The organism is Marinobacterium iners DSM 11526, assembly GCF_900107855.1.
In the GTDB taxonomy this organism is placed as follows: Bacteria; Pseudomonadota; Gammaproteobacteria; order Pseudomonadales; family Balneatricaceae; genus Marinobacterium; species Marinobacterium iners.
The window spans coordinates 1-56,970 of the sequence record NZ_FNRJ01000004.1; the positions used below are offsets into that span (position 1 = coordinate 1).

Below are 56,970 nucleotides of genomic sequence, written 5' to 3' on the forward strand. Positions count from 1 at the left end.
GCTTGTAGCAACAACACAGACAATCAGAGCAACGTGACATATAAGCACGAGGCTCAATCAGATCCGGTTTGTACCAGTTTCGCCTGGCGACCATAGAGACGTGGAACCACCTGATCCCATACCGAACTCAGCAGTGAAACGCGTCATCGCCGATGGTAGTGTGGGGCTTCCCCATGTGAGAGTAGGTCATCGCCAGGCACTTAATACCAGAAACCCCGGTCTCGTTGAGGCCGGGGTTTTTGCATTGGGGCGAAGCACAGGCAGGCGCCAGACAAAAGAAAGGGCCCGGCGCATTCCCTGCGGCGGGCCCTGTCACTGACTTCCCTGTCAGTCGCTGTTACCTTGCATTTATTGTGACAATAACAGGCCATCGCCCACTATTTTATTTATGTATGCCTTCAGGTCGGCTGCTGTTTCTGAGTGCTTGAGCCCAAATGCCAGGTTGGCCTGCAGCAGGCCCGATTTGTTTCCGCAGTCATACAGATCACCTGACATGGTAAAAGCGTGAAGAAGGTCTCCCGATTCCACCAGTGATTTGATTGCATCAGTGAGTTGTATTTCTCCACCTGCGCCGGCTGTGGTTTTACGCAGCAGGTGCATGATCTTGCCTGGCAGGATATAACGACCGACTATGGCAAGGTTGGACGGTGCTTCGGACCGTGTAGGTTTTTCAACCAAATTATGCAGCTTTGAACTTGTACCGATGGCAGGCGGCATACCACCACAGTCAACGATTCCGTATCGCTCCACCTGATGTTCCGGTACCGCCTCAACCATGATCTGGCCGCACTGGTGCTCATAGTAGTGTGCAACCATTTGCTTTAGATCGCTGGACTCACCATTAGTGTCGATCAGCATGTCTGGTAGCATAACCGCAAAGTCTTCCTCGTCATGAATCAGTTGAGCCGCACAGAGAACCGCATGTCCCAGGCCTAGGGCCTGATCCTGACGTACTGATATGAGCTGTGAACCTGTCGGGAGCGTATTGCGCACTGCCTGAAGCAGTTCCTCCTTGCCTTTCGCAGTCAGAGCCTCTTCCAGCTCCGCATTGCGATCAAAGTGATCCTCGATCGATTCCTTGCCACTACGTGTGACCAGAATGATCTGAGTAAATCCTGCAGAAACCGCTTCTTCGACTACATATTGAATGACCGGTTTATCGACAACAGGCAACATCTCTTTTGGAATCGCTTTGCTGGCAGGCAAAACTCGAGTCCCAAGCCCGGCGACTGGAATAATGACTTTATTCAGCATTTTCGGATTCCTTCTGTTGTCGTGACTGTTCTTCCTGCCACAGTCTCAACTCTTCGTAATAGGTGTCCCACACGCATGGCTCGCAGCCATTTTCGCAGCACTCGCCATCTGCAGGTGGTGTCGGTTTGTCGCTCATTATCGACTCCATCAAAATGGCCTTCATTCTAACTGGTCATGCTGTTTTGCTCCACGAACAGCTTCCTTAATCATGGCAGCGAGTTTTTGCACCCCGGGTCTAGCCAGCTCACCATCGGTTAGGATCAGGTAAAGGTCAGCATAGCGTTCGGCACCGACTTCAAGCTGAAGAGGCTTGAGCTGTCCAGATTCAATCGCACTGGCTGCATGTGTCATTGGGTACCATGCATATCCGATACCTTTTGTTGCCGCCATTATCGACGTGGAAACATTACTGAGAGTCCAGCGCTGGTCAGCCCCAAGCCAACCTGCGTCATCATTGCGACTGCCAGAATCACGTACGACCAGTTGGCGGTGTTGACGCAAATCCTCCAGGCTCAGTGGACGGTCAAGTTGATGAAGGGGATGTTCAGGATGTGCACATGCTAGAAAGCGAATCTGCAGTAAACGCTCACCCAGAAAGCCTGGCGGGAGTCGACCGCTGATGGCCATGTCTACGTCTCGCTTGAGCACGGCTTCGTCACTGCCGCTGAGGACCGTTTCAAGCAAGGTGATGCGCGTCTGTGGATGGGTGGCAGCATAATTGGCGAGGGTATCGAGCATTAACTCCTTCGGGAAAATGGTATCCATTGCGATATGAATTTGTGCTTCATAGCCCATCCCAAACTGTTCAGCCAGTTGTTCAGCCTGCTCCGCCTGTTCGAGCAGGCGCCTTGCATGATGACACAAGGCTTCTCCTGCTTCAGTGAGGACTGCCCGGCGCCCTTCCAGCCGAAACACGCGAACATTAAGGCCTGACTCCAGTTTTTGAACTGAATAACTGATGGCCGACTGGCTTTTGCCAAGACGTTCGGCTGCCTTGGCGTACCCTCCGGCATCCACAACTGCAAGCATGGCCTGCCACTGTTCCAGTGATATCTGCATACGCCCTCGAACGATCTATTTTGTTGTTCAAACCAAACATGATTTTACTGTTTTATATAGACCGTGTTGATATGAAAATGTTGCCTGAATTAACGATTGAGGTTGAACTTAAACAATGGCGACTCTTCTTCATATACGCAGCAGTATCTTTGGTGACAGCGGGCAGTCGTCCGTATTGGCCAATGATTTCATTACACAGTGGCATCTGAACCACGACAAGGCTGAGGTTGTTACGCGTGATCTGATTTCAGACCCTTTGCCTCTGCTTGATGCCGAGTTGGTGTCGGCGTTGGTGAGTTCAGCTGAAAGTCGCACAGCGAAACAGCAATCCATCGTGAATTTGGCAAATCGCTTGCTGGCAGAAGTCCGCTCGGCCGATCAGATCCTGATCGGAGTTCCAATGTACAACTTTGGAATCCCAGTGCAGATGAAGGCCTGGTTCGACCTGCTTGCTCGTAGTGGTGTGACATTTAAGTATACGGATCAGGGGTCTGTCGGGTTACTTGAAGACAAGCCGGTGGTACTGATTGCAACGAGAGGCGGTCAGTATAAGGATGGGGGATATGACTTCCAGATTCCATTTGTAAAACAGTTCCTGGGCTTTCTCGGCCTCAAGGATGTACGAACCGTTTACGCAGAAGGCCTGAATATGGGGGAGCCTACTCAGGCTGAGTCTCTGAGCGCCGCACGTGCAGAACTTCAGTCGTGAGACGTTTTTATACAAAACATAACTTTGCTGTTGAGGAGCCTTGTGGCAAGCTCATGAAAAATAAATACAAAAAGCAGGAAACAACCTGTGTTTTTTTCACGCTTGCACCACAAACTGCTGTTGCTCTGGCTTCTGTCACTAGCCGGAGCATTGATGTTTGTTGGCCTGATATTCACACTGATGCTTGGGCATACAAGGGAGCAGCAGTCACTCCATGAGTTGGAACAGGCGCGTCATTTTCTGGCCGGACGCTGGGATACCGCCCGGCAGGCTGTAGAGGAGCAGCTGGATCAGCTTGCAGGACAGTCAGAGCTTGCTTTACCTGATTCACCCGGTAATAACGAGAGACTCGAAACCGAACTGGAGTTACTTGCATTGAGGCTGCTCCGTCGGCTTGAGACACGAGGTCTGGACTATCTCGCCATCCATGATGAGCGAGGTCAGTTACAGGCCATGGCCTGTCGGTGTCAGGGTGGTGACAGGCTTTATGCCTACAATACAAAGCCCCTTGGCCGCACCGGTTTCCGAATACGACCCTCAGATGATGAGCCCTCCTACCAGAGCCACTTCCTTCCGTATGATTTGTTGCGACTGTCCCTGCCCAGTCATTCAGAGCCTGTGATTGCTCGCACGCGAGACCAGCTCTACCTGTTGGGGTGGCAGGACGTGCCGGGTGGTTCAAGGCTTCAAGGTGGAGTAAAACTCAGCGATGATACGGTAGGCCACCTTGCGCACCGGCTTGAATACCCGGTGCTGTTACAGGCCGAAGAACTCAGTGTAGGGCAAGGATTCGAGTCACGACTCTCGTTACAACGCTTACAGCAACTTGAACGGAGTCAGCAAGGCTGGGTCGGGGCGGATGATGAATACTACGGTGCTATTACGTTTGCTGAGCCAGGAATTGAAGCGCGATTGATTTTCGCGGTACCGGTTAAAGGCTTGGGCCATGAGCTGGAGACGCTTGGGCAGTCGATGCTGGTACTTTTACTGCTTGCTCTGGTTGGGTTTACCCCGTTGGGTGGCTGGTTCATAAGTCGGGTGATTACACGCCCGCTGGGCAAGCTGTCGCTTGCAGTACAGAACCTGAAAGAAGGCAACTATCAACGTATTGAGGGATTTGATCAAAAAAGCGACCTGGGTCGCCTGGCATCGTCATTCAACACCATGGTGACGGCGCTCAATGAGCGTGAAGAAGCGCTAAGGGACAGTAGTCGTGAATTGCGGCAGTTGTCTGCTGCACTGGAACAAAGTCCAGCCTGTATTATCATCACGGATCTCCAAGGCATTATTCAGTATGTTAATCCGGGTTTTTGCCGTGTGACAGGCTATAGCGCTGCTGATGTGAAAGGGCGGCCGGTTAGTCTGCTTAAATCCTCTTCAACCCATGCTGACACCTTTGGTCAGCTCTGGAGTTCACTAAGCAGTAAGGGCGAGTGGCATGGCGAGCTGCTCAACCAGCGCAAGAATGGTGAGCAGTTCTGGGTGGCGGCTACCATTTCAGTGTTGCGTGACGAGCAGGGTCAGCCAGATCGCTATCTGGCCATTGAGGAAGATATTTCACTGCGTAAAAGTTACGAAGAGCAACTGTTTCACCGCAGCAATTATGATGCACTCACGGATCTTCCAAATCGAGAATTGATCCAGGATCGTTTGCAGCAGGCAATTGAAATGGCTGAGGCGCAGCAGCATCAGGTTGCTGTTCTGTTCATCAATCTATTGCAATTCCGTCGCGTGAATGAAGTCCAGGGTCATCAGGCAGGAGATACACTACTCTGTCAGGCCGCTCAACGCTTGCAGCAGGTACATTCGCCCCTGGAAAGCCTCGGTCGGATTGGCAGTGACGAGTTTGTGGTCGTTGTTCCAGAAGTGACTCGCATGCAGGCGGTTGAAAATCTCACGCGCTGTCTGTTACAGCAGTTTGATGTCCCTTTTCAGCTTAGTGATACCGAGGTCCGTGTGGCGGCCTGTATCGGTATTGCCCTGTACCCTGACGATGGATTGCGCGCTGATATGCTGCTGCGTCATGCTGATGCGGCAATGCAACAAGTGCGCATGCGCAAGGAAGCGGGTTACTGTTTTTTCATGGAAGAGATGAATGAACATGCACGGCACTCACTTGAGATGGAGCAGGCGCTGCATGATGCGCTTGAGCGAAACGAATTTGTACTTTGGTATCAGCCACTGCTTGATCTGAAAACCCGCCGCATTACAGGTGTTGAGGCACTTGTGCGCTGGCACCGTCCGGGTTACGGGCTGGTTCCACCGGACGAATTTATTCCAAGGGCTGAAGAAAGCGGTCAGATTTTGCCACTCGGACACTGGGTACTGGCCGAGGCCATTCGTCAGGCAGCCAGTTGGCAACGACAGATGGGGCTGAAGCTGAATATCGCAGTGAATATTTCTCCCCGACAGATTCAGCAGCCCGATTTTGTGCAGCAGGTTAAACAGCTGTTGATTATTCATGAGCTGACGCCAGGCAGCCTGGAGCTTGAAATTACCGAGTCTATTTTTCTCGATGTTGAAGCAGAAGGCCGCACTATTGAAACATTGAAGCAATTGAGAAGCTTTGGTGTACGCCTGTCGATTGATGACTTTGGTACGGGGTTCTCGGCTCTGGGTTACCTGAAGCGTTTTCCTGTAGATATTCTCAAGATTGATCGCCAATTCGTGCGAGATATTCATATGGATCAAGACGCTGCAACGCTGTGTCAGGCGATTATCTGGATGGCCAGGGGACTGCACATGGAAGTGATTGCCGAGGGTGTTGAACTGGAAGAGCAACTCGACATTCTGGCTGAATCGGGAGCCGATGTAGTGCAGGGGTATTACATCGCGAAACCGCAGCCGGCTGAATGTCTGCCTCAGATCTTTGAACGATATGAAGACAGAAAGGCAATTTGACGTAATTTGAACTAGAAATTGGAGCGGGAAACGAGACTCGAACTCGCGACCCCGACCTTGGCAAGGTCGTGCTCTACCAACTGAGCTATTCCCGCATTTGGATGGCATCCCGTAGGGGGTTCGAACCCCTGTTACCGCCGTGAAAGGGCGGTGTCCTGGACCACTAGACGAACGGGACGCGGTACAATCAGACTGTGCCTGACAGCGGTGCGAATATTAATAACAGAGATTTTTCCGGTCAAGCGTTTTCTTTCGTTTTTTGTTATAGAATCAAAGTCTTCTGTTTAACTCGGATGGACATGTGCCGATGAGCCCGACTGAAACCGGCCTAATCATCGTGGCTGTAGTGGTGGTGATGGCGATGATAGCCTTCAGTATTCAGACGGTTGAAAATCAACGTCGTGAACGTCGCATGCGCCTGCTTATGCTGAAAGACCAGATTCGCCGGGCTGATCATCTGCTGCACACTTTGCCTGAGCATTACATCACCCGTGAGATTCGCGATGTGCTGGTCAGATATCTGCAGAATCGCTGGAAGCAGGTGATGGAGCTGGAAAACACATCTGAAAATCGACAGAAACTGTCTGAGATGGAAGCCTTCGCCGCTCAACCTTTACCTGTGGTTGAACATCCACCCGGTTCCATGACGTTGCACACTGATCGTAATCATGCTCAACGCACTGCAGCTCTGTTGCGGGAGCTGTTCCAGTTTTTGACAGAGCTGCAGAACGGTGGGCTTCTGCCTCCGGCCACAACACGGGATGTCATCTATCAGGTGAAGGAAGCCTATACCCGTACACGCATTGATGTTGAGATTATGGAAGCGCTTGAAGTCGAGCAGCAAAGAGGACCGGCCCCAGCCTTGCCGCGCTATAGTACGGCAGCAGGCAAGTTGCAACGGCTCAATCAGACCCAGCAATTGGATCGCCAGATCTATGAGCTAAGTGCGCATATGGATAAACTCCAGGCGCTTGTTGAGCGTGAACGTCTGCTGCGCGAAGCGGAAGAGGAGCGCAAGCGGGCCGAAGAGGCAGCAAAAGAAGACAAGTTCAAGCCTAAATCGATTACAGACTATCGGCGTTAAGTATTCACGAAGCAGTCATAAATCTCTACAATCGCGTGCAATTAAGAAATTGCTTATATAAAAGGCGCTTGCCAGCAAGAATGTGCCGTTTACAATGCCGAGGGAATCTGTGCCCCCACAAACGACCAGCCTTAACACCTCCGTTGATGAGCAGTTGCGCATCATGCAGGCGAGTCTTGAACATCTTTCTGATCTTGTGGTGGTGACGGATGCGGACCTGACGCCCCCGGGTCCGCGTATTGTCTATGTCAATCAGGCCGTTATTGAACGTACGGGCTATGACCGTGAACGGCTGATAGGCGCCAGCCCGCGTCTGTTTCAGGGAAAAGATACCTGTAGAGAAGCGCTGAATCGAATCGGCAATGCCTTGCGCCGCGGTGAAAGGGTGCGCGAAGAGTTGCTGAATTATACCAGCAGTGGCGATGCGTATTGGATCGGCATCAGCATAGTGCCTCTTTTTGATGACAGCGGGCAGCTCACACACTTTGTCAGTACCCAAAGTGATATTACCTCACGCAAGCGCATTGAATCCGATCTGCTGCTGTTTCGCCAGGCGATCGACCAAAGTCCTTCCAGCGTCATTATTACTGACAACAATGGGCATATTACCTACGTTAATAACGGCTTTGAGATCAACTCCGGCTACAGTCGTGACGATGTTTTGGGGCGAACACCCGGCTTCCGGGCCTGGGCACCTAAAAGTGAGGTTGAAAAGAGGGCTTTCTGGGACCGTCTAGATAGTGGTTTGCCCTGGCGAGGTGAGTTCGTTAATCGGCATAAACAGGGACACCGCGTGGTCAAGCGCGCCGTAGTTTCACCGGTGCGTAATATGGAAGGAAACATCAGCCATTTCCTGTCGGTCGAGCAGGATATTACGGCGGAAAAGGAGGCCCTGTCTCAACTGGAGTATTTGGCCTACCACGACCCCGTGACTCAGATGCCCAACCGTCGCCTGCTGCAGCAGAGGGTCGAAGCATTGCTCCATGCTCCACTCATTGCTCCGTCAGCTGCACTGTTGCTGATAGATCTGGATGATTTCAAACGGATCAACGATGCGCATGGTCATGGATTTGGCGATCGAGTGCTGCAGAAAATCGGCTCTCGTCTGCAAAAACAGCTGTTAAGTGAGAGCGAATTGGTCGCTCGCCTTGGGGGTGATGAGTTTGGCGTGCTTTTGTGCGGCCGAACAACAGATGCCGAGTCTGACCTGATCTGGAGATTGGAGGCCTTGAGCCAACAGTTGGCCAGACCACTCAATATTGATGGTGAAACACTACTGCTTGCCGGCAGCATTGGTGTTGCCAGAATTCCGCAACATGGTCGCAGCTTTGTAACCCTGCAGCGCAATGCCGATCTTGCTCTGTACAAGGCCAAGGCTGATGGTAAGGGAGGCTACGCCACGTTCACGGCGGAGCTGAACGTGGCGGCTCAACGCAGGGTAAGGCTTGAAGAATCACTTCGCCTCACGATTCTGCGGGATGAGCTCAGCCTTGCTGTACAGTCACAGTTCGGGCCCGCTGGCGATATTCGGGGGGCCGAGGTCCTGGTGCGCTGGTTGCGTGGTCCGGAAGGCGTTCCGGTGTCGCCCGCTGAGTTTATACCGGTGGCGGAAGCTTCCGGTCTCATCAAGCCTCTGACATTGACGGTGTTCAGGCAGGCGCTTGAGATTGCGGCGCAACTCAAGGCTGCCGGCTTGCGAATTCCGCTGTCAATCAATCTCAGTTCGGATCTGTTCCGTGATAGTGCGCTGATCGATGCACTGGTCGATCTGGTGGCTGATAGCGTTGTAACACCTGACGCGTTGATGCTTGAAATCACCGAAAGCCTGTTTATCGATACTCATCCGGACTTGTTGCGGAACATGGCGCGGCTGGCGGAGCTGGGGTTTGCCTTTTCATTGGACGACTTCGGTACAGGGTACTCCAATCTGGCCTATCTGAAGCGTTTGCACTTGAGTGAGCTCAAGATCGATAAGAGTTTTGTGGATGGTTTACCGCAGGATGAAGATAACCGGGCCATTGTACTTTCGATTATCTCGATCGCTCGCCAGTTAAGACTTAGAGTTGTAGCAGAAGGTGTTGAAACGTCTGCGCAGGCTGACTTTCTTGTCGCCCATGGCTGTGAGCTGTTGCAGGGCTATTTGCTTCACAAGCCATCGCCTGCCGAGGAGTGGCTGGGGCAGCTAATGGACGGTATAGAAAAAAACTGTCGAAAGGGGGTTGACCACTAAAAGGCCCATACGTAATATATGCGCCTCCTCGATGAGGAAAGCGAAAGCGCTCAAGACTGTGTCCCGTTCGTCTAGTGGTCCAGGACACCGCCCTTTCACGGCGGTAACAGGGGTTCGAACCCCCTACGGGATGCCACTCACTCGTGAGTGATAGTTTTGAGAGTAAAGCGGGAATAGCTCAGTTGGTAGAGCACGACCTTGCCAAGGTCGGGGTCGCGAGTTCGAGTCTCGTTTCCCGCTCCAAACGTTTTTGCAGGCTGCGTCCCATTCGTCTAGTGGCCTAGGACACCGCCCTTTCACGGCGGTAACAGGGGTTCGAACCCCCTATGGGACGCCACTATCTGACAGAGATGCTATAGTAAGATCTCTGAAAGAAACATGCGGGAATAGCTCAGTTGGTAGAGCACGACCTTGCCAAGGTCGGGGTCGCGAGTTCGAGTCTCGTTTCCCGCTCCAAATTCAGTACAGACTGTCAGCACACAGCGTTTAATACGATAACCATCCGGCGAAAGCTGCATGGTTTTTTTCGTTTCATGGTCTGTACATTGGTTCCGTAAAGCAAAGCCTCAGGCCGGGCATGCCTCGCACAGAGGGGATGGCCCGGCATAAGTACAAGAGTGTCTTCAGTGTCGGGTGTCTGATGCATCCCCAAGAATACTCTGTCGCAGTGACAGGTAATCTACAGGGTTGTTGCTGGCCTCAAGCTCAGCCTGTGTTTCATCAAGCTGCTGGAACTGCTCGATCTCCTCGTCGCTCATAAAGTGCAGACACTCGCCGCCAAACAGCCAGAAGAGGTCACGTGCCAATAGTGGTACGAATTGTGGGTAGCCACGTACCAGTCGGACCAGCAGGGTTTGGCCATCTTCGTATGCTTCTGGGCGATGATGTTCGAAATCATCCACCACTGCGGCAAACTGGTCCAGAAACTCAAGCTCCTCGCTGGCCTCGGCGTCCTTGAAGGTTGGCTGCTGAATCAAGTTGTTATAGGCGATCTTGAGCAGGTTCAGATGAAAACTGTGGCGATCGGTCACGGGGTACTCCGGTTGTTGCAGTCACGGGAGCGGGCATCGGATGTCCGCGCAAACGGGTACAATGGGGGGCGGCGGTTGAAATTTCAATCCCCGGCCGCATCTACCCACATCTACACTCCATTCAAAGGCAAGGCATGACAACGGCGCTTTCGATACAGGATTTAAGAAAGGTATACGGTAACGGCTTCGAGGCTCTCAAGGGGATCTCTCTGGACGTGCAGCAGGGAGACTTCTTTGCCCTGTTGGGCCCAAATGGTGCCGGCAAATCAACAACGCTGGGGATCGTTTCCTCGCTGGTCAACAAAACTGCCGGCAAGGTCAGTGTGTTTGGTTACGATATTGATACCCAGCTGGCGCAGGCCAAGCAGTGCCTTGGGGTTGTACCGCAGGAGTTCAACTTCAACCCGTTTGAAAAAGTAGTGGATATCGTTGTCACTCAGGCTGGGTATTACGGTATTCCGCGCAGGCAGGCGTTGCAGCGTGCTGAAATTTACCTGGGCAAACTTGGTCTTTGGGAAAAGCGCGATGAGCGTGCTCGTATGCTGTCCGGTGGCATGAAGCGCCGCCTGATGATTGCCCGTGCGTTGGTGCATGAACCCAAGTTGCTGATTCTGGACGAGCCGACTGCAGGGGTCGATATCGAGCTGCGCCGTTCCATGTGGGACTTCCTGAGTGAAATAAACGCCGCAGGGACAACTATTATCCTCACGACGCACTATCTGGAAGAAGCTGAAAGCCTGTGTCGCAATATCGCCATCATCGATCATGGCAGCATCATCCAGAATACCAGTATGAAAGCACTGCTGCAGAAGCTGGATACGGAAACCTTCATTCTGGATCTGCGCCAGGATTTTACCGAGCTGCCCAAACTTGATGGGTACGTGATCCGGCCGCGTGATGCACATACCCTTGAGGTCGATGTGCCAAAGGCGGCAGGGCTCAATGCGCTGTTCAGCCACTTGGCCGAGCAGGGGCTGGAAGTGAGCAGCATGCGCAACAAGGCCAACCGGCTGGAAGAACTGTTTGTGTCGCTGGTCGACAAGAATTTGAAACAGGAGTCAAAATGAATTCCCGGCTGCTATGGACCGCGTTCGTCACTATCGTCGTCAAGGAGATCCGTCGCTTTACCCGTATCTGGGTTCAGACCCTGCTGCCGCCAGCGATCACCATGACGCTCTATTTCATTATTTTCGGCAATCTGATCGGCTCTCGCATTGGTGACATGGGTGGCTTCGATTACATGGAGTATATCGTTCCGGGCCTGATCATGATGTCAGTTATCACCAACTCCTACGGTAACGTGGTGTCCTCTTTCTTCGGCACCAAGTTTCAGCGCAATATCGAGGAGCTGCTGGTCTCGCCGGTGCCCAACTGGATTATCCTGGCCGGCTATGTGATTGGCGGCGCCACACGAGGGTTGATGGTAGGCTTTATCGTGACCCTGCTGTCACTATTTTTCACCAAGTTGCAGATCAACCACCTCTTCATCACTATTACTGTGGTATTGCTGACCGCGATTCTGTTTTCGCTGGGTGGTTTCATCAATGCCGTATACGCCAAAACCTTTGATGATATCGCGATCGTGCCTACCTTCATCCTGACCCCGCTGACCTATCTGGGTGGCGTATTCTACAGCATCCAGCTGTTGCCGGGATTCTGGCAGGGGGTGTCACAGCTGAACCCGATTCTGTATATGGTAAACAGCTTCCGTTATGGCATTTTGGGCGTCAGTGACATCGATATCGGTTTTGCCTTCGCCATGATTATTGGGTTTATTGTCGTGTTGGGAGGCGTTGCCATTCATTTGCTGAATACTGGCAAGGGGATTCGAGAATGAGCGAACATGATCAGGTAAAGGCATCCCCGCTGGGGCAGGATACGGTCTACGTCAATGAGTACGACGCCTCGTTGCTGTACCCGATTCGGCGTGACCTGAACTGGGAGGTCAAGGGCGTCAAACGCAGTAGCCTGCCGTTTCGCGGACTGGATATATGGAATGCCTATGAGGTTTCTTGGCTGGACGCCGGCGGCAAGCCGGTGGTACGGCTGGCTGAATTTCGTATACCGGCCAGCTCACCCTGCATCATTGAATCCAAGTCGTTCAAACTGTACCTGAACTCTTTCAACCTGAGTCGCTTTGCACAGGAAAGCGAGGTGCGCGAGCGGATGCAGGCGGATCTGTCGGCGGCTGCAGGTGCGCCGGTGCAGGTCAAATTGATCCCGCTGACTCAGGCTGTTGAAGTGAGCCAGCTCAAGGGGCGATGCCTGGATGATCTGCCACTTCAGGTCGAGCACTACTCGCCGGCCCCTGAGTTGCTGAACGCCTCAGGTCCTGTTACCGAGGAAACTCTGGTCAGTCACTTGCTCAAGTCCAACTGCCCCGTCACCGGGCAGCCTGATTGGGCCAGTGTGCAGATCCGCTACAAGGGGGCTCAGATCGATCACAAAGGGCTGCTGGCCTATCTGATCTCCTATCGTGAACACGGCGACTTTCACGAGCAGTGTGTCGAAAATATCTTCATGGATATCTGGCAGCGCTGCCGACCGCAGAAACTCAGTGTCTATGCGCGCTATGTCCGTCGCGGTGGTCTGGATATCAACCCCTACCGCTCCAGTATCAACGACGAGCCGCAGAACCTGCGCCTGTCACGCCAGTAAAAGGATAGTCTCATGGATGCACTCGACGCCCTGATCAACCGTACCTCATGCCCCCGCCTGGAAGGCCCGGCTCCAACGCCGGAACAGCTTGACCTGATGTTGCGTGCAGCTCTGAGAGCGCCGGATCATGGAGCGCTGCGCCCCTGGCGCTTTATTATTACGGAAGGCGAAGGTCTGGTACGCATGGGTGAGCTGTTTGCCCGTGCCGCTTTGAAGGCTGATCCGGAGTTGCCGCAGGCAAGGCATGACAAATGCCTGCAAATGCCGCTGCGGGCGCCAATGATCATCACGGTAGTTGCTGTCACTCGAGAGCATCCCAAAGTCCCGTTGGACGAACAGTTAATCTCGGCAGGATGTGCGGCTCATGCCATCACCCAAGCGGCTTTCGCGCAGGGCCTTGGGGCGATGTGGCGCACCGGTGAAATGACCCATAACTCGCATGTGCGATCAGGGCTGGAGCTGGCCGAACATGAGCAGGTGGTTGGCTTTATCTATCTGGGCCAGCGCTGTCGCGAGCGCGAGGCTCCGATGCTGGATCTTGCCGAGTTCGTGACTCGCTGGGAGGGCTGATGAAAACCGATACGGTTGAATTCCTTGGTTGGCTCAAGACCCAGATTCCACTGCTGGAACACTTGGGTATTTCACGGCTGACATGGGATGGTCAAACGCTGACGATCCCCACGCCGCTGGCACCCAATGTAAACGACAAGGGAACCGGTTTTGGCGGTTCTCAGGCGGCGATCGCCACTGTAGCGGGGTGGTGCCTGACGACCCTGTGTCTCAGGGAGCGCGGGCTGGAGTGTGACGTGGTGATCGCTGACAGCCATCTCCAATACCTCAAGCCGGTTACGGCGGATTTTGTGACACAAGTTGAGCTGATCGACACCGCCGCTTCTGATGCCTTGGCCGAGCGTGTAGTGGAGCGGGGCAAGGGTAAGCTGGCGTTGGTGGTAGAGGTCATCTGCAATGGTCAGGTCTGCATGCGTCTGGAAGGACTCTATGTCGCGATAAAGCGCTGAGGCCTGTTCCTGTTTTAGACGGAGGCCTACTTGCCCTGCCGGGTCGCCGTGATAGTGCGACTGAGCAGAATGACCGGCACAATTCCAACCAGCACAATCAGCATCGCAGACAGTGCACTGGTTTCCAGCATTTCATCTGACGCATACTGGTACACATAGGTTGCCAGCGTATCGTAATTGAACGGTCGCAGAATCAGAGTGGCCGGCAATTCCTTCATGGAGTCGACAAAAACTACCAGAACGGCCGTTAACAATCCGCCTCGGATCAGTGGCAAGTGGACGCGCCGGAGGGTTTGCAGTGGGTTAAGGCCGAGAGAGCGCGATGCCATGTCCATGCTGGGTGTAACTTTGGCCAGTGATGACTCCACGCTGCCGGTTGATACCGCCAGAAAGCGCACGGAATAGGCAAATACGATGGCGAAGGGTGTACCGCTCAGTAGCAGGCCCGTACCAAAGCCGAAGTGACGTTGCATGAACGCGTCGACGCTGTTGTCGAAAGCCGCCAGAGGAATAATGACACCGATCGCAAGAACTGCACCTGGCAAGGCATAGCCCAGGCTGCTGAAGCGAGCGGCCACTGTAAGCGAGCGTTGCTGCGGATAAAGTCGCTTACTGTAGGCCAGTACAACTGCGATCACGACTGTCAGTGCAGCAGCCAGAGCGGAAAGGGTAAAGCTGTGCACTGCATTGGCAATAAAGCCGGGCTCGGCGAACTGGTCCAGCCGCCGCAGTGCATAGCTTCCGAGCACGATAAAAGGAATTGCAAAACCGAGCACGACCGGCAGGGCGCAAGCCAGTGTCGCCATCAGTTGTCGTGCGGGGCTGAGGCGGAAGCGTTCAATTGAACGGAACCGGTCGGAGCCGCTGAACTGACGCTGACGGGCGCGTGCAATGCGCTCAAGTGAAATCAGCAGTACTACAAACAGCATCATCAGGCTGGCAATCTGGGCGGCGGCTCCGAGGTTGCCCATGTTCAGCCAGGCATCATAGATACCGGCAGACAGACTTTTGACCGCGAAATAGTCAACCGTGCCAAAGTCGTTCAGGGTTTCCATGGATACCAGTGCAAGGCCCACAGCGATGGAGGGCCGAGCAATGGGCAGCGAGATGCGCAGAAAGCTCTGCAGCGGAGTGCAGCCAAAGATGCGGCTGGCATCCCGAATGCTCATCGACTGTTCAAGGAAGCTGGCGCGAGCCAGCAGATACACATAGGGGTAGAGGACCAGCGTCAGCATGGCGATGGCGCCGCCAAGGCTTCGAATATCGGGAAACCAGTAGTCGCGCGCAGTTTGCCAACCGAACAGCTCACGCAATGTGCTTTGTACCGGGCCTGCATATTCCAGCAGATCGGTGTAGAGGTATGCGATCACATACGCGGGCATGGCGAACGGAAGCAACAGGGCCCACTCAAACAGGCGCCGACCAGGGAAATGACACATGGTCACAAGCCAGGCGGTACTGACACCGATTACGACTGACAGGCTGCCGACACCGGCCAGCAACAGCAGGGTAGAGCGGATGTAAACCGGCAGTATGGTATCGACCAGATGGGGCCAGATGTTTTCGGTGGGAAAAAGCGCCAGCCACAGAACGGCCAGAACCGGCAGCATCACCAGCAGAGCGCTGCCCCAGGCAACGGAGTACCAGCCGGGCATGTAGCGGTGCGGCTTGCGGGTATCAACCAGCGGGGCAGTTGCGGTAGCGGTTTCAGACATAGGACGGTGAACGCACAGAAACGGTAGCCGGGAAGACTACCGCTTCAGGTCGCAGCTGTCGATTGTCAGGCGCGAATCAGTTGTCAAAGCCGACCTTGTCAACCAGTCGTGATGCTGTTGCGCGGTGTTTGACTACATCACCCAGGTTGATGTCATCAGCCTTGAATTCACCCATGTGCTCCTTGAGCAGGGCAGACCACTCGATGCCGGGACGCACCGGGAACTCGTAGTTTACTTCCGCGTACATTTTCTGGGCCTGCTCGCTGGTCAGGAACTCGATCAGCTTGATGGCAGCTTCAGGGTTGGGCGCATGCTTGGCCAGCGCAGCACCGGAGATGCTCATGTGCGCACCGCGACCATCCTGGTTTGGGAACAGCAGATTGACCGATTTGGCCCACTCGATCTGCTCCGGCTCTTCCTGGTTGGTCAGCATCTTGCCATAGTAGTAGGTATTGCCCAGCGCAACATCGCACTGTCCTTCCATAACCGCCTTGACCTGGCCGCGGTCATTACCCTGTGGGCGGCGTGCCAGATTATCCTTCACGGCGCTGAGCCACTGCTCGGCCTGCTCTTCGCCCTTGTGTTCAATGATTGATCCGATCAGGGACAGGTTGTAGGAGTGTTTGCCACTGCGGGTGCAGACACGGCCTTTCCATTTCGGATCGGCCAGGTCTTCATAGGTCTGGATCTCACCCGGTTCCACACGATCCTTTGATGTGTAGATGATACGAGAGCGTGCCGTCAGACCAACCCAAAGGTCATCCTTCGAGCGGTACTGAGCCGGTACGTTTTCTTCTACGGTGCTGCTATTGATCGGCGCAACCAGTTGACGCTCGACCGCATCGTGCAGTGGGCCGACATCCGAGGTCAGAATGACATCGGCTGGAGAGTTGGCACCCTCGTGCTCCAGTCGTTCCAGCAGGCCGCTTTTGGAGAAGATGACATTGGCCTTGATGCCGGTTTCGGCGGTGAACGCCTCCAGCAGAGGCTTGATCAGGAACTCTTGCCGATAGGAGTAGATGTTGACCTCATCGGCTGCCTGCGCAACGGCGCCAAAGGTAGAAAAGGCCAGACCAGCAAGAAGGGCGTGTTTCGCGTTCATGTACATCTCCATCGGTTGTGGCGTGAGCCATGTAGTCCGAATATCAAAAACTTAATGCGAATTATTATCACTGTTTGCGTTCAAGTCAATGCTAGTGCATCTGATTCTTGTTTCCGCTAGAGATTAAAATAGTATATAGATGTAAAGGGAGAGCATATATTGAGGCAGATCATACCGGCAGCGGAAACAGACGCGACAGTAGAACGGGGACAGCGGTTTCAACCCGTAAAATGCGTGGCCCCAGATGAATGGCTTGCAGGCCAGCCTGCTCCAGCTTTTCCACCTCATAAGCGATAAATCCGCCTTCAGGACCAATAGCCAGAGTGGTTGGTGTATCCATCGGAGCCGGGCAAGGTGCCGCGTTGTAGGGGTGAGCCACCAGTGCGCGGGTATTGTGGGCCAGTGTGGGCAATTCATCCTCCACAAAGGGTTTGAACCGCTTGCGAACCTCCACCCGGGGCAGGCGGGTGTCACCGGACTGCTCCAGCCCCAGCAGCAGGTGTTCATGCAGGCGTTCGGGGTGCAGCAGGGGGGTGGACCAGTAGCTTTTATCGACACGGTAGGAGTTGATCAGCCACAGCTCCTTGACCCCCAAAGTAGCGATCGTCTCGATGCAGCGCTTGAGCATTTTCGGTCTTGGCAGGGCCATTACAAGTCGCAGAGGCAGTACAGGAGGCGGAGCCTGATTCAGTCTCACCTCAAGTTCCGCACTGTGCTGATCCAGGTGGATCAGTGTTCCCTGCCCGATCAAGCCATTGAGAACTCCCACCCGGAAATGTTCACCAACCTGTCCACGGTGAACCTCCTGCAAGTGGCGCAAGCGGCGGCCGTCGAGGCGGACTCGGTGCGGCCCGATAAAGTCTGAGGTATACAGCAGAATCAGGTTCACGGTAGTTTCATCATGCAGGCTGAAAACCGGCGATCATAGCATCCCTGCCGGACCGGGGTCAGTGTTCAATCACTGTCCAGTTTTTTCAATCGATAGGCCAGCTGCGGCCGAGTCATCCCCAGCAGACGAGCCGCCTTTGAAACGTTGCCCTCAACGCGGTCCATCGCGGTTCGGATCAGTTGCTCTTCCATTGCTTCCAGGCTGAACTCTTCGCTCAATAATTGATCGCACAGCAGGTCCTGCGGCAGCATGCCGCTGTCTGATTGCAGCGGCTGGCGGTCCAGCGGCAGGCGCTCGGTCCCCAGGGTTCCATTGCGCTTGATACTGTTAAGCGGATGAGTCGGTTCCGATAACGAGGGGAAAAACGCATCCAGATCGATGGTGTGATTGTTATCGGTCAGAATTACACCGCGTTCGATCATGTTTTCCAGCTCGCGGATATTACCGGGCCACTTGTAGTTCATCAGGGCCTGCATTGCCAGATCGGATACACCCAGCGTGCGCTTGTTGTACAGGGTGTGATACTTCTCGAGAAAATGCTCAATCAACAGTGGAATATCCTCTGTGCGGTCTCGCAATGGTGGAATATGCACCGGATACACATTGAGCCGATAGAACAGGTCAGGGCGGAATTTGCCGTTGCGAACCGCCTCTTCAAGATCTTCGTTGGCAGCAGCCACCACACGCACATCGATGCGGCGGGTACGGGTATCGCCCACCCGCTCCATTTCGCTTTCCTGCAGCACGCGTAACAGACTGGCCTGGGCGCGCGGTGATAGCTCGATCACTTCATCCAGGAAGATTGTGCCGCCGTGAGCGCGCTCGAACTTGCCTTCGCGGGACTGAACCGCACCGGTAAAGGCTCCCTTCTCAACCCCGAACAGCTCGGCTTCAATCAGGTCCGGCGGAATACAGGCGCAGTTGACTGCCACAAATGCCTTGTCGGCACGGTCTGAGCTGAGGTGCAGGCCGCGGGCGACAATCTCCTTGCCAACGCCGGTTTCGCCCTGCAGCAGTACCGTGACGCGACTGGAGGAGGCGCGGCGAATCAGCTGACACACATTCTTGAACGCGCCTGAGCGTCCCACCGAGTTGAACAGCAGGTCTTCACTCTGGTCAGAGCTGCGGAAGTTGTCGCGCAGATCACTTAGCTGGCTCTGCAATGAAAACAGCTCTTCGGCGATGGGGTCAGGCAACAGGTAGCGCTCCAGCTCGGCTTGGTCATCCCACTGTTCGACCGGCTTACCGACAATATGGCAGTGATCATGTCCCATGCCGGCGCATTGGGTTTCCTTGAAAATCACCTGTTGGCCCATGAAATAGGTCGTATAGCCGCTGGCATAGCCGATCAATGTCCAGCAGATAGGCTCCTCTGCAGGGCCAAAATCGTGCAGGTGCACATCGGCCTCATATGAGTCGAACCAGTCGAATTCTCCATGGAAAATGCCGTTATCCATGTCGATATTGAGCGCAACGGGTTTAACGTTAACCATCCCTTTGATGCAATGCAGCTGGGGGCCAACGAAGAAGGCATCCTCTTTTGACATGTCTGGCCTGACCTTGGCTACCAGTTCGGCATCTTTCCAGCCGGAGTGGTAGCCGAAACGCATCAAGAAGCCCTTGGCACGGTTGATGCCCAAAGTGTCAATCAGCTCTTTGCGCAGCAGACCCATTACACTGGAATGGATCATCAGCATGCGTTGTTCATTCAGCCAGATCTTGCCTTTGTCGCTTTCAAAGCGGATCTGTGACAGTAGGTCTCCGCTGCCGGGAAACTCTAGTTCTTGTGTAGTTGCCATAGTTGTTTTTATACCGGCTTGGTGTGAGCGATGTTCTGTGAGCGGGCCTGCGGCCCTTTTTCATTGTTGAAAGATTTCATGCGGATTTGAAAGAGAAAGTGCAAAGCATACGACTAAAGTATCATTTGGTGTTCTTATCAAAATCAACGCGTATTTGATCATCTCATCAAAAAAATTCCTGAAATTTTATGAAATGAGCATTTTTTCAAGCGTGACTATTCATCTATGCAACGCACTGTTGCGATATTGTTTCCATCGAATTGGGTGTTTTTATCTTATTTAAATCAATAGCTTGGTAGTTTTTTGGGTGTCGTGTTTCAGCCGTTTTTCCAATCTGGCACAGCTGTTGCTCTCTTCATTAACGAATGCATACGCCGATGAGCTGAGGACAACAATGACAAAACTCACACTGCACTCACGAAATGATGATCTGCCAAAGCGTTCGGATTTTGATCGCCTGACCAAATTCATTAGGGTGCGAAGCCAGCCCGGGGCTCGTTTCGTCGAGTTCGATTTTGCCATTGGTGACCCCTCCCTGTTTGTCGAGCTGGTGATGCCAAAAGGCGCGTTCGACGAATTTTGTGCCGCCAACGATGTTGTCCACATGACCGAAGATCAGATCCGTGAAGTCGATTCCGAAATGGAAAAATGGCGTTATGGAGAAGATACGCTCATGTCACACAACCACGATCGTGATTCCGAATAACAACAACTGCAGCTGGGAAGAGTTCCATGACCATTGAAATCAAAACAGCCACGCTGGAACCGGTTCGCAATACCTATGCCAACGTAGAGCGCCGCTTCGGCGACAAGCCGGCTACCCGCTATCAGGAAGCAACCTACGACCTTCAGTCTGAAACCAATTTTCATTACCGCCCACTGTGGCAGCCGGACCTTGAGCTGAATGATACTCGCCGTACCGCCATCCAGATGGCTGACTGGTACGCCCTCAAGGATCCGCGACAGTTCTACTACGGCACTTACGTGCAGCAGCGCGCCAAAATGCAGGAAAACGCCGAGAGCAACTACGCGTTCTTTGAAAAGCGCGATCTTGCCCGCCATCTGAGCGAAGAACGCCAGGCCGAGGTAATCCGCTACCTGGTGCCGCTGCGTCACCTGGAGCACACCGCCAACCTGAACAACATGTATGGAGCGGCTTACGGCTACGGTACCGCGATCACTCAGGCGTTGCTGTTTGATGGCATGGATCGGCTTGGCATCGCACAGTATCTCTCGCGTATCGGTTTGATACTGGACGGCAACAGCGGCGATGCACTGGCCGAGGCAAAACAGCAATGGATGGAAGCTGACATCTGGCAGGGGCTGCGTGCGTTGTGTGAAGAGATGCTGGTAACCGAAGACTGGTTTGAAGTGAGTGTCGCACAGAACCTTGTTGTGGACACCCTGGTGTATGACCTTGTCTATGCCCAGTTTGATCAGCACCTGGCAGACAACGGTGCTCAGGATGTCGCCATGCTCACCGAGTTCATGCAGCTCTGGTACAAGGACACGACACGCTGGGTAGATGCCGTAATGAAAACGACAGCGGCTGAGTCCGAAGAAAACAAGGCGCTGCTGGCGCAGTGGATCGAGAAGTGGCGTGGCAAGGCTGCAGAAGCCTTGGCACCGCTTGCATCCGCCATGCTGAATGACGAAGCGCTGGCACAGTCGCTGGCAGAACTGGATAAGCGGGTCGCGAAGGCCGGTATCAAATAACAACAAGGAAATGCCCCATGTCCAAAGTATATATCGCGCTGCAGGATAACGATGAATCTCGCTACATCGTCGAGGCTATCGAGGAAGACAATCCTGAAGCGACCGTGATTCACATGCCGGCCATGATTCGCATTGAAGCCGAAAACTATCTCGCGGTGAAACGTGAAACCGTGGAAGAAAAAATGGGACGTGACTGGGACGTGCAGGAGCTGCACCTGAACCTGATCACGATCGGTGGCAACGTCGACGAAGACGACGATCAGATCACCCTGACCTGGAACTCATAACAAGAAGGTAACCCCGATGGCAGCCAAGAAACTCAACATCAAAGACAAATATCGCCTGCTGACCCGTGATCTGGATTGGGACTTTTCCTATCAGGATCGTAAAGATGCATTTCCGTTCGAAGAGTTCGAAGGGATCAAGATTACCGACTGGTCCAAATGGGAAGACCCGTTTCGCCTGACCATGGATTCCTACTGGAAGTATCAGGCTGAAAAAGAGAAAAAGCTGTACGCCATTTTTGATGCGTTTTCTCAGAACAACGGCCAGCTCAATATCTCCGATCCGCGTTATGTCAACGCACTGAAAATCTTCCTGACCGGTGTTTCGCCGCTTGAGTATCAGGCGTTCCAGGGCTTTGCTCACACCGGTCGCCAGTTTGGCGGCGTTGGCGCTCGCGTCGCCTGCCAGATGCAGTCCATCGATGAACTGCGTCACGTCCAGACTCAGGTTCACGCCATGAGTCACTACAACAAGTTCTTTGACGGTTTGCAGGACTGGTCGCACATGCACGACCGCGTGTGGTACCTGTCTGTACCCAAATCGTTCTTCAACGATGCGCGTGCAGCGGGTCCGTTCGAGTTCATGGTGGCAATCGGCTTCAGCTTCGAATACGTGCTGACCAACCTGCTGTTTGTACCCTTCATGTCCGGCGCAGCCTACAACGGTGATATGGCCACCGTAACCTTCGGCTTCTCGGCCCAGTCCGACGAAGCGCGCCACATGACCCTTGGGCTTGAGGTGATCAAGTTCCTGCTGGAGCAGCATGAAGACAACGTGCCGATCGTACAGAAATGGATCGATAAGTGGTTCTGGCGCGGCACCCGTCTGCTTACCATCGTGGCGATGATGATGGACTACATGCTGCCCAACAAGGTGATGAGCTGGAAAGAAGCCTGGGAAGTGTACTTTGAAGAGGCCGGTGGCGCTTTGTTCAAGGACTTGGCTCGCTACGGCATCCGCATGCCGAAGTACGCCGATACCATCGAGAAGGAAAAGGAACACGTTTCGCATCAGGCCTGGTGGACCTTCTATACCCATGGTCATGCGGCCGGCTTCCACACCTGGATCCCGACCGATGAAGAGCTGGACTGGTTGAGCGAGAAGTACCCCGATACGTTCGACAAATACTACCGTCCGCGCTGGGAGCTGGCGAAAGAGATGGAAGCCCGCGGTGAGCGTTTCTATACCAAGGCTCTGCCTCAGCTGTGTACTACCTGTCAGATCCCGATGCTGTTTACCGAGATGGATGATCCGAGCCAGACCTGCTATCGCGATACGGTCTACAACGGTGATCGTTACCACTTCTGCTCGGATGGCTGTAAGGACATCTTCGATGATGAACCGGAGAAGTTTGTGCAGTCCTGGCTGCCGGTGCACCAGATCTTCCAGGGCAACTGTGGTGGTCCGGGTGTTGAAGACATCCTGCGCGACTACTACCAGATGAACGTCGGCGTCGACAACATGGACATCAAGGGCTCTCCAGACGAAGAGCGCTGGAAGAAGTGGAAGGGCGTTGCCTGAAGTCACTGAGAGGCGCGCTGAACATGCAGCCGCTTCTCAATTCGGTGTATCTACACGAGTTTGAGGATAACAATAATGCCAGTATATGCCATCACACCCGACTATAAGGGTGATGTTAAAGACCGTGTTGAAAATTTCCACGGCAATCAGATTGTCTATGTAGGCTGGGACCATCATCTGATGTTCTGTGCCGCCTTTGCCTACCCGCTGCCGCCGGAAACGCTGTTCCGTGCGCTGCGTGATGAGGTAATGCCTGAGGGTTTTTCACTGCACCCGGAGTGGTCCAAAATCGACTGGTCCAAAGCAACCTGGCTTCTGGACGGCCAGCCGTTTGAGCCGCAGCTGGATGTGTCCCTCAAGGATCAGGGTATTGGCCACAAGTCCCTGTTGCGCTTCCAAACCCCTGATCTCAAGGGTTACAAGGGCGCGGGCGTTTGAGGAGAGCGTTATGAGTTATGAAGTCAGGGTCGAACCGACCGGTGATGTGATCGAAGTCGACGATGGGCAGACCATTCTGGATGCTGCCCTGCGTCAGGGGGTCTGGCTGCCGTTTGCCTGTGGTCATGGAACCTGTGCCACCTGCAAGGTGCAGGTACTTGAAGGTGATGCCGATCTGGGCAACGCCTCACCCTTCGCGCTGATGGATATAGAGCGTGAAGAGGGCAAGATTCTGGTTTGCTGTGCCACACCAGAGAGTGATCTGGTGATCGAAGCCGACATCGACGTCGACCCCGATTTTCTGGGCTACCCGGTACAGGACTACGTCGGCACCGTCACCGACATCGTCGATCTGTCGCCCACCATCAAGGGAATCACCTTTGAACTGGACAGTGCGATGGAATTTCAGGCGGGGCAGTACATCAACCTGAAAATTCCGGGCGTTGAAGGTACGCGAGCCTTCTCGATTGCCAACAAGCCCAGTGATGACCGCCATGTCGAACTGCATATTCGTCGGATTCAGGATGGCGCCGGCACCACCTGGCTGCATGAGCAACTGCAGGTGGGTGATACGCTGGATATTTCCGGTCCCTATGGTCAGTTCTTTGTCCGCAAGTCAGATGATCAGGACGTGATCTTTATCGCGGGTGGCTCCGGTCTTTCCAGTCCGCAATCGATGATTCTGGATCTGCTGGAAGCGGGCGACAATCGCCAGATCTATCTGTTCCAGGGAGCGCGTAACGTCAGTGAGTTGTACAACCGTGAGATGTTCGAAGCGCTCGACCGTGAGCACGACAACTTCCACTACATTCCGGCTTTGAATGAACCTCTTGACGAGGATCAATGGCAAGGCTTCAAGGGTTTTGTGCATGAAGCGGCCATCGACCGGTTTGATAACCGCTTCAGCGGTCACAAGGCTTACCTTTGCGGGCCGCCGCCAATGATCGATGCTGCCATCACTGCGCTGATGCAGGGGCGCCTGTTCGAGCGGGACATCCACATGGAGCGCTTTGTAACGGCTGCAGACGGTGCTGATGAGCAGACCCGTTCAGCGCTGTTTAAACGAATCTGATCCCGAATCAGGGATAGTTTCACCCGCTTTCGGGATTTCATGTTTCCATCTGAGGCGGTGGAAACCCCGGCCTCGAGGCGGGATTATCAGACATCACGTGAGGTCTGAATATGAATAACAACTATAACGCATCGACTCCGGAAACACCGCAGCGCCACCGTATCGAGCTGACGGATGAGGAGACCAGCTTTAACGCCAGTTCGGAGTTGAGCCTGCTGGTCGCCATGGAACGGGCAGGGCAGGCGCTGATACCGGTTGGTTGTCGTGGCGGCGGGTGTGGCAAATGCCGCATCCGGATTTTAAAGGGTGAGTATTTCAGTAAACGCATGAGCAGAGCCTGGGTTTCCCCCGAACAGGAAGCTGAGGGCACTGTGCTGGCCTGCAGGGTCTATGCCCGCAGTAATCTGACAATCGAACCTGATCCGCCCGAAGTCGCCACCAGCTGTGGTAAGGCAGATCGAGCAAGCTAACAACTATAAGGAAACGGCTATGAAAAAAGGTGTAATGCGTCCCGGTCATATCCAGTTGCGCGTTCTGGATATGGATGAAGCTCTGAAGCACTACGTTGACCTGATGGGCATGATCGAAGCTGATCGTGACACTCAGGGTCGTGTCTACCTCAAGGGCTGGACCGAAGTGGATAAATTCTCTCTGGTACTGCGTGAGGCGGATCAACCAGGGATGGATTTTGTCGGTTTCAAATGTCTTGATGAAGCCACCATTGATCGTCTCAGTGCCGAGCTGCAGGCGGCGGGTGTTGCCACCGAAGAGATCGCAGCCGGTGACCTGAAGGGCTGCGGCCGTCGCATCGCATTTACAGTGCCAACTGGGCATCGCTTCGAGCTATTTGCCACCAAGGAGCAAACCGGCAAGTGGGGCGTGGGCAACCGCAATCCGGAAGCCTGGCCGCGCGATCTGAAAGGCATGAAAGCGACTCGCTTTGACCACTGTCTGTTGTACGGGCCGGATGTGCCTGCTACCGTCAAGTTGCTCACTGATGTACTGGGTATGGACCTGGCCGAACAGGTTGTCGACCCTGAAGGCAAACAACTGGCCGGCTTCATGACCGCAAGTATGAAAGCGCACGATGTAGCGTTCATTGAGCATCCCGAACCTGCCAAGCTGCACCATGCATCCTTCTTCCTGGAAACCTGGAACGATGTGTTGAAAGCAGCGGATCTGATCTCCATGACCGATACTTCCATTGATATTGGTCCGACCCGTCACGGCCTGACCCATGGCCAGACCATCTACTTCTTTGACCCGTCAGGTAACCGCAATGAAGTATTTGCCGGTGGAGACTACCATTACCCGGACCACGAACCGGTGACCTGGGATGCCGAGCAACTGGGCAAAGCGATCTTCTACCATGACCGTCAGCTCAACGAGCGTTTCCTGACCGTTTTGACCTGATCCTCTGTTCTAGCTGTATCAAGCCCGCTCCGGTTCGTTCCGCAGCGGGCTTTTACGTACAGGGCGTACGGTATGTTGCGGGTGCATGGATGCACAGGAGCATCGATGACGTGAAGGTACACCGTGACGCTGGCAGATTTCCACATATTCGCTATGCTGATTTGACTGAGATATCTTTCATCTTTGCTCAATGGAGACAGCAATGACACAGGACAGTATGAAAGCGGTGGTCTATCACGGCCCGAGTAAAAAGTCTTTGGACACCGTACCGGTGCCCAAGGTGCAGAAACCCACCGATGCGGTGGTCAGAATCGTCACAACCACCATCTGTGGTACCGATCTGCACATTCTCAAAGGCGATGTGCCTGCCGTGACCGAAGGCCGAATTCTGGGCCATGAAGGCGTGGGGATCATTGAGTCGGTTGGCGATGCCGTCAGCAATTTCAAACCGGGTGATCGAGTACTGATCTCATGCATTACCTCCTGCGGCAAGTGTGAATACTGCAAGCAACAGATGTATTCCCACTGCGAGGATGGCGGCTGGATTCTGGGCCACCTGATTGATGGCACTCAGGCCGAGTATGTCCGCATTCCTCATGCTGACAACAGTCTCTACCCGATCCCCGAAGGCGCGGATGAAGAGGCGCTGGTAATGCTCAGTGATATCCTGCCCACCGGTCACGAGATTGGTGTGCTCTACGGCGCGGTCAAACCCGGTGATACGGTTGCGATTGTGGGTGCAGGCCCTGTGGGGATGGGCGCACTGCTGACGGCGCAGTTCTATTCCCCCGCCAAGATCATCATGGTGGATCTGGACGATGGCCGGCTGGAGATGGCCAAAACCTTTGGCGCCACTGACCTTATTAACAGCGGCAGTGGCGATACGGTTGCACAGATCATGGCGCATACCAAAGATGGGGTGGATGTAGCGATTGAAGCGGTGGGCATTCCACACACTTTCGATATCTGCCAGCAGATCGTGCGTCCGGGCGGGCATATTGCGAACGTGGGTGTACACGGCACCAAAGTGGACCTGCAGATTCAGGACCTGTGGATCAAGAACATCACCCTCACCACCGGCTTGGTAAATACCAACACCACTCCCATGTTGTTGAAAACCGTTACCTCGGGCAAATTGCAGCCGGAGCGATTAATCAGCCATCGCTTCAGCTTCGACGACTTCATGGGCGCCTATGAAGTGTTCGGCAACGCCTCGCGTGAAAATGCGATGAAGGTGATCATTAATAACGACTAACGATCCTTTTCGATGATTTGAGATACGGATGCATTTGTCGGCTTAAGAAGGCATGCCACTCTGCAGCAGACCGCGATTAAGCCGCCTGCATCCGCCGTCCCAGCATGTTGCCGATCACACCACCGGCCACCATGAACACCAGGAAGATCCAGCCCGACAGGGAGAAGTTGGCGATCGGAGTAAACAGGGCGCCCACGTTACAGCCATTGGCAAATCGAGTACCCAGGCCCATTGCCAAACCGGCGATGACCAACATGCCCGCTTCACGTGCCGTCAGGCGCATTCGTGACAGACCGCTGAAGAAGCGCCCAGCCAGCAGCAGAGACACTACCGAACCCAGCATGATGCCCATGTTTTGCACATTCACCGGATGGCTCAGGAATGGCATGGTAAAGGCCTGTATCGGACGGTCGGCGAAAGCTGCTACGGCTGCTGGGTCCATACCGATCAGAATCAGCAGGCGACCAAACCAGAGACCGAAGGGGGTGGATGCTCCCCAGCCTGAACCGGTAACACCCATCAGCAGAGTAAACAGCACCACAATCATGGCGATGCCGGTGGTCATCGACCAGCGTGACACAAACAGCGCTTCATAGGTGTGGCGGCTGAAGAACGGGTGCTCACCCAAGTTGGAGGGCTTGCTGTTCAACACCTGATGTTCTGAATCTACCCCGATATAGGTGTTGTCGCGACGACGGTGGTGTTCGTAGCGATGGGCTAGCCAGCTCACCAACCCTGCTAGGGCTGCCGTGATTACAATGGCCCCAAAATAACCACCCAGTGGGTCGCTCGGGAACAGGTCAGGCAGGTAAACGCCCTTGTCGGCATAGGTCGGGGTCGAGATCAGTGTGTCTGTGATCCAGTTTTCCTGTGACTGTAACGGGAAGCCAAGAAACACCCCCATACCGAAGCAGAACAGAATCAGCGCCGGGCGTGCCAAGTTACTGGAGAAGTAGGTCAGTACACCCGAAGCACAGCAGCCCGCGAACGACATGCCGAAACCGAACATCAGCGCGCCGACCACCAAACCGAGGTTGATCGGGTTGACCCAAAGGTTCAGATCATGTGGGTTCTGGTTGTACAGAAAGGCGGTTGAGGCCACGGCGGTGGCGGTAAACATCAACATCAAGCCGCGCATCAGGCGGGTTGAGCCGGCACGATAGGCGCGGTTGACGCTGCCGGCAAAACCGAGCGCAGCGCGGGTCAGGGCGTAGCCCAGACCCAGGCCGACCAGCAGACGGAAAAAAATGGCTGAATCCAGCAGGGCATTGCCCAACAGCAGGACAGCGGCCAGCAGAGCAAAGCCGCTGAGGTTTTCTTTAGGGTTCATCAGTTGTATCCAATCATTCAGTAACACTGAATGCGGATTTTAATGCCCTTAAAGAATAAGGCAATCAGTAGATAATACTAATATGCTATAAGCTAATGCCTTCGGGGCAGCGTCCTCAGGGATCAACCCGGCATGAACGGATAATCGGTATAGCCTTCAGGCCCTGATGCATAGAAGGTGCCGGGATCCTGCTCGTTCCAGTCAGCGTTGGCTGCAATGCGTTGTGCCAGGTCAGGGTTAGCAATGTAGGGTTTGCCGAACGCCACGGCATCCGCCTTGCCGCTGGCCACATATTCCTCTGCCGATTCGCCGTTGAAGGCTTCGTTGGCGATATAAACACCACCAAAGCACTGCTTCAGCATCGGACTGATGCTGTCATCGGCAACATGCTCACGGGTGCAGATGAATGCCAGCTTGCGCTGTCCCAGTTGCTCGGCCACGTAACCGTAAGTGCCTTCTCGATCAGTCACGCTGACATCGTGTGAATCGGCACGTGGGGACAGATGCATGCCCACCCGATCAGCTCCCCAGACGTTGATCACCGCATCAGTTACCTCCAGCATCAGACGGGCGCGGTTTTCAAGTGAGCCACCGTATTGGTCGGTGCGCTGATTGCAGCCATCCAGCAGAAACTGTTCCAGCAGGTAGCCATTGGCACCGTGAATCTCCACGCCGTCAAAACCGGCTGCCTTGGCGTTCTCGGCGCCTTTGCGGTAGGCCTCCACAATGGCCGGAACCTCATTGGTTTCAAGCGCACGCGGGGTCGGGTACTCAGTTTTGGGGCGGATCAGGCTGACATGTCCAGCAGGCTTGATTGCACTGGGTGCCACCGGCAGTTCATCGTTGAGATAGCTTGTGTGTGATATGCGACCCACGTGCCACAGCTGCAGCACGATCAGCCCGCCTTCGGCGTGAACGGCATCGGTGACCTTTTTCCATCCGGCCACCTGTTCGTCCGACCAGATTCCCGGGGTGTCGGGGTAGCCAACGCCCATGGGGGTTACGGACGTGGCTTCTGAAATAATCAGACCCGCACCGGCACGCTGGCGGTAATACTCCACCATCAACTCACCGGGGACGCGGTCGGCCTCTGCCCGGCAACGGGTCAGCGGAGCCATCACGATACGGTTGCGCAGCTGCAGCGCGCCGGCCTGCAGGGGCTGGAAAAGTGCACTCATCTAATACTCCCGGGTTGTCTGTCTGATTGTGTAATGCTTATTACATCAATGTGTGGGCCGCCAATGCATTTTTCAAGTAGCGCCAGGCAGTAAAGAATATAACAGGCTCTGCAAAACTGTTGCCAAAAGGCATTTTTTATTACAATCCCTTGCTGAATTTTTATGCAAGTGTTTACAGGGCAGGGTAGAGCAGTGCGTGATCGCCTTCTTTGGTTGATACATTCCCCATTTGCGCTGCTGTTCCCCATCCTCTTTTGGGCGCTGGTAGTGGGGCTTGCCTACTACCGCAATGATCGCACCTTGCAGCATGCCGGCTTCGATCTGGCTAAACAGCGGGGGGAAGTTGCCTTTCAGCTGATCCAGACCATGCGTCATTGGAACGCCATACATGGTGGCGTCTATGCTCCACTGACGGAACAGACCCCAGAAAACCCCTGGCTTGAAATACCGGAGAAGACCATCACGTCGCCTGAAGGTGTTGTCCTGACCAAGCTCAATCCGGCCTACATGACCCGACAGATTGCCGAACTGCTGGAGGGGGGAAGACTTGAGATTCACCTGACCAGTCACACTTTGATGAATCCCAACAATCAGGCTGATCCTTGGGAAAAGCGCGCACTCACGCAGCTGGAAGAGAGCGGCGACGCCTCGGTTGTTGAAATTGTCGATGACCGGTTCCGCTATATGGCGCCACTGCACATTGACCAGAGTTGTATGCCCTGTCATGCAAAAATGGGGTATGAAATCGGTGACATGCGGGGTGGCTTGAGCGTGTCCTTTCCGGTCAGTTACGCCCAGCGTCTGACTACTGGCCTGCGTCGCGACAGCATACTGACTCATCTGGTGACCTTTGTGCTGCTGTCGGTCACGGGAATGATTGCGCTGACAGGCTTGCGACGTTTACTGCGCAGCCTTCAGCGAGAGCGCGATGATCGCGAATCGATCATTGTCGATCGTACTGCGAATCTCAACAAAGAGATCAAACGACACCGCCGCTCTCAGGAGACGCTGACCTATCTGGCCCATCATGATGAGTTGACCGGCGCGCGTAACCGGCGCTGGATTTTGGCTCAGCTTGGCTACCTGAAGCAGGAAGCTGAACAATGCTCAGGGACACTTGCAGTATTGATGCTTGATATCGACTACTTTAAGCATATCAACGACCGTTATGGCCATCAGAAGGGGGATGAGGTACTGGTCACGTTCGTATCCCGTCTTCAGAGCGAATTGCGCCAGTCGGATCAGCTGGGTCGTTATGGCGGTGAAGAGTTTCTGGTGCTGTTGCCGGATACCAGCCAGAGTGATGCGGAAAAAATCGCGCAGCGGTTGCGTCGTGCCATTGCCGATACGCCATTTCAGATTAACGATGAAGTGCTGGATGTCACCACCAGTATCGGACTTGCCTGCCTGGAAGTAGATGCTTCGCTGGGTCAGGATGAACTGGTGGGGCGAGCTGATGTGGCGCTGTACCTGGCCAAACAGACCGGTCGCAACCGTGTGGTGTGCTGGAATGATGAAATGGCACATTGATCATTTGCTCAACACTCTGTTGCTGAATTGATGATTTAATCAAAGAGAGTTGATCAAGTTTCCATTTTGTAACGTAAGCAATTACCCGAGTTGGTCTGTTTTCTGACCCTATAACCCCAGTAATCATGCAGGTTTAAGCCTTGTCGCCAAAATGAGTATCCATTTTGGCACAGCTGTTGCTCTATCCGGATGAAGCCGAACTTTCGTGCCCACATTCATCCAGAAGAACAACAAATGATGAGACTGAAAACCGAACAGACCGCCGTGCAGCCTGCGGGTACACGGCACTCAAGATCTTCATTTCCCTTTCGCCTTGGCATCGTGCCCGGGCTGATTCTGTTGGCCGGTTGTGAAGCGCCGCTCAATCTGAGTGGTGTTGAACAACAGCTGCAGGAGCCGGTACGCCGTACAGATCAAATTCAGGCCGTCGTTACGGCGCCAGGTCTTGAAGTGGCGGTTGGCAGTAATGGCCTGGTACTACACCGCGACAACAGCGACTCACCTTGGCAACGCCAGGTGCTCGACAGTCAGCCCAACCTGATCGATGTGGAAATCTGTCCCGACAGCACTTTGATTGCGCTTGGCTTTGAGCAACAGCTCTGGCGCAGTGATGACAAAGCCCTCAGCTGGCGGCCGATCGACCTGCCAACCCCTGAAAATCTGCTGGATATTGCCTGTGCGCCTGACGGCGGTTACTGGGCGGTAGGCAGTTTCTCAACCCTGCTGTCCAGCCATGACCGTGGTGATACCTGGGAAGAGAACAGCCTGGGTGAAGACGCCATGCTCAGCAGCATCCAGTTTCTTGCGGACAGTACAGCCTATGTTACCGGTGAGTTCGGCATTGTGGCTCGCAGTGACGATGCAGGCCGTAACTGGGCGTTGCTCGACTACATTCCGAATGATTTCTATCCACAGGCCGCTCACTTCACCACCCGCTGGCGCGGTTGGGTCGTTGGGCTCGATGGCATGGTGCTGCAAACCGAAGATGCGGGCATGAGCTGGCAGGTTGAACCCACGCCCGTCGCTGCGCCTCTGTACGGCATTGTAGAAGCAGGGGGTGAGCTGGTGGCGCTGGGTGAGAACGGTACGGTTCTCAGCCGTCGCAAGGGACAGTGGCAGTCGCTGGACGTTCCCGTGATCCCAGTATGGCTGCGTGACGCTGCCCAACAGGAAAACGGCCAGCTACTGATTTCAGGTGGCGCAGGCACGCTGCTGTCGCTCGATATCCAATAATAACAACTCGACGGTTCTATCATGGATAAACGATCTGCCAAGGCTCACAAGGCCACCCACTGGTTGCACAATCTTGACCAGAAACTGTTTAACCACCCCAAAATCATTTTGTCGCTTATTTTTGCGATTACGCTGTTCTTTGCCGCTCAGATCCCCGGCGTCAAAATGTACTCGGACTTTGCGGATCTGCTGCCGCAAACACATCCTTACATCGAGTTGCACAACGACATAAAAGAGTCGTTTGGCGGGGCCAACGTGATTATCGTTGGGGTTGAGTTCACCGAGCACGATATCTTCGACAATGAGGCGCTGGCACGCATCCACCGCATCACTCAGGCGGTCGACTCACTGCCGGGGGTTGATCACAACCTGGTAACCAGCGTGACCCACCGCAACTCTCGCAAGGTGTGGCTGACGCCCGAGGGCAACGTCAACTCGGAGCCCTATTACAATCCTGAGCATACCGATCTGTCCGAACAGGAACTGGCGATCATGCGCAAGGATGTGGCGGCAGACCCTCGCGTGCTGGGTCCGCTGGTCAGCCCTGACCTGAGCATGGCTCTGGTCAAGGCACAGCTGATTGAAGGTAAGCTCGACTACGCCGCCACCTTTGAACATATCCAGCAGATGCGCGAGATTGAAGCGGCCGAAGGCGTGAAGATCCACGTGACCGGTCAGCCAATGCTGGTGGGCTGGGCATACCAGTATCTGGGTCAAATCATCGAGATCTTCCTGTTCACGGCACTGATCATGCTGGCGCTGCTGGTGTTCTATTTCCGCAAGGCGTACGGCATCTTCATCCCGCTCGCCGGGGTGATTGTTTCCTCGATCTGGGGTGTTGGGATCATCTCGCTGTTCGGCTATAACCTTGACCCGCTGAGCCTGGTTATTCCTTTCCTGATATCGGCCCGAGCCATGTCACATGGCATTCAGCTGGTCGAGCGTTACTACCTTGAGCTGAATGAACACGACAACCAGCAGGTGGCGGCTCGGCTCACGTTCGAGAGCCTGTTCAGGCCCGGCAGTCTGGGGGTTGTGTCCGATGCCATTGGTCTGCTGCTGATTGCCATTGGTTCCATTCCCCTCAATACCAAACTGGCGCACTACGCCTCTATCTGGGCACTGAGCATCATTCTGACCGTACTGCTGGCGGTACCACTGTTGCTGTCCATTTTACCCAAGCCAAAAAATACCACCATCAAACATAACCTGTTCCGCAAGGTGGGTTATGTCTGTGCGGACTTGATCAGTGGTGAAAAGGCGGCCAAAAAGGCATTGGGTATATCCGCTGTGCTGCTGGCAGCCGGGTTCTATTTCTCATCCCATGTGGTGATCGGCGAATCAGAGCCGGGTTCGCCCATTCTGTATCAGGATCATGACTACAACCTCTCATCCAAGGCGATCAATGACAGCTTTCCGGGCTCGGAAGAGATGTACATCGTGGCTGAAACGGATGAAAAGGGTGGTATCAAGCGTCCCGAGGTGTTGGCGGCGCTGGCAGACCTGCAGCGTCACATGATGCTGGACCCCGGTGTCGGTGGCTCCAAGGGGATTCCTGATCTGGTGAAACAGGTCAACCGCCTGTTGCACAACAACGATCCACGTTGGGCGCAAATTCCGGATGACGAGCGATATGTGGGTGGCTTGATGTTTACCTACATGATGTCGAACCCGATTCCTGGGGCGCTGAAGGAGTTTGTCGACAGCGATGAGCGCGTGGCCAACCTGGTGTTCTATTACAAGGATCACAAGGGCGAAACCCTGCGCCGTGCCATTCATACTGCCAAGCAGTGGATAGCCGAGAATGAAGGCAAGGTTGAAGGTCTGACCATCCGCCTGGCCGGCGGCACCATCGGGGTGATCGCCTCGCAGAACGAAGCCGCCTTTGAGACCAACCTCTGGGTGCTGCCGCTGGTATTCCTGCTGATCTTCGCCATGGTCACCTTCTTCTACACCTCGCTGATGGCGGGCGTGATGATGTTTGGTGCCATGCTGTTTGCCACCACGCTGACGTACGCCTACATGGGCCTGAGCAGCATGGGGATCAACTCCAATACCGTGCCGATCATCGCGGTGGGTGTGGGCATCGGTATCGACTACTCGATCTACATGATGGATCGCATCCGTGCCGAGATGGTGGTACTGGGCAATCTGAGTGCCGCCGTACAGCGAGCCATCCGTACCACAGGGCTGGCGATCAGTTTCACCGCCATCACACTGATTGCCGGCATCGTCATGTGGGTCGCGCTGTCGGATCTGCGCTTCCAGGCCGAAGCGGCACTGCTGCTGATCGTGATGGTGGTGCTCAACGGCGCGGCCGCCATGCTGCTGGTGCCGAGCTGGGTACTGGTATTCAAGCCCAAGTTTATCTGTAAAGCCTATGCGGACGAGGATGGTGTGATCCATGCCGACTCGGATGCAGAGGATTCGTGTGTCATGACAACCAAGGCATAAGAGGCCAATAACCATGTCGAAAACAATAACAACGACATTTTCTCATCTCGCAGTTGGCGTTGCGGCGGCGCTGGGTACCGGACTGGCGGTACCGGCCTTCGCAGCGGATACCACCTGGGCCGGCTATGTGGAAAATGCAACTTACTTCCGTGATGGCGTAGGGCTGTCCAAGTTCCGCAACACCGGTCAGGCACAGTTTGAAACCGTGTTTGAAACCGACAGCCTGCGTTCACTCAGGCTGAACGGTACCTTTCGCGGCACCTATGACGGCGTGTATGACCTGAATGACAGTGAGTTCGGCAAGGGGGCTACCGAGGATTACCTGGGGGCCAACTGGCATGACAACTCCACGCTGTCATCCAATACCATTTTGAATGCCGGGCAGGGCGGTGTTTCTTTTCCATGTGAAAATGATCCGACGCTGTGTAACAACCTGGATGGCTACATGGATCATGAAGAACGGGATGCCAGGTTCCCGGATTTCAATGATCAGCTCGACTTCATCCGTGAACTCTATCTGAGTGCCGACAAGGAACTGACCAACGGAGACGTACTGTCCTTCCGCTTGGGTAAGCAACAGGTGGTGTGGGGTAAGACAGACCTGTTCCGCGTACTCGACGTGATCAACCCGGTGGACTACTCGCGTCATAACATCTATGACGAGCTTGAAGATATCCGCATTCCGCAATGGATGCTGACTGCCGAATGGCGCATGGGTCCGAACAAAGTATTGGATGACTCCAACCTGTCCATGGTGTGGAATTTTGACAAGTTCCGCCCCAACAATCTGGGTACCTGTGGCCAGTCATATCGAATTGTGGATGCCGGGTGCTTCTTCAGTTCATATCTTGGCCCGGTTGGCGCCGGAATACCGATCATTCATGACGTGGAAGAGCCAAACTGGAGCCTTGCCAACACTCAGCTGGGTCTGAAGTGGGAAGGTGTCTATGGTGATACAACCTTCTCCCTGAATGCCTTGACCTATCGTCAGCAGATGCCTTCGTTGCATTGGCGAAATGCAAACCCGGCCGTTCCCTCGGCTGATGGTGTATTCAATATCGAGTTCCCACGGGTAAACCTGCTGGGTGGTTCAATCGATTACTATTCGATGAATATGGATGCTGTATGGCGTCTTGAACTGGCGTACACCCAGGGCGAGGAACAACCGCGAGACCTGTGGGGGCATCAGGAAACCGACATGCTGCGTTACGTCATCGGTTTCGACAAAAACATCATCATTCCTGAACTGGGCACCCGCAGTGCCTTCCTGTTCTCAACTCAGTTGTTCGGTGAACATATTCTTGACCATGTAGCGGATATGCCAAATGACGAAGACAACTGGATCGCTACCATGCTGTTCAAGGGTTTCTACAAAAACAATCGCTTGAGCCCGCAGATCATTGTTGCACATGACTTTGCTGCCGAGGCCACGGTGTTTGCTCCGAGTGTGTCCTGGACACCCGATAACCACTGGATGTTCAACGTTGGCTTGAACGTAAAAACAGGTGGCGACAAGAAGTTTCCCTGGAACCCGACCGGTGGTGCGGCTGGACCGGAGCAGTATGAGCCTCTGGCCCGATTCCTTAATGGCCCGATTGGTGTAGCCAATCAGGAAGACGAACTCCAGTTCAGCGTGCGTTACAGCTTCTGATGTACGACAACGATAATAAGGATACCAACATGTTGAAAAAGACTTTTTTCTCTGCGGCTATCGCCATGACGATGGCAGCCGGTGTTCAGGCGGCTGATATTCCAGAAGAGGTAATTCAGCAATCCTTCTACCCTTACAAGGATGGCGTGCCAAGCTTTAACGGGTTGCAGCCGGGCATGACCATTAACCAGAGCAACGTGGACCAGTTCAAGGATGCGCTGGACCCGGCCATGTACATGTTCGTCAAGAACGGCGACACCGAAATCAAGGTTGGAGAAACCACCGATTTTTCGCTGCACCCGAGTTACGTAGAGGCTACGCGCAAGTACTCGGCTGATGTGCAGTTGGGGGCTGGTCATGGTGAAATTTCGCCCACGGTTGCAGGTCGCCCGTTCCCGCAGGAGCCTTCACTGGATGACCCGCGTGCGGGTGAAAAGCTGGCCTGGAACTACAAGTACGGTTACAACTGGGGTGACTCCGCTGCCATCATGCCGTTCTACTGGACCACGCGTGACATGGCCAGCGGGAAGCAGGAACGTACCATCAAGATGAACTTCCACTTCCTGAACTTCACCCACCGTACTTCTCAGGAGCCCTATCCGAAGATTGAGCCCAACCCGTCAGAACTGTTCCGTGGCATCTACGTGCAGGTGCTGGAGCCCTACGACGTGAAGGACACGCAGTTGCTGATCCATCGCTTCGAAGATGACACCAAGGTGGATAACGCCTACCTCTATCTGGGTTTCCAGCGTCGAGTGCGCCGTCTTTCTACGGGGCAGACAACCGATGCCTTCCTTGGCACCGATGTCATGATCGAGGACTTCGAAGGCTACAACGGCCGTATCAGTGACATGAAATGGACCTACAAAGGCACCAAGTATCTGCTGATGCCGATGTATAACCACAATGACATGGAGCTGGATACCGAGACCCATCAGGATGAAGATGGCTATCAGGTCATCGCCTTCGGTGGCAAGGGTGGTTGTTTCCCGAACATCACCTGGCAGCTGCGCAAGGTCTATGTTGTTGAGTCTGAGCCGGTTGATCCGAACCACCCGATCAGCAAGCGTGAGCATTACATGGATGCCCAGACATTCATCATTCCGCGCAACATCACCTATGACCGCAAGGGCGACATGTGGAAGAGCTGGACCATCGGTCAGGCGCATCCCGATCACCACCTGCCGATCAACAAGGGCACTGGTGTCGCGATTGATGACTCGTTCACCATGATCGATATTCAGGCACAACACTGCACTACCGGACAGTTCAAGGGCATCGTCGATCCAGAGATGAGCCCTGTGGATAAGTTCAGTGTGCAGAACATGCGCGCCTCCGGCCGCTGATCCACTCCCTTCACTCATCATGTCAACATTTGCCCGGGCACTGTCCCGGGCTTTTTTTGCCTGCGCCTGAGCTTCGATTTTGCTAAACTCTCGCACTTTCTTGCCCCAATACACTTAACCAGACAGGTATCGCATGTCACGGCGTCCCGACCTGCTCAACGCGCCCATCCGCCCGACACTGGTGCGCATGACGGTCCCGATGATGTTCGGCATCGTCAGCCTGATGCTGTTCAATCTGGCCGATATCTGGTTTGTATCCCGCCTTGGTACCCAACCAATGGCGGCACTGGCGTTTACCTTCCCGGTTTCATTCTCGGTGGTCAGTCTGGCGATCGGTTTGGGTATTGGCACCTCGGCCACGCTGGCGCGACTGATCGGCAGCGGCAGCAGCGAAACCGCTGCACGGCTGGCAACTGACAACCTGCTGCTCACCTGTGTACTGATGGCGGTGGTCGGGGCAGGGGGCCAGTTTCTGATCGAGCCCATATTCAGCCTGATGGGCGCAGCCTCTGAGCTGATGCCGCTGATTCGTGGTTACATGCAGATCTGGTTTGCAGGCTCCGTGTTTCTGGTGCTCAACATGGTGTGCAACAGCACCTTCAGGGCTTCAGGCGACACGCGCCTGTCGGCCAGCATCATGCTGATCTCGTCGCTGTTGAACATGGTGCTGGACCCGCTGCTAATCTTTGGCTGGGGCCCCGTGCCGGCCTTCGGCATTGAAGGGGCGGCCATGGCCAGCGTACTGGCCTGGTCGATCACCACACTGTTGGCACTGCATCTGCTTTACCACCGCAAGGGAATGTTGCTGCTGGCGTTACCACAGTGGCAGCCAATGCTGCAGCACTGGCGCCAGCTGCTCTCGATCAGCCTGCCTGCATCGCTCTCCAACATGATGACACCGCTGGCCAATGGTGTGCTGACAGCACTGGTGGCGGTACATGGTGCCGAGGCTGTGGCGGCCTTTGGTGCCGGTGCCCGCATAGAATCCCTGTCGTTGCTGTTCTGTCTGGCCTTGTCGATGACGCTGCCACCGTTTATCAGCCAGAACTTCGGTGCCCTGCAGCTGGAACGCGTCAAATCCGCCTACCGGGGTGCCATACGTTTTGCACTGATGTGGCAGCTGATCATTTTCGCGCTGTTGGTGCTGCTGTCTGGCCCGATCTCAAGAATGTTCAGTGACGATCCTGAAGTGGCGCACTGGCTGCAGCTCTGGATGCTGATCGTGCCTGCCGGCTTCGGCTTTCAGGCTGTCACATTCCTGAGCGCATCATCCTTCAACGCCCTGCATCAGCCGATGCGTGCCATGCGCATCAGCCTGTTCCGGCTGTTCCTGATGTACGTTCCCCTGGGTTGGCTGGGTAACCTGCTGTTTGGCCTCACCGGCATGTTTGTTGCGCTGGTGATTGCCAACGCCATCACGGCAATGGTGGCGCGTTACTGGGTGCTGCGCTATCTGCGCACACTGGATGCCGAGTCCGGTGTCATCGCCGCTTCATAGTCCGGCGCTACAATCTCCTTGCACCAAAGTCATACTTCTGCCATGGTCAAAACAGACTATGATGGAATCAATTGCTGCACAGATTTTAAAAACAAAACAACAACACAACGCACCAAAAATGCCTGACGGCCCCCAGCCTCGCAAGAGGCGGAGCAGGCGCTCACTTTATGGAAAAGGGATGTAAACAATGAGTAAAAAAGTTGCATTGGTAACCGGTGGTACTGGTGGTTTGGGTGAAGCAATCTGTCGCAAGCTGGTTGACGCCGGCTTTCATGTTGTAGCGGGATACAACAGTGGCGGCAACCACGACAAGGCCAAGGCTTGGCAGGAAGAGCAGCGCAAGGCGGGTTATGAGATCGATGTGGCCTATGGCGATGTCACCAGTGAAGAATCCTGCGCTGCCTGTATCGAAACCGTCAAAGAACTCACTGGCCGTAATGTGGATGTGCTGGTGAACAACGCGGGTATTACCCGTGATGGCCAGTTCAAGAAAATGAGCTGGGAACAGTGGAATGAAGTCCTTAGCGCCAACCTGGACTCCATGTTCCACATGACTCGCCTGGTGATCAATCCGATGATCGATCAGGGCTTCGGTCGTGTCATCAACATCTCCTCGGTTAACGCACAGAAAGGTCAGTTCGGTCAGACCAACTACTCTGCAGCGAAGGCCGGTATCCACGGCTTCACCAAGGCACTGGCGCAGGAAGTGGCGGCCAAGGGTGTTACCGTCAACACCGTATCACCGGGCTACGTGATGACGCCGATGGTTGCCAAGATCGATGACTCCGTGCTGGAAAAAATCGCCAAGTCCATCCCGGTCGGACGCTTGGGTGAGCCAGACGAAATCGGCCGTATCGTGACCTTCCTCGCGGAAGACGAATCGGCCTACATCACAGGTGCCGACTTCTCTATCAACGGTGGTTTGCACATGTTCTGATACATGTGGGATAGATAACAAAAAGGCGGCCCAGGTTGGTCGCCTTTTTCGTTGTATGCCCTGTTTTCGCGTGAAGGCAATATTCAAGTAGCAAGAGTTGTCATCTCGATGAAGGGAAGATTCCATTATCACAGATTGTGTACGTAGTGCCATTCGGTGCAGCGGAACGCAGGTCGGGCAGTGCAAAAGTGGTTGTACCATTACCGCCAAATGTTGTGCCCAGCAAGCTGTATAGTGCCGCGTTGTTGCTGATGCTTAAAAGCTGACCCGCCGCGGGTATACCCACTCCTCTATTACCAGCGGTCAGTATGATTTCACCAATGAAGCAATCCCGGCCGTTGCCTGCAAGGCCTCTGCTCGTGTTGCTACCAAAAATCCCGACAGTGCCAGAATCACCTTGTGGTCCTTGTGGTCCTTGTGGTCCTTGTGGTCCAGCAGGTCCAGGGACCCCCTGTGGACCAGCGGGACCCACAGGCCCTTGAGCCCCAACAGCGCCAGGCAGCCCTTGAATACCTTGCTCACCCTGGGGCCCCATAGGTCCTTCTGGTCCTTCCGGGCCAGCCGCGACTCCTGCAGCACAGGGGCCCAAAATCCCTGTTGCCTTATAGCAAAGCACTGTATCGGCTTCGGGAGAGCCTGGAACGCCAGGCATCAGTATCGTTCCGTCATCGTTGATCCGGAAGAATTCGGTGCCTGTGGTGCTTTCCACAACAAAACCGCCGCCGGAACTTGGCAGGGTGGCGGTAATATCACCACTTGCCAGCAGAGGAGCGGAGCCGGTACCCAGAGTAATTAGCAGTGTAATTGGTAAAGCATGAGTAAACTTGAGCATATCAATGCCTCTTGAAAGAGTTTTACGTCTCAGGCGAGCCTGCGCTGCCTGAGACTACAGGCGGCGACAATAGCCAGAAGCAGAGCAAGGAGAGCAAGGGGCAGTAATCCTAGAGTAGGTATGGCAACTGCCGGTGTAAAACCTGTGCCTATTTGAACATTGCTGGCAAGGTTTACATTGTTGCGAATGACTTGAGCGCTGGGCCCAAGGATGATTGTGGCTTGACTGCCATCGTTGGAAAGCAGTTGCAGAGGCGTTGTTCCATTGCCCTGGAGCGTTAGAGTACCGTTGACCGTTAAAGCACGGCCGCTCGGCAAAAAGATTGAGCGACCACCGTTATCAATGATGGTCAGATTATTGAACACAGTGTTGCCGCTAAATACGACATCAGAGGTGCTGCAGCTGTCATCGATGATGACAGTACCATTACCCGGATTGAAAACGCCTTCATTCTGCCAGTTTCCACTCAACTGTATAATGCCATCACCGCCATCGAGCTGGCCGCCACTGGCGATGTCGACATTCATAATGTTGGAAACTTCGGCATTGTTAAGGGACAGGCCGCCCTGTACGTCCAAAACACCGCATGAAAGATCAAATGTGCTGTCTGCCGGCAACGAAAAGCTGGCGCCATCGGGAATCAGCATGTTGGCGTGGGCGGGTGGTATCAGGAGTAGGAATAGCGCGGTGAGCAAAACATGACGAAAGTAATACAATAATAGATGCATTTGATGAAAGTCCTTTTCATGTCTTTCGCCCCTTATGAGCCATATCGAAATAATATGTATTTGTCTGCTAAGGGAGACGATTTTGTTTTATTTTTCTTTTAAAACATTAGTTTGCATTCATTATGGATCGGTTGTCAAACGAGTTTTTCAATGACCGTTTTATTGGAAACAGGAGAAGTTGTTAAATAGGATTCTTGACCCTATACCCCACTTCAGGGTTTATGCTTAAGCCATCAAATACCATCACACGAGGTTCAAGATGGCTATCTATCAGTTTGCCCTGCACAACGTGCGCTGCGCCGGTTGCGTGCGCAGTGTCGAAAAATCCCTCAACAGTACCGAAGACATTCAGGACTTCGCGATCAACTTTGCCGACCGTACCGCCACGGTACGGACCGATGCCGACCCCAGTGTAGTGATCAGGGCGGTGGAGGCAGCCGGCTACGGTGCTGACTTGATGCAGGATCAAGACGACTACGAGAAGCGGGCCGAGCAGGAGCGTGAAGCCTATCGTCTCACGCTGCGTAAAAGTCTGGTTGCATTAACGGCAGGCGGTGTATTGATGCTCGCCATGCTGATCGGCTGGATGCCCGACCTGCATACCACAGGGGGAGTGCTTCAGGGCGTCGCGCTGGGCGTGGTCACTTTGGCAATCATGGTTTACAGCGCAGGCCATATCTATAAAGGCGCCTGGCTGGGGCTATTCCGCGGTGACCTGAACATGGATACCCTGATTGCTCTGGGTACCGGCACCGCTTGGGTCTACTCCACCGGGTTGCTGATTATCACCGCGAGCACTCCCGGCATATTGCCTGACGCCGCGATGCATCTGTATTACGAAGCGGCGGTGATGATTCTCGGCTTTATCCTGTTGGGGCAAGCGCTGGAAAGCCGCGCCCGCGGCAATACCACCGATGCCCTTCGCAAGCTGCTGGATCTGCAGCCGCGTGAAGCGATGCGGGTACGTGATGGCGAAAGCAAGTCAGTACCGGTGGCAATGTTGTTACCGGAAGATCATGTGCGTATTCGCCCCGGCGAGCGGGTCCCGGTCGATGGCACGGTGCTGGAGGGCAGCAGCCATGTGGATGAGTCCATGCTCACCGGCGAGCCGGTACCGGTCAAGCGCGAGCCCGGTGATCTTGTCACGGGCGGTACCGTTAACGGGCAGGGCAGTCTGCTGATCGAAGTCAGCGCCGTGGGGCAGAAAACCGTACTGGCACAGATTGTGGCCACTGTACGTGAAGCCCAGAACGCCAAGCCGGCGTTGGGCCGGCTGGCCGATCGCATTTCGGCCATCTTCGTACCGGTCGTGATCCTTATCGCGCTGCTTACAGCTGTGTTCTGGCTCTGGCTGGCACCGGCGCCTGCCTGGCCCTATGCAATCGTGGCGGCCTTGACCGTACTGATCGTTGCCTGCCCCTGCGCCCTAGGGCTGGCGACGCCGATGTCTGTGATGGTGGGCGTGGGGCGTGCAGCCGAACAGGGTGTGCTGATTCGCAACGGTGAAGCGCTGCAGCAGGCGCAATCGATCACCACGTTGGTGCTGGATAAAACCGGCACCCTCACCGAAGGCAAACCACAGGTTGTCGGCCTTCACTGCGAAGGTGACGAAACCGAACTGCTGCGTTTGGCCGCCAGTGTCGAACAGCATTCCGAACACCCATTGGCACAGGCGGTGGTTGAATACGCCCGCGACAAGGCGATCACACTGACAGACACCCAATCGTTTGAAGCTGCCGCCGGCAGTGGGGTGCAGGCCGAAGTCGAAGGCAACAGCATACTGTTGGGCAATCAACTTTGGATGCAAGAGCAGGGGGTTGATACCACTGAGTTTGAGCCACACGCCGAGCGCTTCAGTGAGGCCGGTCGTTCTCTGATCTGGATGGCGGTGGACAAACAGCCGGTGATGCTGCTCGCGGTGGCTGATCCGCTGCGCGAAGACAGCACCGAAGCGGTGGCTCAATTCCATCGCCAAGGGTTGGAAGTGGTGATGCTGTCCGGGGACAACGAACGCACCGCCAACGCGATCGCGAAGCAGGCGGGTATTGACCGTGTCATCGCCGAGGTCAAGCCGGAACAGAAACAGCAGGTGATCAAGGAGCTGCAGGCAGAAGGCAAAATTGTCGCAATGGTGGGTGATGGCATCAACGATGCACCGGCGCTGGCGCAGGCGAATATCGGTTACGCCATGGGGTCGGGCACCGATGTGGCGATCAGTTCTGCCGATGTCACACTGATGCGCTCCAGCCTTACGTCAGTGGTGGATGCCATCGCCATCTCGCGGGCAACAGTGCGTAACATCAAACAGAACCTCTTTGGTGCCTTTATCTACAACAGCCTCGCCATTCCGGTGGCGGCAGGTGTGCTGTACCCGTTGCTGGGCCTGCTGCTCAACCCGGCCATCGCCGGCGCAGCCATGGCGCTATCTTCAGTCACTGTGGTAACCAATGCGAGGCGGCTTAAGAATATTGCATTGAGATAAATCAATATGCTGACATAAAACATATATTTATTAGAACAACAGAATGTTTTGCAGTAAACTAGGCTTATTTTTAAACCCCCTGCCTGTGTAAGGACTAAAGATGAGCAAACTCAGACTGAAGGGTAAGCTGTTGCTCCTGTCTCTGGTGCCCCTGTTGCTGGTGGTTGCGGCCATCATGATCATTGTTCGCGTGCAGATGCAGGCGATGGGTGATGAAGAGGTGGAGCGCATCCGCAAGGATATGCTGGCCACCAAACAGACCGAGTTGCGCCATTACGTGGAGCAGGCGATCAGCGCCGTGCAGCCGTTGCTGGCGCGCAAAGGCATCACCGACGATGAAAAAATGGAGCGGGTAACCGAAGTGCTGAATGCCATGCGTTTTGGCACGGATGGCTATATCTTCGCTTTTGATCCTCAGGGGGTCACGAAAGTACATGGCACGAACCCTTCGCTTATTGGCAAAGATCTTTCGGGTCTGAAAGATCCGAACGGTGTTCTGTTCACCCAAGAGCTGGTCAAGGCAGGGCGCAGCGGGGGAGGCTTTGTTGAGTATTCATGGGAAAAGCCACAGCTGGGGCGTGATGCGCCGAAACTGAGTTATGCACAGGCGCTGCCGGGTAAGGATTGGGTTGTCGGCACCGGCTTCTACATCGATGATATTGATGCCGCGGTTGCGCAACTGGAAAATCAGATTCGCTCTTCTATCGCGACCACGCTTGGCATCATTGGTATTTCCGCGCTGATCCTGCTGGTACTGGTATCGCTGGTAACCCTGTATGTCGCACAGCGTATGGTACGCCCGCTGCAGCAGACTGCTGCGGCCCTCAAGGATATCTCGCGCGGTGAAGGTGACTTGACTCAGCGCCTGCCGGTTGAAACCGATGATGAAGTCGGTGATGTGGCCAGGGGGTTCAATGACTTTGTCGAAAAAATCCAGCAACTGGTACGCGAAGTGCAAACTGCGGTGCGCTCACTGAGTCAGTCAACCGAGTCGATGAAACATGTGGTGAGCCAAACCCATGAAGATGCCCATAAACAGAAAGGTGAAACCTCACAGGCCGCTGCCGCCATTCACCAGATGGCAGCCGCGGTTCAGCAAGTGGCTGGCAGTGCTGCTCAGGCAGCCGATGCCGCTCGTGAAGCCGATGGCGAGTCGGTAAATGGGCAAAAGGTGGTTGAGCATACCATCGAATCGATCAACCGCTTGGCTGATGACGTAAACCGTTCGGCAGAGGTCATTGCCAGCCTCGGCACCGATGCCGATCAGATCGGCACAGTGATCAATGTTATCTCGTCCATCGCGGAACAGACCAACCTGCTGGCGCTCAACGCGGCGATTGAGGCAGCCCGCGCCGGCGAGCAGGGGCGTGGTTTCTCTGTTGTTGCTGACGAAGTGCGCACCCTGGCAACCCGTACCCAGCAGAGCACCGACGAAATTCAGCGCATGATCGAACGGTTGCAGTCCGGCGCACGCAATGCGGTTACCGAGATGCAAAGCTCGCAGGCGCAAAGCCAAGACACCATCGAACGGGCCGATGAAGCACGCAACTCGCTGCAGCAGATTACCCACTCGGTCAGTACCATTACTGAAATGAATACCCAGATCGCCAGTGCAGCGGAAGAACAGACCGCGGTGGCTGACGAAATTAGCAAGAGCGTACAGCAGATTGCCGATATTGCTGACAAGGCCACGCACAATGCAGAAGAGCTGGCCGGTACCGCCAGCCAGATGGGCGAACTGGAAACACGCCTGAACCAGCTGGTATCCCGCTTCAAGGCGTAACCGGCGCCATTGCCACCCGATAATCCCTCGTTGACTGAACCGCCCGCATTTCGAGCGCGTATCAGTGAGCGGGGGATTTTTTATGCGTATACTTCGTCACATCTTGGTGTCGGCGCTGTTGCTGGCGACCGTTCAGGCAGCTGCCGCTCAGGTCGGGGTGGGCACTGGTTTTGTGTCGCCACTGAATTTGTACGGCACTGAAGCGTTATACAGCGTTGAGCGCAAAGGCAAAACCATAGGCCATTACCGACTTCGGTTTGACCAACAGGCCGACCGACTGCAGGTCGATATAGAGATGCAGCTGCAGATTCGTGTACTGGCACTGTTCAACTACCATTTTGAGTATGCAGCGCAAGAGCAATGGTCGACTGATGGACAGCTGCAGAAATTGAACGTCAGAATTGATGACGATGGAGCGCTGACATTACACCGCATTGAGCGTCAAAATGATCGGCTGTGCCGTGTTGAGGCGGCAGTTTGTGAGCCTCTGGGTCAGCGACTGCTTACTTCAAATCACTGGCACCCTCAGCTTCCACTACAGCAGCAGCTGCTGAATACACTGACCGGCGAGGTGAGCGAGTTGAATGTCACCGAACTGGGGCGTGAAACAGTGCAGCTTGGCAACGAAGCAATAGTGGCCACTCACTACCAATTGGGAGGGGATCTGGACGATACTCACAGCTGGTACGATCAAAATGGTCGCTGGCTGGGCATGGAGTTCAGTGCTCGCGATGGCAGTCGCATCCGTGTGCGATTACAGCCTGAGGCAGTGCCATTGGCGCTTAAGGAGGCACCATGAATATCAACGGCATTCCACGTTGGCCCTTGGTATGGATCACCGGTGCCGGCACCGGCATTGGCCGGGCCACGGCCCTCAGGCTGGCAGAACAGGGCAGTGATGTTGTCATCAGTGGGCGTCGACGTGAAATATTGCAACAGGTGGCGGATGATGCCAGAAAAGCCGGTTATATCGGACGTATACTGCCGCTGGAAATGGATGTCACCCAACCCGATGCCAATCAACGGGCACTGGACTGGATCGAGGCGCAATGGCGCCTGCCTGACCTGGTGATCTTCAATGCAGGCAATCATACACCCATGACACTGGACGAGCTGTCGGTGGAAACCTGTCGCAGTCTGATGGACATCAACTTTCTGGCAGTCATGGCCGGGCTGGAAGCGGTGCTGCCGCGCATGCGCAAGCGAGGACATGGGCAAGTGGCATGTGTAGCTTCATTGGCAAGTTATCGAGGTCTGCCGACAGCCGCAGCCTACGGAGCAAGCAAGGCGGCTTTGGTCAACGCCTGCGAAGCACTGGCGGTCGAGCTACAGGGGAGTGGCGTGCAGTTGCAGGTGGTCAACCCCGGCTTTGTACGCACTCCTCTGACCGACCAGAACCCATTCGACATGCCGCAGCTGATCAGCCCAGAAGAGGCCGCGTACCAGCTGGTCAAGGGGCTCGGAAGCCGCCGTTTCGAGATCCGCTTCCCTTCGGCGTTTGCGCGTACGCTGGCCCTGCTGCGCATGCTACCCTACGGTCTCTACTTCAAACTCATCAAGCGCAGCACTGGGTTTTGAGCAAAATCATCATGGATGCAGACACCACAGAACTAGAACAGCAGGCGCGCGATTATGCCGAGGCCTTCGCAAGCCTGACGCCCGACCGGGTAAACGACCTCTGCGAACGCCTGGCACCAGACGTGCACTTTCGTGACCCGTTCAATGATCTTTACGGACGCCACTCGGTGCGGGCGCTGCTGAATGACATGTTTGAACGTGCCGGAAAGCCGGCCTTTGAACTGCTCGAAGTCTGCTGGCATGAGCCCAATCGCTGTGCCTGGCTGCGCTGGCAGTTTGCTGCTCAGGTGCCGGTGATCGGTGAGCTGAAGGTAGAAGGCAGCAGCCGAATCTGGCTGGATGAGGCGGGCAGGGTTGCAGAGCATCTGGACTACTGGGACAGTGCCCCAGTGTACCTGCAATTGCCGCTGATCGGCGCATTGCTGCGGCGGGTTAAACGCAAAATGGCACTGCCGCCTCCAAACTGAAACCGTTCACAGACGCTGAATATTAAGGTTTCAACGCGTATACTGGCAGCTTGATGTCAGCAGCGTGAAACATTCTCCATGTCAGTAGCCCCACATATTCCGCACTATGAGCGCCGTCACTCACGCTGGTATGAGAGGCTGCTGCTGGGGTTACCGTTTCAATTTGTGCTTGGCAGCGTTTGCCTGTACCTGTTGCCGCTGGGGCTGCTGGCACCGGAATACATGCAGTTGCGCTGGTCAGTGGGTAGCGTAACACTGACTGCCTTGGTCGGTGCTTACCTGTTAAGTCTGTTTTTTCTCAGCCGGTTGCGCATCTATCCCGGTGCGCGTTCGCTTGCACACATACTGCCAACGGTATCCCTTGCCTGGTTTCTGGTCAGCGCCATTATTCTGTTGCTAAACCAGCCGGTACTGTGGCACTGGCACCTGTATGGCTTCATTGCGGCCTGTTTCTGGAGTGGCGCAGCCATTTTTGTAGGACGTCGCTTTCGTACCCAAAAAATCGCCGTAGTACCTTCAGTCAGAACAGAACGGCTTGAATCGACCGCATTCTATCGGTTTCACACCCTGGCCGAGCCGAGTTTTGGCGGTCGTCGTTTCGATGCCGTAGTAGCTGATCTTCACGCGGAACTGTCGCCCCAGTGGCAGCGCTTTCTGGCCCATGCCACGCTCAATCGCATACCGGTTTATCATATCAAGCAGCTGAACGAATCCATTACCGGCCGTGTACGTATTGATCACCTGTCCGAAAATGAGTTTGGCAGTTTGCAGCCATCACCCGCCTATGAGTCACTCAAGCGGCTGATTGATATCATCATCGTGCTAATCACATTGCCTGCCTGGCTGCCACTGATGCTGTTGGTTGCGGTCGCCATTAAGCTGGATTCCCCCGGGGCGGTATTGTTTATTCAAGAACGGGTGGGGCAGGGAGGGCGTCCTTTCAAAATCTGCAAGTTCCGCAGCATGCGTCATGATGCTGAAAAGAATGGCCAGCTGCTGGCACAGTCGGGGGATGAGCGCATCACTCGGTTGGGGCGTTTTTTGCGGCGCTCGCGGCTTGATGAACTGCCGCAGTTCTTCAATGTGCTGAAAGGGGATATGAGTTTGATAGGGCCACGCCCTGAACAATCTGTATTTGTGGAACAGTTTGAGCAGGAAATCCCTTTTTACGCCTACCGTCATGTTGTGAAACCCGGGATTACGGGGTGGGCGCAGGTAATGCAGGGGTATGCTGGTGACAGTGACGAAACCCGCATCAAGATCGAGCATGACTTTTACTACATCAAGCACTTCTCGCTGTGGGTGGACCTGTTGATTGTACTGCGCACTCTGCGTGTCATTCTGACCGGTTTTGGCGCCCGTTGAAACGAGATGAGGTGTGCTTTAATGGCGCGTTTGCATCATGCCCGGGTCTTCCAGCATATCCGAGCTGAATTCATCAAACTCCGGCTCTGCCGCTATCTGATACCCCTCGCTGGCCCACTCACCCAAGTCGATCATGCGGCAGCGTTTTGAGCAAAACGGTCGGTCCGGGTTATCGATGGAGTAGAGGGTGGGTATACCGCACTGAGGGCAGTCGAGCAGTTTGCCGGCCATTTACACCTCCTCCTGTGCCAGTTGCGAAAGTTGCGGGTGCAGGGCGTTGACCGACTCGCGCAACTGATCTTCGTTGCCACTGTTGTCCAGCACAAAGTCAGCGTGCTTCAGGCGCTCTTCACGTTGCATCTGAGCCGCCAGAATCTGGCGTACCTGTGCTTCCTCGATATTATCGCGAGCCATGGTACGACTGATTTGCAGTGCCTCGGGGGCATCCACCACAATCACCTTGCTGATCAGCAGGTGCTGGTCGGTTTCGAGCAGCAGGGGTGAAGCCAGAATGGCATAGGCGTGGCCCTGTTCGTCCAGCTGTTCAAGTGTATCCAGAATGTGATCGCGAATAAGAGGGTGCAGCAGTGCCTCAAGCCAGTTGCGTTCGCGTTCCTTGTCGAACACGATACGGCGCAGTGCAGCGCGGTCGAGGTTGCCATTGGCCTGGATGACGTGGTCGCCAAAGTGAGCGGCAATCTTGTCCAGTGCCTCACTGCCGGGTTCTACTACCAGTCGAGCTACACGGTCGGCGTCAATCACCGGAACGCCCAGTGAGATAAAACAGTCGGATGCAGCGCTCTTGCCACTGCCGATTCCACCTGTAAGTCCTGCTACCAGCATCAAAAGCTCCCCAAATAAGCGGAAATGATCTGATCACCCCAGACCAGTGCGATCCACCCGGCAATTGCCAGATAGGGCCCAAACGGAAGTGGATTCTGCGCGCTATGGCGACGTAATGCAATCAGGCTGAACGCCAGCACGACACCCACCACCGATGACAGCAAAATCACCAGCGGCAGTACCTGTACCCCGCCCCAGGCACCGATGGCAGCCAGCAGTTTGAAGTCACCATAGCCCATGCCTTCCTTGCCGGTCACCAGCTTGAACAGCCAGTAAACGGCCCAGAGTACAAGATAGCCGGCGGCCGCACCGAATACGGCACTTTCAAGAGAGGTAAATACACCTTGGGTATTCAGCAGCAGCCCCAGCCACAACAGGGGCAGAGTGATACTGTCGGGCAGCAGTTGGTGGTCCAGGTCGATAAAGGTGAGCACAATGAGTGCCCAGCTCAGGACCACCAGTGCCATGCCCTGAGGTGTCAGGCCGAAATGCCAGATCAACCAGCCCCCGATCAGACCTGTGATCAGCTCGACCAGCGGATAGCGCACCGAGATGCGCGTGCCGCAATCACTGCAGCGGCCACGCAAAAGCAGCCAGCTGACCACTGGAATGTTTTCGTACCACTGAATCAGGTGGCCGCAGCTACCGCAACGTGAACGCGGCACCATCAGGTTAAAGCGCTCCTGAGGTACGGGTGCAGACGCATCGGCATCAGCCTCAGCCTCAGTCTGTAGCATTGCATCCCACTCGCGCTGCATCATAACCGGCAGGCGCAGTATCACCACATTCAGGAAACTGCCCACCAGCAGTGAGATAACCAAAGCAAAAAAAGCCGCAACCAGCGGCTCTGTCATTAATAATTCAATCATTGCTTAGCCAACCACCTGGCCCAGCTGGAAGATCGGCAGATACATGGCAATAACAAGCCCGCCCACCAGCACGCCAAGAATGACCATAATCATTGGTTCCAGCAGGCTGGAAAGGTTGTCCACGGCATTATCCACATCTTCTTCATAGAAGGTAGCAACCCGGTCCAGCATATGATCAAGCGAGCCGGCCTCTTCACCAATGGAAATCATCTGCACGGTCATCACCGGGAATACACCCGTCATCTGCACGGCATGTTGCAGAGCCTGTCCGGTAGAAACGCCATTTCGAATCTGAATAATCGCATTGCGGTAGACCACATTACCGGCGGCCCCAGCGGCTGAGTTAAGTGCCTCTACCAAAGGAACACCGGCGGAAAACGTAGTTGCAAGTGTGCGTGCAAAGCGAGCGACAGCTGCTTTCTGTAAAATGCCACCAAAAACAGGGAGGCGCAGCACAGCTCGGTCAACCAAGTCAGAGAACTTTTCAGACTTGGCTTTGAGCTTGGTGAATACAAAAAACAGCGCCACGATGGCGAGCAGAACAACAAACCACCATTTCTGCATCCACTCCGACATACCTACTACAAGCTGGGTGAAGGCTGGCAAGTCTGCACCAAAGCCTGTGAATATGGCTTCAAACTGCGGTACAACCTTCACCAGTAGAATGGCAGATACTGCAATACCGACAAGAATGATCGCGATGGGGTAAGTCATCGCCTTCTTGATTTTTTTCTTGAGAGACTCGGTTTTTTCCTTGTACGTGGCAATACGGTCCAGCATGGTCTCTAGCGAGCCGGACTGTTCACCGGCTTGCACAAGAGAGCATACAAGGCTGTCAAAGTGATCCGGGTGGCGTGACAGGGAACCGGCGAAATCAAGGCCACTGTTAACGTCGCCTTTTACATCGTAAATGAGCTTTTTAAGCTTGACCTTCTCGGCGCCATTGCCCACCAGATCGAGTGCCTGCAGCAGTGGAACCCCTGCTTTCATCATCGTCGCCAGTTGGCGGATAAGGTAGGCTATGTCAACAGGCTTAATTGGCTTGTTGCGGCTGCTGAAAAGTGATGTGCTTTCACGCTTGATGCGGTGAGGATTGATTCCCTGGCGTCGAAGCAATGCCTTGGCAGATGCAAGGTCAACGGCATCAATTTTACCCTTGCTGACGTTTCCGCTTTTATCCTTGCCTTGCCAGGCGAATGTAAGCTGTTTCTCATCATTCTGATTGCGCTTGGCTGCTGTTGCCATAATCTATCCCTGTCAGGTCTTGATCACCCGGTTGACTTCTTCCAGACTGGTTACACCGCTGGCCACTTTTAACAGGCCAGACTCCCTTAATGTTTTAAAACCTTGCTGCTTGGCCACTCTGAGTATATCGATAGAATTACCGTTATCCATAATACACTCAGCGACTTCACCACTCATGCTCAACATTTCATAGATACCGACGCGCCCCTTGTAGCCACGGTTGCAGCGGCTGCACCCTTCAGGGTTGGCATCGTACAACTGTAAACCAGGAATGTCTTCAGCGTTGAAGCCTTGTTCAAGCAGGGCAGCTTCCGGTAAATGCACTGGCACCTTGCAGCTTTCGCACAGCCTGCGCCCGAGTCGTTGTGCAATGATAAGGCTGACGGAGGTGGCGATGTTAAATGCAGGCACACCCATATTACGCAACCGCGTGAGAGTCTCAGGTGCACTGTTTGTGTGCAAAGTCGATAAGACCATGTGACCGGTCTGAGCCGCTTTGATCGCGATTTCAGCAGTTTCAAGGTCGCGTATCTCACCCACCATCACAACGTCTGGGTCCTGGCGCAGGAATGAGCGCAGTGCCTCGGCAAAGGTCAGCCCCACCTTGGCGTTCACGTGTACCTGGTTGATCCCTTCCAGGTTGATCTCGACCGGGTCTTCAGCGGTCGAGATATTGCGCTCTTCCGTGTTCAGAATATTCAGGCCGGTGTACAGCGTTACAGTTTTACCCGAGCCGGTGGGGCCTGTGACCAAAATCATTCCCTGTGGCTGCTCCAGCGTGCCCAGGTATGCCTCTTTCTGGTCGGGCTCAAAGCCCAGCGCTTCAACCCCAAGCTGAGCACTGGTGGGGTCCAGTATACGCAGCACAATCTTTTCACCCCACAGTGTGGGCAGGGTGTTTACACGGAAGTCAATCGCACGCTTGGCTGATACTTTGAGCTTGATGCGACCATCCTGTGGCAAGCGTTTTTCGGAGATATCCATTTTCGACATGACTTTCAGGCGTGCCGTCAGGCGCGAGGCCAGATTCAACGGTGGCCGGTGTACTTCCTGCAAAATACCGTCAATGCGGCAGCGCACGCGGTACGTTTTTTCGTAGGGTTCAAAATGGATATCAGAAGCCCCTTTTTTAATTGAGTCGAGCAGCACCTTATTAATAAAGCGTACCACCGGGGTTTCGCTGGCGGCCTCTTCAGCAGTCTGCTCTTCCTCTTTTTTAGCGGCGCCATCATCACCGAGATCGATGCTGTCCAACTCTGCATCGTCCAATTCGCCCATGGCATCATTGGCCTTGTCGAGGTAGTGCTCAAGGCGGCGTGTCAGCTTATCATCTTCAACGATGACCGCTTCGGTGGGCGAGCCGATATGAAACTTGATCTCATCCAGTGCCTGGATGTTGGTCGGGTCAGACATCGCCACAAACAGGCGCCCGTTACGCTTCAGCAGTGGAAGGGCGCGGTGCTTGCTGACCAAATCGTCAGAGATCAACTCATGCTCAAAAAAATTGTCGGGTAGGGCGTCAAGATCAAGCAGAGGCAAGCCAAACTCTTCAGATGCCGCAACCGCCGCGCGATTGGCACTGATCAGGCGGTGCTTGATGATATGAGTAATAAAGGCTGTGTTGGCCTCACGGGCCTCGGCCACTGCATCCTGTGCGACCTCGGCGGAGAAAACACCGTCGTTGACCAGTCGTTTGGCCAGCCCCGAAAGGGGTTGTGATCCTCTTTGCACCGTAACTCCTGTAAGGCTGAGCTATGTAATGTGGTGAGCTGTAGTGTAAGCGGCAATCATAGGCGCAATCAAAGCACAGCGGCACTCAAACTGTAAACAGCTAAGGGTAAAATGGCTTCTGCTTGATTCAGCTCAACTTAATTTAGCGTTAAGTTTGTGTTAAGGCTGGACACGCGAAAGGGGGTGTCCTAGTATCAACTCAGCATCAGAGGCGACAGGAGTTGTCCTCGGTGTTGTATCGATGGAATGTTAACTCGCTGGAGAGACAAACGATGAAGAAACAACAGATGATGACCCATAATCAGAAGGGTTTTACCCTGATCGAATTGATGATCGTTGTAGCGATCATCGGTATCTTGGCTGCGATCGCGCTGCCTGCTTATCAGGATTACACGCGCCAGAGTGCGAACAATGCGTGCTTGGCAGAGGCTAAGGCTTATATGAATTCTGCTATTGTCTCATGGTCACAAACTGGAACTGCCTCTGCATTTAGCGCTATGACACCAAGTGCTTGTGATAGCGCCGCCCCTGGCACCTATGACGGTGCAACAGATTTGGTGTTCACTGTAGCTGCAAGTGGTCCTGGTGATCAAAACACTACATGTACACCAAGTGGTACTTGCTCATTGCCTTAATTTGAAAAAATTGGAAGAAGCCCCGCATTGTCGGGGCTTCTTTGTCTTTGGCTGATGTCCGGAAATGCCGGAGGTGGCGATGAGCAAGGCAAAAGGGTTTACACTCATTGAGTTGATGATTGTGGTGTCTATTATTGGTCTTTTGGCCACTGTAAGCTTGGCTGCATATTTGAGATATGTTCGCTCTGCTGCCAATAATGCTTGCTTGGCAGAGGTTAAAGGCTATGCTATGAGTGTCATGCTTGCAGTAGATAACTCGATGCCTATACCAGTACCTCCATTATCTGCATGTGTCAGCACAACTAACGCTGCAACTCTTGCTGGTTTGAGCGCGAGTACGGTATTAGATGCTTACCCTGTCAGTCCTGGCACAACTGGCACTCGCTGTAACCTTCAATCCAATACCGCTTGCTTCCTTGATTCCAGTGTTGTTGGGCCTTAATAGTCTGGCTAATTAGAGACCAAGGATGGATGCTTTGTTCAAAACTACTCAGGCGAGGCAGTTCGCGGTCGCTCTGTATGTGCTGGTTTCGGCTTTTTCTTTCATTCCTTTTTTCTATATTCCGGCGGCTTACGAAAAAGCTTTACTGATACCACATAATATCTTTATTTGGATTGTCCCCGGGTTTGCTGTTTTCTGTGCTCTTTGGCGTGTTTATAAGTCAAGTTCCCTGATTCTTCCGCTGGAGTTTAAGCGAATTTTGTCCTTTGGCCTGCTGATGCTGGCAGGGTCGGCTGTTTCATCCTGGTCATCGACAGAAGGCTGGTTCTATAACGGAATTTTCCTTCTTTCAGGGCCGGTGTTTCTGTTTTCTTTACACCAGTTCAAGCCAAGCTCAAGAGTATTACATAACGTACTGTATATTATTTTGGCCGGGCTTCTACTGCATGCTACTGTTGCACTGTTGCAGGTGTTGCCTGGCAGGCTGCTCTACGCCTTGATCCCGCATCCAGCGAAGCCTGAGCCGTTGGGTGTGTTTGCCCAGCGCAACAATCTTGCTTCTGCGATGGTTACCGGAATTGTATTAAGCCTGTATCTTTGCTCGACTCCGGGCTTTCGCGGCAGGCCGTTGTCTCTGAAGGGTATCGTGTTTGCGGCGTTGTTCGGATGCAGCATGATTGTGATGATGACCGGTTCACGTGTGGGCTTGTTGAGCTTTGTTATTGCAGTTCCGCTAATGCTTGCAGCTCGCTATAAACAGTTCAAGCTGCGCCCCTTGGTGTTTGTAGCAGTGATTTTTACGCTGGGATCGGGGAGCGGAGTGGGTGTTGCCACCAGTGATGGTCTGTGGGTGGCTACCTCAAAGCTGGAGCGTCTGGCTGATGAAGGGCGAGATGCACGCCAGCATGTCTATGCCATCTCGTGGGATATTTTTACTGACCAGCCGCTTATCGGTCACGGCATAGGCAGCTTTCAGCATGTTTTCCATGACAGGGCAGCTGAGTATCTCGAACGAGAAGGTGGTGAGCCCCTGATAGGGCATGATCGTTTCTCCCATCCGCACAATGAAATTCTTCTGTGGGCGATTGAGGCGGGTATTTTGGCGGTCATCGGTATTGCAGTACTAATTCTGGCAGTTATCATGCAGTTGTACCGAATCGGTTGGCAGCGTGGTGGTGCCATGGCGGCGCTATTGGTACCTATAGCCTTGCATACGCAGGTGGAGCTACCATTTTATTATTCACACTATCATTGGTTTTTGTTTCTGTTTCTTGCTTATCTTCTGTTTAAGCCATTTTCAAAAACACTTCGATTAAAATGCTCGCGAACGATGCTTTCTGTAGCACCGGTTGTCGGTGGGTTGATTTTCATATCAGTGCTTCTGTTCTGTATATCCACATTTAAAACAAGCCGTGATCTTACTACGCTGCTTTATTACCATGATGTGAATTTGGAAGAGCTGCGTGCTGCTCAGAGCCATCCGTACTTTGGTGATTTTGCGACATTATTAACCCACCAAGTATTATTGAATACTGATCTGAAAAATGGGACAAATCAATCTGTTTATGATTATGTGGCTTGGGCGGAAAATTATTTAGATAGCGTGCCTGATGTAAATACGTATCATAACCTTGCATTGGCATACTATTACATAGGTAATAAT

Annotated in this window: 51 protein-coding genes, 6 tRNA genes, 1 rRNA gene and 1 pseudogene (1 of these 59 only partly in view); 39 read left to right on the forward strand and 20 right to left on the reverse strand. The window is 54.3% G+C overall.

Going from position 1 to position 56,970, the window contains the following annotated elements:
- The first annotated feature begins 82 nt into the window (after positions 1–82).
- Positions 83–198 (forward strand): 5S ribosomal RNA (rrf, locus tag BLV48_RS05950).
- A gap of 150 nt (positions 199–348) precedes the next feature.
- Here rrf and galU read toward each other — a convergent pair.
- The 3 genes from galU to BLV48_RS05965 are packed head-to-tail and all read right to left on the reverse strand — an operon-like array spanning position 349 to position 2,313.
- A complete protein-coding gene (galU, locus tag BLV48_RS05955; protein ID WP_091824582.1) occupies positions 349–1,254 on the reverse strand; it encodes a UTP--glucose-1-phosphate uridylyltransferase GalU in 906 nt (301 codons plus the stop codon).
- Positions 1,244–1,390 carry an oxidoreductase-like domain-containing protein gene (locus BLV48_RS05960; RefSeq protein WP_091824585.1) on the reverse strand — a complete coding sequence of 49 codons (147 nt, stop codon included), beginning with the start codon at positions 1,388–1,390 and terminating at the stop codon, positions 1,244–1,246. Before BLV48_RS05960 ends, galU begins: the two co-directional genes overlap by 11 nt.
- A gap of 23 nt (positions 1,391–1,413) precedes the next feature.
- The gene (locus BLV48_RS05965; RefSeq protein WP_091824588.1) at positions 1,414–2,313 is read right to left on the reverse strand and encodes a LysR family transcriptional regulator; all 900 of its coding nucleotides are present in this window, start codon (positions 2,311–2,313) and stop codon (positions 1,414–1,416) included.
- A 115-nt stretch (positions 2,314–2,428) separates the two neighbouring features.
- On the opposite strand from BLV48_RS05965, the gene BLV48_RS05970 reads away from it, so the two are divergent.
- Positions 2,429–3,022, forward strand: coding sequence for an FMN-dependent NADH-azoreductase (locus BLV48_RS05970; protein WP_091824591.1), 594 nt, complete (start codon positions 2,429–2,431; stop codon positions 3,020–3,022).
- 87 nt (positions 3,023–3,109) lie between these two features.
- Positions 3,110–5,923, forward strand: a complete 2,814-nt coding sequence (locus BLV48_RS05975) for a putative bifunctional diguanylate cyclase/phosphodiesterase (protein ID WP_091824593.1) — start codon at positions 3,110–3,112, stop codon at positions 5,921–5,923.
- A gap of 19 nt (positions 5,924–5,942) precedes the next feature.
- Here BLV48_RS05975 and BLV48_RS05980 read toward each other — a convergent pair.
- Together BLV48_RS05980 and BLV48_RS05985 are read right to left on the reverse strand one after the other, a co-directional pair.
- A tRNA-Gly gene (locus BLV48_RS05980) sits at positions 5,943–6,018 on the reverse strand.
- 7 nt (positions 6,019–6,025) lie between these two features.
- Positions 6,026–6,101: transfer RNA gene (locus BLV48_RS05985), tRNA-Glu, on the reverse strand.
- A gap of 129 nt (positions 6,102–6,230) precedes the next feature.
- Between BLV48_RS05985 and BLV48_RS05990 the strand changes: the two genes are divergently transcribed.
- The 6 genes from BLV48_RS05990 (at position 6,231) to BLV48_RS06015 (ending at position 9,693) form a co-directional block, all read left to right on the forward strand.
- Entirely contained in the window at positions 6,231–7,007 is a 777-nt protein-coding gene (locus BLV48_RS05990) for a hypothetical protein (protein WP_091824596.1), read from the forward strand.
- Between the two features lie 94 nt (positions 7,008–7,101).
- A complete protein-coding gene (locus BLV48_RS05995) occupies positions 7,102–9,237 on the forward strand; it encodes a putative bifunctional diguanylate cyclase/phosphodiesterase (RefSeq protein ID WP_091824599.1) in 2,136 nt (711 codons plus the stop codon).
- Positions 9,238–9,297: 60 nt separating this feature from the next.
- Positions 9,298–9,373 (forward strand) — tRNA-Glu (locus BLV48_RS06000).
- Between the two features lie 31 nt (positions 9,374–9,404).
- Positions 9,405–9,480: transfer RNA gene (locus BLV48_RS06005), tRNA-Gly, on the forward strand.
- A gap of 18 nt (positions 9,481–9,498) precedes the next feature.
- Positions 9,499–9,574: transfer RNA gene (locus BLV48_RS06010), tRNA-Glu, on the forward strand.
- Between the two features lie 43 nt (positions 9,575–9,617).
- Positions 9,618–9,693, forward strand: a tRNA-Gly gene (locus BLV48_RS06015).
- Positions 9,694–9,860: 167 nt separating this feature from the next.
- Here the strand turns inward: BLV48_RS06015 and BLV48_RS06020 are convergent.
- Complete coding sequence (locus BLV48_RS06020; RefSeq protein WP_091824602.1) at positions 9,861–10,268, reverse strand: PA2817 family protein; 408 nt, start codon at positions 10,266–10,268, stop codon at positions 9,861–9,863.
- A gap of 134 nt (positions 10,269–10,402) precedes the next feature.
- Here BLV48_RS06020 and BLV48_RS06025 point away from each other — a divergent pair, with 134 nt between their 5' ends.
- The 5 genes from BLV48_RS06025 to BLV48_RS06045 are packed head-to-tail and all read left to right on the forward strand — an operon-like array spanning position 10,403 to position 13,945.
- Positions 10,403–11,335, forward strand: a complete 933-nt coding sequence (locus BLV48_RS06025) for an ABC transporter ATP-binding protein (protein ID WP_091824605.1) — start codon at positions 10,403–10,405, stop codon at positions 11,333–11,335.
- Positions 11,332–12,105 carry an ABC transporter permease gene (locus BLV48_RS06030; RefSeq protein WP_091824608.1) on the forward strand — a complete coding sequence of 258 codons (774 nt, stop codon included), beginning with the start codon at positions 11,332–11,334 and terminating at the stop codon, positions 12,103–12,105. The genes BLV48_RS06025 and BLV48_RS06030 overlap by 4 nt, the downstream gene beginning before the upstream one ends.
- Positions 12,102–12,926 (forward strand): NADPH-dependent 7-cyano-7-deazaguanine reductase QueF, encoded by an 825-nt coding sequence (queF, locus tag BLV48_RS06035; RefSeq protein ID WP_091824610.1) that lies wholly within the window; start codon positions 12,102–12,104, stop codon positions 12,924–12,926. The genes BLV48_RS06030 and queF overlap by 4 nt, the downstream gene beginning before the upstream one ends.
- Positions 12,927–12,938: 12 nt before the next feature.
- Positions 12,939–13,496 carry an NAD(P)H nitroreductase gene (locus BLV48_RS06040; protein WP_091824613.1) on the forward strand — a complete coding sequence of 186 codons (558 nt, stop codon included), beginning with the start codon at positions 12,939–12,941 and terminating at the stop codon, positions 13,494–13,496.
- Positions 13,496–13,945, forward strand: coding sequence for a YiiD C-terminal domain-containing protein (locus BLV48_RS06045; RefSeq protein WP_091824616.1), 450 nt, complete (start codon positions 13,496–13,498; stop codon positions 13,943–13,945). The genes BLV48_RS06040 and BLV48_RS06045 overlap by 1 nt, the downstream gene beginning before the upstream one ends.
- A gap of 26 nt (positions 13,946–13,971) precedes the next feature.
- Here the strand turns inward: BLV48_RS06045 and BLV48_RS06050 are convergent, their stop codons facing one another.
- The 4 genes from BLV48_RS06050 to BLV48_RS06065 form a co-directional block, all read right to left on the reverse strand.
- Positions 13,972–15,660 (reverse strand): ABC transporter permease, encoded by a 1,689-nt coding sequence (locus BLV48_RS06050; RefSeq protein ID WP_091824619.1) that lies wholly within the window; start codon positions 15,658–15,660, stop codon positions 13,972–13,974.
- 76 nt (positions 15,661–15,736) lie between these two features.
- A complete protein-coding gene (locus BLV48_RS06055) occupies positions 15,737–16,762 on the reverse strand; it encodes a Fe(3+) ABC transporter substrate-binding protein (RefSeq protein WP_091824621.1) in 1,026 nt (341 codons plus the stop codon).
- A gap of 169 nt (positions 16,763–16,931) precedes the next feature.
- Positions 16,932–17,651, reverse strand: coding sequence for a 16S rRNA (uracil(1498)-N(3))-methyltransferase (locus tag BLV48_RS06060; RefSeq protein ID WP_091824624.1), 720 nt, complete (start codon positions 17,649–17,651; stop codon positions 16,932–16,934).
- A gap of 65 nt (positions 17,652–17,716) precedes the next feature.
- Entirely contained in the window at positions 17,717–19,450 is a 1,734-nt protein-coding gene (locus tag BLV48_RS06065; RefSeq protein ID WP_091824627.1) for a sigma-54-dependent Fis family transcriptional regulator, read from the reverse strand.
- Between the two features lie 394 nt (positions 19,451–19,844).
- Between BLV48_RS06065 and BLV48_RS06070 the strand changes: the two genes are divergently transcribed.
- The 9 genes from BLV48_RS06070 to BLV48_RS06110 all read left to right on the forward strand — a co-directional run bounded on the left by BLV48_RS06070 (position 19,845) and on the right by BLV48_RS06110 (position 27,150).
- Complete coding sequence (locus tag BLV48_RS06070; protein ID WP_091824630.1) at positions 19,845–20,156, forward strand: phenol hydroxylase subunit; 312 nt, start codon at positions 19,845–19,847, stop codon at positions 20,154–20,156.
- 26 nt (positions 20,157–20,182) lie between these two features.
- On the forward strand, positions 20,183–21,166 hold the full coding sequence (locus tag BLV48_RS06075; RefSeq protein WP_091824633.1) for an aromatic/alkene monooxygenase hydroxylase subunit beta: 984 nt from the start codon (positions 20,183–20,185) through the stop codon (positions 21,164–21,166).
- 17 nt (positions 21,167–21,183) lie between these two features.
- Positions 21,184–21,453, forward strand: coding sequence for an MmoB/DmpM family protein (locus BLV48_RS06080; RefSeq protein ID WP_091824635.1), 270 nt, complete (start codon positions 21,184–21,186; stop codon positions 21,451–21,453).
- Between the two features lie 16 nt (positions 21,454–21,469).
- Positions 21,470–22,972 carry an aromatic/alkene/methane monooxygenase hydroxylase/oxygenase subunit alpha gene (locus tag BLV48_RS06085; protein WP_091824638.1) on the forward strand — a complete coding sequence of 501 codons (1,503 nt, stop codon included), beginning with the start codon at positions 21,470–21,472 and terminating at the stop codon, positions 22,970–22,972.
- A 75-nt stretch (positions 22,973–23,047) separates the two neighbouring features.
- A complete protein-coding gene (locus tag BLV48_RS06090; RefSeq protein WP_091824640.1) occupies positions 23,048–23,410 on the forward strand; it encodes a phenol hydroxylase subunit P4 in 363 nt (120 codons plus the stop codon).
- 10 nt (positions 23,411–23,420) lie between these two features.
- Positions 23,421–24,482, forward strand: a complete 1,062-nt coding sequence (locus BLV48_RS06095; protein ID WP_091824643.1) for an NADH:ubiquinone reductase (Na(+)-transporting) subunit F — start codon at positions 23,421–23,423, stop codon at positions 24,480–24,482.
- Between the two features lie 110 nt (positions 24,483–24,592).
- Entirely contained in the window at positions 24,593–24,952 is a 360-nt protein-coding gene (locus BLV48_RS06100) for a 2Fe-2S iron-sulfur cluster binding domain-containing protein (protein WP_091824646.1), read from the forward strand.
- Positions 24,953–24,971: 19 nt separating this feature from the next.
- A complete protein-coding gene (locus BLV48_RS06105) occupies positions 24,972–25,895 on the forward strand; it encodes a catechol 2,3-dioxygenase (protein ID WP_091824648.1) in 924 nt (307 codons plus the stop codon).
- A 202-nt stretch (positions 25,896–26,097) separates the two neighbouring features.
- On the forward strand, positions 26,098–27,150 hold the full coding sequence (locus BLV48_RS06110; RefSeq protein ID WP_254774978.1) for a zinc-dependent alcohol dehydrogenase family protein: 1,053 nt from the start codon (positions 26,098–26,100) through the stop codon (positions 27,148–27,150).
- Between the two features lie 76 nt (positions 27,151–27,226).
- Here BLV48_RS06110 and BLV48_RS06115 read toward each other — a convergent pair whose 3' ends face one another.
- On the reverse strand, positions 27,227–28,480 hold the full coding sequence (locus BLV48_RS06115) for a YeeE/YedE family protein (RefSeq protein WP_091824651.1): 1,254 nt from the start codon (positions 28,478–28,480) through the stop codon (positions 27,227–27,229).
- Positions 28,481–28,602: 122 nt separating this feature from the next.
- Positions 28,603–29,658, reverse strand: a complete 1,056-nt coding sequence (locus BLV48_RS06120; RefSeq protein ID WP_091824654.1) for an alkene reductase — start codon at positions 29,656–29,658, stop codon at positions 28,603–28,605.
- A gap of 192 nt (positions 29,659–29,850) precedes the next feature.
- Between BLV48_RS06120 and BLV48_RS06125 the strand changes: the two genes are divergently transcribed.
- The 7 genes from BLV48_RS06125 (at position 29,851) to phbB (ending at position 40,307) form a co-directional block, all read left to right on the forward strand.
- On the forward strand, positions 29,851–31,188 hold the full coding sequence (locus BLV48_RS06125) for a diguanylate cyclase (RefSeq protein ID WP_175527601.1): 1,338 nt from the start codon (positions 29,851–29,853) through the stop codon (positions 31,186–31,188).
- A gap of 234 nt (positions 31,189–31,422) precedes the next feature.
- Positions 31,423–32,421: a WD40/YVTN/BNR-like repeat-containing protein gene (locus tag BLV48_RS06130; protein ID WP_254774979.1), complete on the forward strand. Its 999-nt coding sequence runs from the start codon at positions 31,423–31,425 to the stop codon at positions 32,419–32,421.
- Between the two features lie 21 nt (positions 32,422–32,442).
- Positions 32,443–34,875, forward strand: a complete 2,433-nt coding sequence (locus BLV48_RS06135) for an efflux RND transporter permease subunit (RefSeq protein WP_091824660.1) — start codon at positions 32,443–32,445, stop codon at positions 34,873–34,875.
- A gap of 13 nt (positions 34,876–34,888) precedes the next feature.
- A complete protein-coding gene (locus BLV48_RS06140; protein ID WP_091824662.1) occupies positions 34,889–36,526 on the forward strand; it encodes a DUF1302 family protein in 1,638 nt (545 codons plus the stop codon).
- 29 nt (positions 36,527–36,555) lie between these two features.
- Positions 36,556–37,872, forward strand: coding sequence for a DUF1329 domain-containing protein (locus tag BLV48_RS06145; protein ID WP_091824665.1), 1,317 nt, complete (start codon positions 36,556–36,558; stop codon positions 37,870–37,872).
- Between the two features lie 133 nt (positions 37,873–38,005).
- Entirely contained in the window at positions 38,006–39,370 is a 1,365-nt protein-coding gene (locus BLV48_RS06150; protein WP_254774980.1) for an MATE family efflux transporter, read from the forward strand.
- A 187-nt stretch (positions 39,371–39,557) separates the two neighbouring features.
- Positions 39,558–40,307 (forward strand): acetoacetyl-CoA reductase, encoded by a 750-nt coding sequence (gene phbB, locus BLV48_RS06155; RefSeq protein WP_091824668.1) that lies wholly within the window; start codon positions 39,558–39,560, stop codon positions 40,305–40,307.
- Between the two features lie 100 nt (positions 40,308–40,407).
- Here phbB and BLV48_RS19530 read toward each other — a convergent pair whose 3' ends face one another.
- The 3 genes from BLV48_RS19530 to BLV48_RS06165 all read right to left on the reverse strand — a co-directional run bounded on the left by BLV48_RS19530 (position 40,408) and on the right by BLV48_RS06165 (position 41,867).
- On the reverse strand, positions 40,408–40,593 hold the full coding sequence (locus BLV48_RS19530) for a tail fiber protein (RefSeq protein WP_309546607.1): 186 nt from the start codon (positions 40,591–40,593) through the stop codon (positions 40,408–40,410).
- A 17-nt stretch (positions 40,594–40,610) separates the two neighbouring features.
- The gene (locus BLV48_RS19125; protein ID WP_217632970.1) at positions 40,611–40,829 is read right to left on the reverse strand and encodes a hypothetical protein; all 219 of its coding nucleotides are present in this window, start codon (positions 40,827–40,829) and stop codon (positions 40,611–40,613) included.
- Between the two features lie 339 nt (positions 40,830–41,168).
- Positions 41,169–41,867 (reverse strand): IPTL-CTERM sorting domain-containing protein, encoded by a 699-nt coding sequence (locus BLV48_RS06165; RefSeq protein ID WP_139253892.1) that lies wholly within the window; start codon positions 41,865–41,867, stop codon positions 41,169–41,171.
- 259 nt (positions 41,868–42,126) lie between these two features.
- Between BLV48_RS06165 and BLV48_RS06170 the strand changes: the two genes are divergently transcribed.
- From BLV48_RS06170 to BLV48_RS06195, 6 genes are all read left to right on the forward strand, one after another.
- Positions 42,127–44,349: a heavy metal translocating P-type ATPase gene (locus tag BLV48_RS06170; RefSeq protein ID WP_091824676.1), complete on the forward strand. Its 2,223-nt coding sequence runs from the start codon at positions 42,127–42,129 to the stop codon at positions 44,347–44,349.
- A gap of 100 nt (positions 44,350–44,449) precedes the next feature.
- Complete coding sequence (locus BLV48_RS06175) at positions 44,450–46,132, forward strand: methyl-accepting chemotaxis protein (RefSeq protein ID WP_091824679.1); 1,683 nt, start codon at positions 44,450–44,452, stop codon at positions 46,130–46,132.
- An 82-nt stretch (positions 46,133–46,214) separates the two neighbouring features.
- Positions 46,215–46,931, forward strand: a complete 717-nt coding sequence (locus BLV48_RS06180; protein ID WP_091824682.1) for a DUF6134 family protein — start codon at positions 46,215–46,217, stop codon at positions 46,929–46,931.
- Positions 46,928–47,710, forward strand: a complete 783-nt coding sequence (locus BLV48_RS06185; protein WP_091824683.1) for an SDR family NAD(P)-dependent oxidoreductase — start codon at positions 46,928–46,930, stop codon at positions 47,708–47,710. The genes BLV48_RS06180 and BLV48_RS06185 overlap by 4 nt, the downstream gene beginning before the upstream one ends.
- Complete coding sequence (locus tag BLV48_RS06190) at positions 47,707–48,177, forward strand: nuclear transport factor 2 family protein (RefSeq protein WP_091824686.1); 471 nt, start codon at positions 47,707–47,709, stop codon at positions 48,175–48,177. The genes BLV48_RS06185 and BLV48_RS06190 overlap by 4 nt, the downstream gene beginning before the upstream one ends.
- Before the next feature lie 78 nt (positions 48,178–48,255).
- A complete protein-coding gene (locus BLV48_RS06195) occupies positions 48,256–49,542 on the forward strand; it encodes a sugar transferase (protein WP_091824689.1) in 1,287 nt (428 codons plus the stop codon).
- An 18-nt stretch (positions 49,543–49,560) separates the two neighbouring features.
- On the opposite strand, the gene BLV48_RS06200 is transcribed toward BLV48_RS06195, so the two are convergent.
- The 5 genes from BLV48_RS06200 to pilB are packed head-to-tail and all read right to left on the reverse strand — an operon-like array spanning position 49,561 to position 54,230.
- A complete protein-coding gene (locus BLV48_RS06200; protein WP_091824692.1) occupies positions 49,561–49,773 on the reverse strand; it encodes a DNA gyrase inhibitor YacG in 213 nt (70 codons plus the stop codon).
- On the reverse strand, positions 49,774–50,385 hold the full coding sequence (gene coaE / locus BLV48_RS06205; RefSeq protein WP_091824695.1) for a dephospho-CoA kinase: 612 nt from the start codon (positions 50,383–50,385) through the stop codon (positions 49,774–49,776).
- A complete protein-coding gene (locus BLV48_RS06210) occupies positions 50,385–51,254 on the reverse strand; it encodes a prepilin peptidase (RefSeq protein ID WP_091824698.1) in 870 nt (289 codons plus the stop codon). Before BLV48_RS06210 ends, coaE begins: the two co-directional genes overlap by 1 nt.
- Before the next feature lie 3 nt (positions 51,255–51,257).
- Positions 51,258–52,499: a type II secretion system F family protein gene (locus BLV48_RS06215; protein WP_091824701.1), complete on the reverse strand. Its 1,242-nt coding sequence runs from the start codon at positions 52,497–52,499 to the stop codon at positions 51,258–51,260.
- A gap of 12 nt (positions 52,500–52,511) precedes the next feature.
- Entirely contained in the window at positions 52,512–54,230 is a 1,719-nt protein-coding gene (pilB, locus tag BLV48_RS06220; protein WP_091824704.1) for a type IV-A pilus assembly ATPase PilB, read from the reverse strand.
- Positions 54,231–54,520: 290 nt separating this feature from the next.
- Here pilB and BLV48_RS19130 point away from each other — a divergent pair.
- The 3 genes and pseudogenes from BLV48_RS19130 to BLV48_RS06235 all read left to right on the forward strand — a co-directional run.
- Positions 54,521–54,626, forward strand: a pseudogene (locus BLV48_RS19130) (prepilin-type N-terminal cleavage/methylation domain-containing protein); the annotation flags it as partial.
- Positions 54,627–54,944: 318 nt separating this feature from the next.
- Positions 54,945–55,307, forward strand: a complete 363-nt coding sequence (locus BLV48_RS19450) for a type IV pilin protein (protein WP_091824707.1) — start codon at positions 54,945–54,947, stop codon at positions 55,305–55,307.
- A gap of 25 nt (positions 55,308–55,332) precedes the next feature.
- Positions 55,333–56,970: the 5' portion of a PglL family O-oligosaccharyltransferase gene (locus tag BLV48_RS06235; protein WP_091824710.1), read on the forward strand. Its footprint extends 129 nt past the window's final position; only the first 1,638 of its 1,767 coding nucleotides appear in the window; the start codon lies at positions 55,333–55,335; its stop codon lies beyond the right edge, outside the window.

What these genes read in the sequence shown, in the direction of transcription:
- galU (WP_091824582.1), bottom strand. Translation starts at nt 1,254, where the DNA reads ATGCTGAATAAAGTCATTATTCCAGTCGCCGGGCTTGGGACTCGAGTT.
- BLV48_RS05960 (WP_091824585.1), bottom strand. Translation starts at nt 1,390, where the DNA reads ATGAGCGACAAACCGACACCACCTGCAGATGGCGAGTGCTGCGAAAAT.
- BLV48_RS05965 (WP_091824588.1), bottom strand. Translation starts at nt 2,313, where the DNA reads ATGCAGATATCACTGGAACAGTGGCAGGCCATGCTTGCAGTTGTGGAT.
- BLV48_RS05970 (WP_091824591.1), top strand. Translation starts at nt 2,429, where the DNA reads ATGGCGACTCTTCTTCATATACGCAGCAGTATCTTTGGTGACAGCGGG.
- BLV48_RS05990 (WP_091824596.1), top strand. Translation starts at nt 6,231, where the DNA reads ATGAGCCCGACTGAAACCGGCCTAATCATCGTGGCTGTAGTGGTGGTG.
- BLV48_RS05995 (WP_091824599.1), top strand. Translation starts at nt 7,102, where the DNA reads ATGCCGAGGGAATCTGTGCCCCCACAAACGACCAGCCTTAACACCTCC.
- BLV48_RS06025 (WP_091824605.1), top strand. Translation starts at nt 10,403, where the DNA reads ATGACAACGGCGCTTTCGATACAGGATTTAAGAAAGGTATACGGTAAC.
- BLV48_RS06030 (WP_091824608.1), top strand. Translation starts at nt 11,332, where the DNA reads ATGAATTCCCGGCTGCTATGGACCGCGTTCGTCACTATCGTCGTCAAG.
- queF (WP_091824610.1), top strand. Translation starts at nt 12,102, where the DNA reads ATGAGCGAACATGATCAGGTAAAGGCATCCCCGCTGGGGCAGGATACG.
- BLV48_RS06040 (WP_091824613.1), top strand. Translation starts at nt 12,939, where the DNA reads ATGGATGCACTCGACGCCCTGATCAACCGTACCTCATGCCCCCGCCTG.
- BLV48_RS06045 (WP_091824616.1), top strand. Translation starts at nt 13,496, where the DNA reads ATGAAAACCGATACGGTTGAATTCCTTGGTTGGCTCAAGACCCAGATT.
- BLV48_RS06050 (WP_091824619.1), bottom strand. Translation starts at nt 15,660, where the DNA reads ATGTCTGAAACCGCTACCGCAACTGCCCCGCTGGTTGATACCCGCAAG.
- BLV48_RS06055 (WP_091824621.1), bottom strand. Translation starts at nt 16,762, where the DNA reads ATGAACGCGAAACACGCCCTTCTTGCTGGTCTGGCCTTTTCTACCTTT.
- BLV48_RS06065 (WP_091824627.1), bottom strand. Translation starts at nt 19,450, where the DNA reads ATGGCAACTACACAAGAACTAGAGTTTCCCGGCAGCGGAGACCTACTG.
- BLV48_RS06070 (WP_091824630.1), top strand. Translation starts at nt 19,845, where the DNA reads ATGACAAAACTCACACTGCACTCACGAAATGATGATCTGCCAAAGCGT.
- BLV48_RS06075 (WP_091824633.1), top strand. Translation starts at nt 20,183, where the DNA reads ATGACCATTGAAATCAAAACAGCCACGCTGGAACCGGTTCGCAATACC.
- BLV48_RS06080 (WP_091824635.1), top strand. Translation starts at nt 21,184, where the DNA reads ATGTCCAAAGTATATATCGCGCTGCAGGATAACGATGAATCTCGCTAC.
- BLV48_RS06085 (WP_091824638.1), top strand. Translation starts at nt 21,470, where the DNA reads ATGGCAGCCAAGAAACTCAACATCAAAGACAAATATCGCCTGCTGACC.
- BLV48_RS06090 (WP_091824640.1), top strand. Translation starts at nt 23,048, where the DNA reads ATGCCAGTATATGCCATCACACCCGACTATAAGGGTGATGTTAAAGAC.
- BLV48_RS06095 (WP_091824643.1), top strand. Translation starts at nt 23,421, where the DNA reads ATGAGTTATGAAGTCAGGGTCGAACCGACCGGTGATGTGATCGAAGTC.
- BLV48_RS06100 (WP_091824646.1), top strand. Translation starts at nt 24,593, where the DNA reads ATGAATAACAACTATAACGCATCGACTCCGGAAACACCGCAGCGCCAC.
- BLV48_RS06105 (WP_091824648.1), top strand. Translation starts at nt 24,972, where the DNA reads ATGAAAAAAGGTGTAATGCGTCCCGGTCATATCCAGTTGCGCGTTCTG.
- BLV48_RS06110 (WP_254774978.1), top strand. Translation starts at nt 26,098, where the DNA reads ATGACACAGGACAGTATGAAAGCGGTGGTCTATCACGGCCCGAGTAAA.
- BLV48_RS06115 (WP_091824651.1), bottom strand. Translation starts at nt 28,480, where the DNA reads ATGAACCCTAAAGAAAACCTCAGCGGCTTTGCTCTGCTGGCCGCTGTC.
- BLV48_RS06120 (WP_091824654.1), bottom strand. Translation starts at nt 29,658, where the DNA reads ATGAGTGCACTTTTCCAGCCCCTGCAGGCCGGCGCGCTGCAGCTGCGC.
- BLV48_RS06130 (WP_254774979.1), top strand. Translation starts at nt 31,423, where the DNA reads ATGATGAGACTGAAAACCGAACAGACCGCCGTGCAGCCTGCGGGTACA.
- BLV48_RS06135 (WP_091824660.1), top strand. Translation starts at nt 32,443, where the DNA reads ATGGATAAACGATCTGCCAAGGCTCACAAGGCCACCCACTGGTTGCAC.
- BLV48_RS06140 (WP_091824662.1), top strand. Translation starts at nt 34,889, where the DNA reads ATGTCGAAAACAATAACAACGACATTTTCTCATCTCGCAGTTGGCGTT.
- BLV48_RS06145 (WP_091824665.1), top strand. Translation starts at nt 36,556, where the DNA reads ATGTTGAAAAAGACTTTTTTCTCTGCGGCTATCGCCATGACGATGGCA.
- BLV48_RS06150 (WP_254774980.1), top strand. Translation starts at nt 38,006, where the DNA reads ATGTCACGGCGTCCCGACCTGCTCAACGCGCCCATCCGCCCGACACTG.
- phbB (WP_091824668.1), top strand. Translation starts at nt 39,558, where the DNA reads ATGAGTAAAAAAGTTGCATTGGTAACCGGTGGTACTGGTGGTTTGGGT.
- BLV48_RS06165 (WP_139253892.1), bottom strand. Translation starts at nt 41,867, where the DNA reads ATGCATCTATTATTGTATTACTTTCGTCATGTTTTGCTCACCGCGCTA.
- BLV48_RS06170 (WP_091824676.1), top strand. Translation starts at nt 42,127, where the DNA reads ATGGCTATCTATCAGTTTGCCCTGCACAACGTGCGCTGCGCCGGTTGC.
- BLV48_RS06175 (WP_091824679.1), top strand. Translation starts at nt 44,450, where the DNA reads ATGAGCAAACTCAGACTGAAGGGTAAGCTGTTGCTCCTGTCTCTGGTG.
- BLV48_RS06180 (WP_091824682.1), top strand. Translation starts at nt 46,215, where the DNA reads ATGCGTATACTTCGTCACATCTTGGTGTCGGCGCTGTTGCTGGCGACC.
- BLV48_RS06185 (WP_091824683.1), top strand. Translation starts at nt 46,928, where the DNA reads ATGAATATCAACGGCATTCCACGTTGGCCCTTGGTATGGATCACCGGT.
- BLV48_RS06195 (WP_091824689.1), top strand. Translation starts at nt 48,256, where the DNA reads ATGTCAGTAGCCCCACATATTCCGCACTATGAGCGCCGTCACTCACGC.
- BLV48_RS06200 (WP_091824692.1), bottom strand. Translation starts at nt 49,773, where the DNA reads ATGGCCGGCAAACTGCTCGACTGCCCTCAGTGCGGTATACCCACCCTC.
- coaE (WP_091824695.1), bottom strand. Translation starts at nt 50,385, where the DNA reads ATGCTGGTAGCAGGACTTACAGGTGGAATCGGCAGTGGCAAGAGCGCT.
- BLV48_RS06210 (WP_091824698.1), bottom strand. Translation starts at nt 51,254, where the DNA reads ATGATTGAATTATTAATGACAGAGCCGCTGGTTGCGGCTTTTTTTGCT.
- BLV48_RS06215 (WP_091824701.1), bottom strand. Translation starts at nt 52,499, where the DNA reads ATGGCAACAGCAGCCAAGCGCAATCAGAATGATGAGAAACAGCTTACA.
- BLV48_RS19450 (WP_091824707.1), top strand. Translation starts at nt 54,945, where the DNA reads ATGAGCAAGGCAAAAGGGTTTACACTCATTGAGTTGATGATTGTGGTG.